Source organism: Cyclobacterium qasimii M12-11B (assembly GCF_000427295.1).
GTDB lineage: Bacteria > Bacteroidota > Bacteroidia > Cytophagales > Cyclobacteriaceae > Cyclobacterium > Cyclobacterium qasimii.
On sequence record NZ_ATNM01000142.1, the window covers coordinates 1 to 57,671 of the forward strand.

The following is a 57,671-nucleotide window of genomic DNA, read 5'->3' on the forward strand; positions in this document are numbered from 1 at the left end:
TATTTTTTCATTTTAGCCCTGAAAGGGGGTAGTAACTTAGCACAGGGTGTCAGCCCTGTGACAATAGGTAAATTTTAAATCCTGAGCCCTGGAAGGGTGGCAATCTCAGTTTTTACTTTGACCTATCCTAGAAAAAAAAACACAAATAAATGTGTAAAATGAAAAGAAAGAGTAAACCTAATTTAGGACGTGACACCGCAAACTGTAATTCAATCGTAAATAATAAATGGAAAAACCTACCCCTTTCCCGGCGGCTGAGCGGAGCCGAAGCCTTAGGGTGACGAATCCGAAACACCTGCCACTTTGGCCCTGTAGTTCATTCGGCTTTAGAATCACATGTCGCTGTTCAACACCTTCAGTGTTGAGTGTAGGCGTGTTTGTCTTTCCCGTGGGTTGTGCCACTCACGGTTATTATTGTTCAGACCCTTCAGGTCTGTTTTTTTAGAATGGCGATCGTTTAATTACTATAACCATTCCAATCGGATCGTCATGAACCCATTCGGTCAAAAAGGTTACAAACCTCCAGGCGGCAGAGCGAAGTTGAAGTAATACGGTGACGTATCCCGAAACGCCTACCCCTTCGGCTCCGCTCAGGGTCCGGTGGGTCTTGTTTGGTCCGTTTGAAGATGAAACGCAGGTGTTGTCTAATAGCGCTTTTAGTATTTATTTGCCCTGAGTAGTTCGCCTAAATTTTAGGGTTTGCTATTTTTTCTTGGTTTCATGAGTCATTCGTAAACCATTAACTCCAAATATTCTTTTGAAAATTCACCTTTTTATTTCGGGAATTGGCAAGGGCTGATTAACTTTGCGCATGGCAGAACAGATTTTAATCCTAGACTTTGGTTCTCAGTACACGCAGCTAATAGCCAGACGTGTTAGGGAACTGGATGTATATTGTGAAATTCACCCCTTCAATAAAATCCCCCCAATCACCCCAGACATAAAAGGAATCATACTTTCGGGCAGTCCTTGCTCTGTTAGAGACAGTGATTCTCCTGATCTGGATTTAGATGCACTTCGCGGTAAATTACCAATTTTAGGCGTATGCTATGGCGCACAGCTTATGGCACAGAAGTACGGAGGAAATGTAACTCCTTCAGAAATCAGGGAATACGGTAGGGCTAAAATTTCCCATTTGGACACCCATTCCAAGCTTTTTAGGGAATTGACCCATGATTCTCAGGTTTGGATGTCTCATGGAGATACCATCAAGGAATTACCTGAAGGGTTTGATGTCATCGCCAGTACGCACTCGGTCAAAATAGCCGCCTATAAAGTACAAGGTGAAGAAACCTATGGTATTCAATTTCATCCTGAAGTAACCCATTCTACAGAGGGTAAGAATCTCTTGAGAAATTTCGTGGTTCAGATTTGTGACTGTGCTCAGGATTGGACTTCAGATGTATTCATAGATGCAACCATCGATTCACTTAAAGAAAGTATAGGCAAAGATCGTGTAGTAATGGGCTTGTCTGGTGGTGTGGATTCATCAGTAGCAGCTACTTTAATACACAGAGCTATTGGCGATCAATTGACTTGTGTCTTTGTGGACAACGGTCTCTTGCGGAAGAACGAGTATGAAGAGGTGCTGGAGTCTTACAAAGGGATGGGACTCAACGTCATTGGTGTTGATTCCAAGCAGAAGTTTTACGATGCCTTGGCAGGAATCTCTGATCCTGAAGGAAAAGAAAAGCCATTGGTAAAACATTTATTGAGGTCTTTGATGAGGAAGCACATAAAATCAAAGATGTCAAATGGCTGGGACAAGGCACCATTTATCCTGATGTGATAGAATCGGTGTCTGTAAACGGGCCATCCGCAACCATAAAATCCCACCACAATGTGGGAGGGCTTCCAGATTTCATGAAACTTAAAGTAGTGGAGCCACTAAATACGCTTTTTAAAGATGGTGTAAGGGAAGTTGGTAAAGCTTTAGGCATCTCAGATGCCATCATTGGCAGACACCCTTTCCCTGGTCCGGGACTTGGGATTAGGATTTTGGGAGATGTTACTCCAGAAAAGGTGCAAACGCTTCAGGAAGTAGATTATATATTCATTCAGGGATTAAAAGATGCAGGCTTATACGATGAAGTTTGGCAGGCGGGTTCCATGTTATTGCCCGTACAGTCTGTAGGGGTAATGGGTGATGAAAGAACTTACGAAAGAGTAGTAGCGCTTAGAGCGGTATCTTCTGTAGATGGAATGACTGCGGATTGGGTTCATTTGCCCTATGATTTTCTAGGAAAGGTATCCAATGACATTATCAATAAAGTGAAAGGTGTCAACCGGGTGGTGTATGATATCAGTTCTAAACCACCGGCAACCATAGAGTGGGAATAAAAAAATAACAGAAAAGCCTGATGTAGCTATCAGGCTTTTTTATGTAAATATGCTTAAGGAAAATTTAATTTCGTAATTTTGGTATGATGACGGTTTTTTGTGAAAAAAGGTACGAAGTTTGAAACTACACCATTAAAGAATTCTTCACCACATGAAAATAATACTATACTTTCTATTTCTTATTGTTCCCTTATCCTCTGTGTTTTCGCAGGAGGGTTTTGATCAATTTGAGCAAGCTAAAAAGCAAATAGAGCAGGGGAATCAAACAGAAGCAATGGAATTGCTTAGACCCTATCTTGACAAAGAGAAATACAGTTCATTGTCTGATTATGCGAGGTTTCATTTTGCCAGAGCAGCTTATGGCAACAGACAATTTGAACTGGCAAAGGAAGCACTCAACGTTCTTTTAGAAACAAGAGGTTTTGATAAAAAAGATGATGTGCGTTATTTACTGGCGCTGTGTCATTTTCAACAGTCTGCCCCAAATGATGGCCTTCGGTTAATTGATGAAATTACTGACGATTCCTTGAAAAAAGAGGGCTATAGGGCAAGTTATGATTTTTTGAAGGTAAGTGCATCAAGTTCTCTGGCTGTTCAATATGGGCTTTTTCCGGATAACGATGGTCTGGCCATGGCGCTAAAGGAAAGATTGGAGACCCAAAGCGCAATGTCCTCAACCGAAAAGCAACTGTATGAGACGATAAAAAGCAGGACCTTTTCAATGGGCGAAGGCGATGGAGATACCGTTTATGAAGTTAAGGACAAGGTTTTGGATATAGCTGTAGTACTGCCTTTCAATTATGAAGGGAGATCCGGTGTGCAGTCACTTACTTCAAATAACTTCGTTTTGCAACTGCACCAAGGAATAATTCTTGCACTGGAACAAGCTAAAGCTAAGGGTTTAAAATTGAATTTTAAGACTTTTGACACAGAGAGAAATGATGCCAAAGTTCGGGGGATTCTTGAAGATCCCTTCTTGCAAAAAGCAGATGTAATTATTGGTCCGCTTTACCCCGAAGAGACAGCACTAGTTGCAAATTTCGCACAACAAAAGCATATTCCTCAGATTAATCCACTGTCAAATATAGATGACAACGTTAAGGAGTATCAATATTCCTACTTGTTCAGACCTTCCATTCAGGCAATAAGCCAAAAAGTAATGGACTATTGTCGCAAGTTTGAAGGAAGAAGAGTAGCATTGGCTTATTCAGGGACAAGCAGAGATGAATTATTGGCAGCTACCTTTGTAGAAATGGCTAGAAATAGCGGGCTTCAAATAGTTAAGAATCAGAAAGTGACTACCAGAGACATGCATGGCTTTTTTGAGAGCCTTGAATTAAGTGGAGGTGGCAGACCGACAGCGGATATTATGGTTATTTTCTCTGATGATCCAAATATTGCTTCACCTACCTTTGGCCTTGTAGAGTCATTAGGAGCAGGCATGCCTGTAGTGGTGATGGAAAGCTGGTTGTATTTCGATTTTGCCAATTACGACATGATGGAGGCTCAGAATTTCCATTTTGTTGGGAATAATACCGTAGACTTTAATAGCGAAGTCCTAGATGAATTCAGAGTTAATTACCTGAACATTTATAAAGCATATCCTTCATCTTTCGCCTACATGGGTTATGAATTGGCAGATTTTGTAACAAAGGTTATCAATGAAGAAAATGGGTTTGACTTTCAAAAAAATCTTGACAGAAGAAGTTTTATCAAAGGGAATTTGACCTTTGGGTATAATTTCTCACGTGTGAAATCTAATAATTACGTTCCAATATTAAGTTTGGAAGAAGGTGTATTGACTATTGAAGAATAATTAAATGACGACAAATAAAAGCAAGCAACTTTTTGAAAAAGCCAAGAAATTTATTCCTGGTGGAGTAAATTCACCTGTTAGGGCATTTAAGGCTGTAGGGGGTGATCCTATCTTTATCGAGAAAGCAGAGGGTGCTTATATCTATGATGTAGATGGGAACCAATACATAGAAGCGATAAACAGTTGGGGGCCAATGTTGCTTGGACATAACCATCCATTGGTGCGTGAAGCGGTAATTAAAGCCATGGAAAATGGCACTTCTTTCGGAGCGCCGACAGGCCTGGAGGTAGAAATTGCGGAATTGATCACAAAAATGGTTCCTTCTGTAGAAAAAGTTAGAATGGTCAACAGTGGTACAGAAGCTACCATGTCGGCAGTTCGGTTAGCCAGAGGATATACAGGAAGAGAAAAGTTTTTAAAATTTGAAGGGAATTACCATGGTCATGGTGATAGTTTTTAATAGCTGCAGGATCAGGTGCCATTACTATGGGAAATCCGAATTCTCCTGGAGTTACCAAAGGAACAGCTAAAGATACTTTACTTGCTCCTTTTAATGATCTTGAGAAAGTCAAAGAAGTGGTGGCCGCAAATAAAGGAGAAATTGCAGCCATTATTCTAGAGCCAGTAGCTGGGAATATGGGATGTGTGCTGCCTGAACCTGGCTTTTTACAGGGGCTGCGAAAAATTTGTGATGAAGAAAGCATCGTATTAATATTTGATGAGGTGATGACTGGCTTCAGGCTTTCTCCTGGAGGAGCACAGCAGCTTATGGATGTCATTCCTGACCTTACCACTATGGGCAAGATTATCGGTGGAGGCATGCCGGTAGGTGCTTATGGAGGTAAGGCTGAAATAATGGATTTTGTTTCCCCATCAGGACCTGTTTACCAAGCGGGAACGCTTTCTGGAAACCCCATTGCCATGGCCGCTGGCCTAACGATGCTAAAATACCTAAATGAAAATCCATCGGTTTACACCCAGTTGAGCAAGACAGGTGATACGCTGGTAAATGGCTTAAAGGAGATCCTCAACCGATTGGGACTTCCTTATACCATAAACAATTTGGGAAGCATGTATACGCTTTTCTTTACCGATCAAAAAGTAAAGAATTTTGCAGATGCCCAAACCTGTGATACAGGTTTATTTGGGAAATACTTTAGGGGAATGTTAGATAAAGGCATTTACCTTGCTCCTTCTCAGTATGAAAGTTTGTTTCTCTCAACAGCCTTGGAGCAAACACATCTTGATCAAATCTTAGATGCGAATGAGCAAACTTTAAAAAGTTTATAGATTAAGTAAAGAAAAAAAAGGGAGCCTTTCGAATATCGAAAGGCTCCCTTTTTTTTGTTAATAGACTGATTGGGTAGCTCCAATAATTTTATTTACGATTCCATTGTCTTTCTCGGTATCCGAACCGGCTTCTCCATTGTTTGAAGCGTAATCCAGAAGATTTTCAAGTTTCGTTACTGCAGAAGGAGATCCTTCCTTCTTGATTTTTTCTATCAAGGCACTGGAAGCATCTTCTTGACCAGTGTTCTTCAAGGCCAGTATTACAAGTGCTTGCTCCTGGCTATTTAAGCTTAAAATGTCTGATTGAGAAATGACAGCTTCCATGTATTTTGAAAATTGCTGTTGATTATTTCTCGCTTTGTTCACCATAGCAGCCAAATAATCTTGAAGAATTTCTCTTGGGCTATAAGGCTTGCCTACACCCAGGTTTTCAGGCCAAATTCTTGATTTTTCAATTTTACTAGTTGCAGCAGTCCATTTTTTATTCTGAATGTCCTTGAGTGCAGCATTTAGGTAGACACTTTCATAAAGTGTCCTTCCCCCTCCGGCGCCTTCATGTGGTAGCACCTCAATTTTATCCAATAGGTTCATGGCCATTTTATAATCACCATTTTTATTGAGTAGTTTGATGAATTCCATTTCTAGGACATAATTCCCAGAAAAAGCTTTTATAGCCTCTCTTGCAATGCTCATGGCCTTTTGATCATCACCAGCTGCAACATGCTGTTGAATGAGCTGAAAATAGGTTCTCCATTCTGTTTTGTCTAATGCTAGCGACTTTTCCAGATCTTCCAGAGGATTTCTACCTTTCTCTGTGTCCAGAAGCATTGCTCTACTTAGGTAAAAAGTGGCCTCATCAGCAGATTGCCCAATTGTTTCTAATAATTGGTAGGCTTCAGCTTCCTGCTGCATGGCCAAAAGGTTGAGGGCAAGATAATAATCGACCTTCCAGGAAGATACTTCTGATTGGGCCCATTTTAGCATCGGAAGGGTTTCTTTTCGGAAAGGCAATACAAAGGCTGTGGAATGATCCATCATTTCTTTCAGTTGTGCATCCTTTTGTGAAGGATCCAGGTAGGCCAGCCATAAATTCACCAAAGCATGGGACGGGCTATTTTCCAAAACCTCAATGGCAGCTTCTTTCTGATTGTATTTTTTATACACAGAAGCTAATTCTATATAGGTTTGATAAGGGAATTCATTGTTTATCATTTCCTTAAATTTAGCCAATGAAGCCGGAGATTTGTCAGTAAGGTACCTTTCAAATCGAATGAAGTGATTGAGTGGATCAATCTCCCAAAGTTTATCCAAGGTAGCATCAGCCAATTCTTTTTCTCCTTTAAGCCTTTGGATTACTGCCAAAGGTTGAAGTGCCATTACATTACTGGTGTTATTGCGAAGTGCTTTTTTTGCAAAATCTTCCCCTTGGCTAAGTTGCCCCTCAGACAGGTATATTTCGGACATGACGGCATAGGCTGAGGATCTGAACTCCATAGATCTGGCAGCCCAACCGAAGGCTTCAAGCGCCTGTGTTGTCTGTCCTTTGGCCAGGTAAATGCTGCCTGCCACGAAATTAGCCTGGTGGTCAAAATAATCGGTTGCCAGCGCTTTATAAATTTGCGCTAAAGCCTCGTCGTATTGCGTAAAACGCAAAAGCAGTTCAGCATAATCTATCCTACCCTTTTGATTTCCCGGGTCATTTTCAAGCAATGTTTCATAACTGGCTTTTGCCTTTTTATATTCTCTACTGTAGTATTGTTGCCTGGCCTCCAAATATAACTTTTGATTCTCCGAAAGTTCTGGCGCATTCACTTTATCAAAAGGGCGGGTAAGTTTCATGTCGTCCGTATCGGACCATTTGTAAAGTTGCTCTCCTTTATAGGAAACCACCATTTCTTTTAAGGGCACTCCCACTTGAAACTCATGTGTGATTACTTCCATTGGATTTGCATGAATGGGCAAGGTTTTAGCAAGTTCCCCATTAACACTTACTTCCAATGCACCGTCCACCTTCTGGAAAGGATTGAAACCCAATTTCACCAGGTTGTTGGTTCGCTCCATGTGGATGACTCCAATTTTGGAAACGTCGCTTATACCACCTATCTGTTTGGCTGGAAACCAATAGTTCGACCATTGATCGATTGTGTAAGGGTCGAAACCTGCCTTTGTGAGTGGAGTATCCACATTTTTGGAGGGAGAAAATTGGTTCAACATCCTTCCAGCCTGGAATTCCATGTATTGGCCATTTTTATCGGTCAATAGATCTTCCCAAATCCCACCGTTTCTAGACAGTGCCCATAACCAAAGTTTTTTACCAGGGCTGTCATCGTAGGTTGAGAAATGTCCAAAGCCTATCTCTTGATCGTGAAAATAGCCGCCAAAGTGATTTAAAAATGAGCCAGCGATATGTTGTGATTTGGCACCTCCAAAATTATTGTTCTTATAATGATTGATTTCAATGCCATCCTGGATTGGCCAGTCTTTTACTTCTCCACTATGTTGCAAGGCAATGTGGCCAGGGTAAAAGAATTCCTGATCGTTGGCAACATGGGCAGCCGCGGTCATCCAGTTGTAGTAGGGCTGTCTTAAAGGTTCAGGATTGTACCAAACGGCCTCTGTTTCAAAGTAAGCTTTGTCTTTTGGTAAGTTGATTTTGACTCTCCATTGTGTTCTTGAAGGAAGATCAATAGTACCCACCACACAGGTAATACTACCGTCTTCATTCTCATAATACATGTAGTCCACTGGGCTGGCTGTAGCAGGAGAGTGGCCAATAATACCAAAGTTAAACTCAATGCCACCGGATGTCCATGGCCCCCTCATGGCAATGTTTCTAAATTTCACCACTTCATTTTCATAAATGAAATCCTCACCAGTTGATTTTTCTATGGCTCCCCAAATCCTTCCACCGATTTCAGGCATTACAGTGACTTTTAGGAATTCATTTTCAAGGGTGATAACATTCCATTCCTTCTTTTCTGGCTTTACACTAAAACCGTCAAAATTAAAATAGGGATAAATGCCCGGCTTGTGAGCAAGTGAAGGAATTGGATTGGGATCTGAGAAAGGATACGTCTGAAAAACGGTTTGCTGTTGGGAAATTTTTGCTTCCTGAGCGTTTCCAATTTTTACTAAGGCCAACATCGAAGCGAGGAGGACTACTATCTTTAATTTCATATTAGGTAGGTCTTTTTTAGAAGATTATCTTGTTTGAATATGCGGATAAGCAATGGTTATTTCAAGTTATTGGGGTGTTGAAATTATCGAAACAATAGGAGTTAGTGTTAAAACCAATTGCTTTTCAATAGTTTATATTTAATTATACGTAGTTCTTTTGCTTATTACTTAGTAAAATTTCTTTAATACAATTTAATAACCAATGCTTTTTTGATAAAGGGTTTCTCCCTCGGTAAAAGGGGAAGTGAAAACCGCTCTAAATAGTTTAACAACAGACCTTAGCTGTTAATTCGTTTTGGGTACAACTTTTAAAGGATGGCTGAAGTTGACACGTTAATTTTAGCCATTTTCTCATTTTTCATTGGGTCTAAAAAGTAAATATTCCACGTTATTCCCAGCGCTAATTAAACCTTTATTGCTACCTTTATTTGAGTTTTTACAATCCTACTACTTTAGGTTTTGTAACGAATATGGCGAAAAAATAATTAATTGAACCAATAGAAAAAGAGCATGAGTGTAAAGATTTACGGCATAAAAAATTGCAATACGATGAAGAAGACCTTTACCTTGTTTGACAGCTTGGGCAAAGATTATGAATTTATCGATTATAAAAAGCAACAACCAGACACGAAACTTTTAGAAAGCTTTATTGAAGCACTTGGCTTAGATACGGTTATTAATCGGAAAGGCACCACTTTCAGGAAGCTGGAGGAAAATACCAAGGCAGACCTGGAAAGTAAAGAAACAGCAATCCCCATCTTACAGGAAAAAAGCAGCATGATAAAACGTCCAATTTTGGTGTTTGATGATGGAAGCATGCAGGCTGGATTGGACGAAGATTTGATTCGTTCCAAAGACTGATAAACCGATTTAGAACAACACGCATTAAATTAATCCCTTCTGAGATTTTGGCGAAGAATTGAGTGGAGTTATCTGTGGGGGGAACAACAAGGGAGAACTGAAAGTCCATTTGTGCCTCATTAACTCCTGAAGCGTGTTTGCCTTGATGATTTATGAGGATAAAAACAATCTTATTTCAGACACTATTCAGTAGGTCGAAATAAGATTGTCTGTTTTTGTCTTAAGAGAACTTCGTTTTGTCAGATTTCTCCATTGGTAAAAAGTCAACGTCCAGGTATCCGCCAGAGGCATTTGGACTGGTTAGAAACTGAGGGATGCCCATTGCCCAGTCAATGGTTTGCCGATGGATATGTCCTGCAAATACACCCAGAAGGTTGCTGGTGTTGAAAACCGCTTTGTGAAATTCCATGGTTGTGCTACTATGACCGTTTTCAGGCCAACGTTCCCTTCGTTCAATTTCAAAATTTCTGTCATTTTGAGCATTGTATTCAGGATGACCACAGCCATAACCCAAAGTTCTTCCTGGTGCATAAAGTGGAATATGCATCATTAAGAGCATGGGTTTCCCTTTTTTGCTTCTGCTTTATAAAACGCGAGTTGCTCAGGAAGTATCTCATAATAACTGTTGTCTATATTGACCACATTAATACCCTTCACATCCACAGCATACATCAGTGGATTTTGGCCCTTGTACAGAGGGAGTAGCCGTTCGTTAATCCAGGTTTCCCTCAATTCGTGCAGGCTTCCTTTCATTCCTTCATAATGCCAATCGTGATTGCCACTTGAATAGAAGTAGGGGATACCCGTTTTTTCCAATTTATCAAAAGCCCATTCTATGGCTGCTTCCGAAGGAAAACTAAATAAATCGCCAGTCAGGGTGATCGCATCTGCTTTTTCCTGCCTGGCAATTTCTAGTGTAGCTTCAAAAGCCTCCTCTGGATGAGTAGGCTCACCACTGAGAAAATGTTTGGTCTCATTGTAAGCTTTAGCCATTCTTCCGCTATACTCCTGGAACTTAACACCCCTTTCATCATCCCGCCATAAATGCGTGTCAGTGACATGCATGATTTTTACTTTTTGGCTTAGATTGGGTACATTATAGGTGATTTTATGCCCATTTACACCTATAATAAAAGGATGTTTTTTGTAGTCTGCTTTTGGTTGTGCAGCCAATAGGCCATCGCTCACACCCAGGGCTAGTCCAGCAGACAATGCTCCGGCATTTTGGAAGAAATGTCGTCTTTTCATAAATAGATTAATTTTTATTCATCCCACATAGGAGCAGTAAGGCCATTTAAGTCCCACACTACTTTACCTGAACGAACGGTCAATTCATTTTCTATTTTGTATTTACCAGTCATTTTACCAATACCGGTTTTTTCGGTAAAGCCGAATTCCCCTTCGAGTACATTGAAAATAGCAATGTCTGCAATAGCCCCTTTACTTAAATGACCTAATTCTGTTCGCTTGATTACTTGAGCTGGTGTCCACGTTGAAGCGGTTACTACCTCTTGTAAGTTCATGCCTATATTAAGGAACTTAGACATTACATTGTTCATGTTTTTCATTCCACTCATGATACTACTCAAGTGACTATCTGTACTGATTGTATTTGGTTTGATACCTTGTTCAATTGAAGGAATTGCATGTTTGAATTGAAAGCTTGAACCACCATGTCCCACATCATAGATAATACCTCTTTCCTGAGCCGCTTTTATAAAGGGACGTAATTCCCCTGATGCATCTACCAAGGCTTCCCTACCTGGGCCACCGCCACCAAAAATGTGCGTGTAGATATCACCAGGCCTAAGTTTTTCCATAAATAAGGTCTCTAAAGGAAGCGGAGGATTGGATCCACCGAAATCTACCATCACTGGGATGTCTGCCATTTCACCAGCTTTTACCAGTCGATCTACAGGCCCCCATTCATGACCTGAAAAATGCGCTACTTTGACGCCTACAATGTACTCAGGAAATTGTTTGGCAATCAATGCAGTCATTTTAGGATCCATGTCATCCATGTTTTGTTCATAAAGAGAACCCTTCATTCCATGACCGACTATATTGAGCATTACCAGAACTCTTGTCCTTACCCTATCGATAACTTGTTCCTTAAACTGGACAAAATTTCTCCATCCTGAACCACCTGTATCTACGACAGTAGTAACTCCAAAAGGTAAGGTGTAGCCGTCAGGATGAATGGCACTGTAACCACTACTGTATTGCCCTTTTGGGTCAAGACCATAGAAATTATGCGTATGAATATCTACCAGGCCAGGGCTTACATATAATCCTGTGACATCTATTACTTCTGCGGCCAGATCTGCTGCAATTGTTTTTTGAACAAGTGCTATTTTATCGCCTATTATGGCAATATCCATAGGCTCATCAATATTGTTTTTAGCATCCATTAAATGGCCACCTTTGATCAAAAGATCATATTGTTGAGCGATACCTTGAATGGAGCCTATCCCAAGTAATGCGAATGTGAAGGCTAATTTAAGCCAATTGAAGGCGATTTTTTTAATGCTGTTCATGCGGTTAGTGTTGTTTTTTAATTTCTTGGGATAATTTAGCGCATAAGCTTCGTAGTAGCAAGCGAATTTTGCTAATCGGCTTTTTGGGAAGATTAAAAAAAAAACGGAGGATATTAGTCCTCCGTTTTTTTAAAAGTTTTTTAATTTTATACAGCTTCTAGAATAATTTGATGAATGTCTTCATCCAATATTTCCTTTTTCATATCAGCATGTTTTAGGAAAACATTATAGACTTTGTCTAACTCCACTTTAGAAAGGGAGTGACCTACCTTGTGCGCCCGATAGGCTAGTGCTGCTCTTCCTGATCTTGCCGTAAGTACGATCATGGATTCATCCACTCCTACTTCTAGTGGATCAATGATCTCATACGTTTCTCTATTCTTAATAACGCCATCTTGGTGGATGCCAGAAGAATGGGCAAAAGCATTGGAACCAACGATGGCTTTATTTGGCTGGACCATCATTCCCATTCTATCCGCTACAAGACGACTAATTGGATTAAGTAATCGGGAGTTAATATTATTGGTGACGTTAAGCCTTGGGTGCTGCTTCATTATCATGGTGACCTCTTCCAAAGAAGTGTTTCCGGCTCTTTCACCTATTCCATTGATCGTGCACTCAATTTGACGGGCACCATTCATTATAGCGGCTATAGAGTTGGCTGTGGCAAGTCCAAGGTCATTGTGGCAATGAGCGGAAATGATTACATTCTCAATTCCCCTTACATTGTCGGCCAGGTATTTTATTTTGGCGCCATATTCATCTGGTAAACAATAACCCGTGGTGTCAGGGATGTTTAGAACAGTGGCTCCAGCCTTGATAACTGCTTCACAAACCCTTGCTAGGTATTCATTGTCTGTTCTTCCAGCATCTTCAGCATAAAACTCTACATCCTCCACAAAACTTTTTGCATGTGCAACGGCTCCAGAAGCCCATTCAAGAATGTTGTCTCTGTTGCTATTGAACTTATGTTTGATATGATAATCAGATGTACCAATACCAGTATGTATTCTTGGGCGCCGTGCAAATCTAAGCGCTTCGGCAGCCACTTCTATGTCTTTTTTTACGCCTCTGGATAGCCCGCAAATAATAGGCTCTGTGATATTTTTTGATATTTCAATCACAGAATTAAAATCTCCGGGACTTGAAATAGGAAAACCTGCTTCGATCACATCTACACCTAAAGCCTCTAGTTGTTGTGCTATTTCTATTTTTTGAGGGGTGTTTAATTTACATCCGGGCACTTGTTCCCCATCTCGTAGGGTGGTGTCAAAGATCAATACGTGATTCTTATCCATAATTTTAATATTTTAATAAAATCTAAATTAGAACCTTCCAATTAGCCAATAAATTCGATTAACTTTATATGTCCGACACCTAACGGTTGTTTAAATGGTGTAATTAATTGTAAATGAGATATTTAATAGTGATTATATTATGATACCCAATAGTAAAAAAGATTTTTTGTTTGACCTGATAAATAGCTTGTCACCTTCTGAAAAAAGAAATTTCAAATTGTTTGCCAAGCGTCTCGCCGCAAATGAAGGGGCTAAATTTCTTTTGCTTTTTGATGCTTTAGATAAGATGAGTGCTTACAATGAGCAGCAATTGCTGGAAAAAGCACCCGTTACTAAAAAGCAATTGTCAAACATGAAAGCGCATTTGTACAAGCAGGTTTTAACTTCTCTTCGGCTATTGTATGCCGATAGGAATATAGAGTTGCAGCTAAATGAGCAAATAGACTTTGGGAGAATTCTGTTCAATAAGGGTTTGTACATGCAAAGCCTGAAAACACTGGACAAAGCCAAACAGGTAGCAAGTTTGTACAGTCTCGATACGATTATGCTCAGAGTTGTGGAGATGGAAAAAGTTATCGAGTCACAACACATTACCCGAAGCATTAAAAACAGGGCAGATATTCTCAGTGAGGAATCTTCAGTCTTGTCAAAAAGGGTGGACTTAAAGAATCGGTTTTCAAGCCTTTCATTGCAATTGTACGGTATCTATTTAAAGACGGGTTATATCAAGGATAGAGAGGGAAGGGAAATGCTGGAGAATTTTTACAAGCAGAACATGCCTGTATATGATTTTATGACACTTGGGTTTTATGAGAAAATGTACCTGTTTCAAGCCCAGGTTTGGTATTTCCATATTATACAAGATTTTCCGGTATGCTATAGAGCAGCCCAGCACTGGGTAGATTTATTTCATGCTGAGCCCCAGATGATAAAGGTCGCTACGGGAAGTTACCTAAAGGCTTATCATTATTTGTTGGATACCCTATTCTATTTGGGGTATTATGAGCGTTTTGCCATGGTATTGAAGGAGTTCAAGGTAAGTGTACAGCAAAAAGACTTTGTTTTGGATGGGAACAGTAGGATTCTTTCCTTTCTCTACCTCTACTCCAACATGATTAATTTTTATTTTCTTAAAGGGGACTTTACTAAAGGGGTTAAAGAAATCGTGCCTGATTTATTAAGGGATATAGCGCCGCTCAAACGGAAACTTGATGTGCATCACCTTATGGTTTTGCATTATAAGATAGCCTGCCTTTATTTTGGAAGCGGGGACAATGAAAGAGCAATAGTATACCTGGACCAGGTGATCCAGAATAGCCAGATTGGTCTACGGGAAGATTTGCAATGTTTTGCCCATATCCTAAAATTAATTGCGAGCTATGAGGCTGGGATTGATGAGAAATTGGATGGGCAGATCAGAAATGTCTACCGTTTTTTAATTAAGATGGATGATTTACACCAAGTACAAAAAGAGATGATGCGCTTTGTTCGAAATTTAAGTCGGATTTATGACCATGAACTTAAAGGGGCGTTCATAGAGCTAAGAGAAAAGTTGCTTGTCTACGAAAACCATCCCTTTGAAAAAAGGGCTTTTTTATATTTAGATATTATTTCCTGGCTAGAGAGTAAAATAGAAAACAGACTTGTACAGGAAATAATCCGACAAAAATTTTCAGAGAAAATTAAGCGGGAAAAGTACAGAATATCTAACAATAGCTTATGAAAAAGCTGCCTGGTCTTTAGCAGATCAGGCAGCTCTACAGGAATATTTAGGAAATTAGGCTAAAACCTTTTTTTCCATGATTACCTGACCTTTGTAATACAATTTGTCCTCAAGCCAGAAAGCTCTGTGAGGTAAATGAAACTCTCCAGTGGTAGGACATTGAGCCAAACCAGGTGCGTTTAATTTATAATGTGTTCTTCTTTTATCTCTTCTGGTTTTGGAAATTTTCCTTTTAGGATGCGCCATATCTATGTAATTTTTAGATTATTCGTTATTTTTTAAATTCTTTAAAGCTTTCCAAAACGGATTTTGGTCGTCTTTCATTTGTTCTTCTGTTAAGTCACTTTCTCTTGCTTCATACACAATCCAACCCTCGTCCTCATCATCTTCGTCCTCTTCTGTCAGGTGATCAGGATGAATTTTTTTTGCAGGGATTCCGAGCAAAATAAATTCATAGATCAATTGCATCACATTGATGCTTTGTGTGTCTTGGGTTATGAAAAAAGATCTCGTCATCTATTTCCGCCTCTTCCTGTCCATACTTGTACAGGATCTTATGAGAAAGGTCAGTAGGTTGATCAAAATCCTCAAGACTTCTGTCGCAAGTAAGATTTACCTTCCCCTTCAAATTAAAATTAGCTTCAATTAAGTTAATTCTTTTATCAAGTTCTAGCTCTACCTTAATGTCTACGTCATTTACGATATCACCACTGTTTTCAAAATGTTCAAGAAACTCGGAGTCAATTTCAAAAGTGAAATTGTGCTTCCCTTCTTTCAGTGGGATAATGTCAATATCGAATTTCCTTATGAATTTCATTTTCTGAATTAAGACCGCAAATTTAGATAAATATTTCTGATTAATAAAATCTACCCTTCAATAATTTCATTAAGTAGCCATTAAGTTTTCTTTTCGTTTAATCATATCATGCGCAAGAAAAATCGCAGATCGCATAGAACCGGGGTTTGCGTCGTTTTTTCCAGCAATATTGTAGGCTGTCCCATGATCAGGACTTGTTCTTATTATTGGTAGCCCGGCAGTGAAATTCACTCCTGATTCGAAACATAAGGCCTTAAAAGGAATTAGTCCTTGGTCATGGTACATGGCCAAAACACCATCAAACCTTTTCTGATGCATCATTCCAAAGAAACCATCCGATGGATAAGGACCAAAAACCAAGGCGCCTTCTTCTTTAAAACTTTTCACAACAGGTTGTATGATTTCCAGCTCTTCATTTCCCAATAGTCCATCTTCTCCGGCATGTGGGTTAAGACCCAATACCGCAATCTTAGGTTTTGAAATCCCAAAATCATTCTTGAGTGAACGGATCATTATTTTTAATTTGGCCCTGATGCTTGCTTCGGTAACCCCAGCAGCAATGTCCTTAAGAGGAATATGTCCAGTAACCAATCCTACGCGCATGTCCTCTGATACCATGAACATCATGCTTTCGGTGGTGTCAAATGCATTGGTCAAGTACTCAGTATGCCCTACAAATGGCGTTTCAGTACTGTTGATATTGTTTTTGTTTAGAGGAGCAGTTACTAATGCGTCCAATTGGCCGCTTTTTAAGTCCACTATGGCTTGATCTATGGCTGCGAGGGCCATACTGCCAGCGTCTCGGGTTTCAACGCCTGGCATCACCTCAGGTGATTCCTGTACGACATTGATCACGTTGATCTTTCTATGATGAACCTCTTCAATACTTTTGATCTGAATAAAATTAAATTCATTCATGTCTAATGCTTTCCTGTAAAAGGTAAGCGCCTTGCCATGGCCATAGATGACAGGGGTAATCATTTTTTGAAGCCTGTTGTCCAGCAAAGCCTTCATTGTAACCTCTGCACCAATACCGTTGATATCACCTATGCTAATTCCGATTACGGGTTTATTCTTTTTTATGCTCATGGACTTTTATCTTTGGCTAATAAATGACAAAATTATAAAATAATTTAATCCTTATTCTAATTTAATGGGTTTTACCAGTTTGGATCCAGTGTCAATTTTAAAGTTAGCTGGTGGTCTTTTATAGATTACCCCTTGTTTTTTTATGTCAGGATGGGCATTGATATGTCATGCCTTTTCTGACATAAAAAATAAATTAATAGGAGACTTCAACTCTGAAGCGATTGTTGACTGCTTTTAACTGATCAAAAGCTGCTTTAGACAATTTGATCAATAGTTTATTGTTGTCACCTGTTTCAGGCAATACGCCAACAACACGAGCGAAAACAGTCACGTCATTTTCTTCATTTCTGACCCTCATGATCGTTCCTACTGGAGCATTTCTATGCAAAACCAGGAATTTTTTGTGGTTTCCTGTCCCTTCGATCACTTCCGCCTGACCACTCTCGTTTACATTTTTGAAAGCAGTGGATGTGCTGATGTTGTTTGTTGGTGTGGTTGATGCGCTTTCAGAGTTGGTCTGTTCAGGTGTGGATGTACTGTTTCCTGGTAACTGAGTTACGGGGATATTCGCATTGGTCTCCCTGCTAACTTTCAAGGTTTGTCCAACGGACAGGTTGTTAGAAGAAAGTCCATTCCACTTGATGATATCGCCAACATTGGCTTCATATTTTCTTGCTATGGCAAACAAAGTTTCACCCTGTACCACTTGATGAGATATCCAGTTGCCTGTAGTAGAAACTGTAGGAGAGGCTACTACTGTCGGGCTTGTGACCACAGGTACACTCTCTTTTACTATTTTTTCCTTGGGTTGTTTTTTAGGCGTATTTATTTTTGTGTGGTAACGGCTACTTTTTGATCTGCTACAGCGACTGTTTCTTCCACTTTTTTGCAACAACAGGTTTTACTGGTTCCTTAACACCTTCTATTATAAGGGCTTGTCCTACGCTTAGGTCGGTTCCTTTTAGTGCATTGGCTTCCATTAGTTTGTCCATGCTGATATTATAGGATTTGGCAATGGAAAAGAGTGTCTCCCCAGGAGTAACATGGTGAACTTGTGCACCTTCCGGGATCATCTTTGGCTCTATATAGGGAACCCTTATGCGTTGGCCTATTTTTAGACCATCTTTTAAAGAGTCATTGTTTTGGACAAGTTCATTTACAGGAGTGTTGTACCTTCTTGAAATCCCAAACAAAGTTTCTTGTGGATCTACCTGGTGAATAATGTAGGATTTACCTCCAATTTTCTCTATCCCCACAGAATCTGATCCCACAAGTAATGCTCCTTTAGATGGGACAGCAAAGCCAATTATCCCTATAATCAATATCCAGCACTTCATTTTACTAACGGTTTTTAACAATAAATTTCTAATAATCATGCAAATTTGATATTTATTTTATCAATTGCAACTCCATTTTACACCAATAGGGGGGATGATCATTTTTATTGGTATATTCAATCATAAATATTAAACAGGTATTTAAAATGAAATTCTCGTTTGGTTTAACGCTCTATATATTATTGTATTTAATAGGGGCTCCAATTGCGCAAGCACAATCTGAAGCATCTGAAGACTCTCTTCAAACAGTTTATGTGTTTGAAATGAAGGATGATATAGATCCTAGAATGAATAGGAAAGTAAGAATGGCTATGGACGATGCCGTGGAGAAAAAAGCGGCATTAATTATCGTTCACATGGATACTTATGGAGGGGCAGTAAACGATGCTGATGATATTCGAACGCTCTTTTTGGAATCTGAAATTCCCATCGTTTCTTTTATAGATAAGGATGCTGCATCCGCAGGTGCTTTGATCTCTATTGCATGTGATAGTATTTATATGGCAAAGGGTGGGAGCATAGGAGCAGCCACCGTGGTGATGGGAGGGTCAGGTGAAGCTGCGCCTGACAAATACCAATCTTATATGCGCTCCATGATGAGGAGCACTGCAGAGGCAAGGGGAAGAGATCCTAAAATTGCGGAAGCCATGGTAGATGAAAACATTGAAGTGGAAGGTGTGTCTAAAGAAGGTGAAGTCATTACCTTTTCAGTTTCAGAAGCTTTAGAAAATGGCTTTTGTGAGGCTGAAGTCTCTTCCATTGAGCAAATTGTAGAACGGTTTGGGTTTGATAACTATGAAATTTACAATTATTCCCCCTCCGCTACCGAAGACATTATCTCTTTGTTTCTTAATCCGGCGGTAAGTGGCTTTTTAATTTTAATCATATTTGCTGGAATTTATTTTGAAATTCAAACACCCGGTATAGGTTTTCCGCTTGCTGCAAGTGCAATAGCCATAATACTTTATTTTATACCTTATTACCTGACAGGACTTGCCAGTAATTGGGAGTTGGTGGTCTTTATAGTTGGGATAGTGTTATTGGCTTTGGAGATATTTGTGGTGCCAGGATTTGGCGTGTTTGGAATCCTGGGGATTATCTGTATCCTTTCCGGATTAACGATGGGGATGCTGCCAAATGAGCAGTTTGATTTCACTTTCGTAAGTTCTGGAAAACTTTTTGCTGCTTTACTAACGGTAATTTTAGCGGCTACAATTGCCACTGTTTTGATTTTTACCCTTACACCAAAAATCAATCAATGGGAAAGCTTTAGTAGAATCTCATTAGCAGATACCCAGCAGAAATCTGATGGCTATACATCTACTTCCTATTCTCAGGATTTACTTGGGAAAGTTGGCGTTTCTCATACCCGTTTGATGCCAAGTGGAAAAGTGATCATTGATGATGAGATGTATGATGCCTACTCCAGAGGTGAATTCATTGACAGGGGAGAGAAAATAAAGGTCATAAGTACTGAGGGTACCTCATTGAGAATAAAAAAAATAGAGGCCTAGCCTTATTTTTACTTAGAAAGGAAAAACCTGCATCTTCAGGGATGCGTTTTGATTTCACTTAATTCGAGAGTCAAAAGCAACTTTTACAGATTGGTTTTCATTTTAAGGGTTTAATAGTTCTATGCTTTCCTGTAATATTGGTTTCAATATTATACCTAACCTAGGGGGTACAGGGAGAAAATAAAAACTAAATTGAATTTGGTCAAAACTGCTATTTGTACTGCCCTCCAAGAATGTTTAAGATTAAGTGTGGACTATTAAATTGGCTTTGGATAAACAAATTCCAAGAATTCCTGTCACTTTATCTTACAATCCCTTAATTTTGTCAGAGAATGGGGCGTTTTTGTTGCGCTACAAGCCAATAAAAGTAATCCTACATGCGCCGATTCTCGTAGAAGGATGTAGGCCTAAAGTACTAAAATAGATTAAGTGCCAATGTTTCAGTGTTATACAAGGGCAACTTGACAAAGACAATAATTCATTAGTGAATAAAAAAGACATTTCATGAAACTAGATATCAATTCCCTTAAAAAAATTGCTCACCTGGCCAGGCTTGAGTTTGACGAAAACGGCGCGAAAAAAATGACGGCTGATATGACTCAAATCTTGGACTGGGTAGAAAAACTAAATGAGGTGGATACCAGCAATGTGGAGCCCTTGATTACCATGTCTTCTGAAGAAAACATCATGAGACAAGACGAAGTTGGGGCGCATCTAGATCACGAAAAAGGCTTGAAGAATGCTCCTCAAAGAGATTCTGATTATTTCCGCGTTCCAAAAGTTATGGAGTAATGCGCTGGTCAATTTGGCAGCGCTCATTTTTTTTTATCTTTCTGGTTGTACTTATTTGTTCCGGGGCTGGACTGCTTTGGATAGTCATATCGGGGAGTTCTTTTCAGTCGATTGAACTTTTAACCCTCTCTGAAGGGGTGAATGTTCCATTGGGTAAATTCTTGTCGGCCTCTGGGTTTCTTGATTTGGAAGTGCAAAATTTCCTTCTCTTTGATCAATTCCTTGCTGTGCCACCAATCACTTATCCGGCCCTAACCCAAGTGATGGGGATTAGTGTATGGGCACTTTTGTTATTTTTTATTGTATTAATAACATTGCTGAAACGACAGGCTTTTTTGATTGGAGCAGGCTTGTTGATACTGTTGTTAAGCATTAGTGGGGTGAATAGCTTGAATATTGGTGGAGTAGGTACCAATTATGCCATGGCCATTTGTTTGCTTTTTCTTTTGGCTCCTGCAGCTATTGTTCGCCTCTTCTTTAATTACCTGTCATTAAGATTCAGGATGACTTTGATTATAGGAATGGGTATTCTGGGCTTAGCCGTATTGATTTACTTTGCTCAAGCACCTTCTCCAACTTATTTGTTTTCTGAAAATATATTTTTGATGGCCCTGGTTATGGCCAGCGGTTTTATCCTTTATACGGGGCACGCTTTCGTTTCAGGTACTTATTTGGTTTTGTCCAAGCTGAACCGGGATATTGGCATCAAAATCGGCTGGCACTTTGCCATTATTTCAACTTTGTTTTTGGGATTGATGGCCTTGGTTTTTCTGGAAGCTACCGGTGATTGGATCATGTGGCCATTGCCACCTTTCCAGATTTTACTCGTTTTGATTGGTGTAATTGGCTTTTTGGATATACACTTTAAAATAAAATATTATCACCAGACTTTTAGCGAAGCCTGGATAGGTAAAGCCTTTTATTTAGGTGGCTTTGCTATCAGTTTACTGGTTCTTTTTAAAGCTGAACTATCTGGTAATACGCCCATGGTGGATTTTTTGCACCATGTGTTTGCTTATAGCCAGTTGGGATTTGGTCTGCTGTTTGCACTGTACATCTGGGTAAATTTCTCGGCCATCATAAATAGTGGAAATGCCATTGAAAAGATAATGTACAATCCTCCCTTTTTCCCTTATTTCCACATGAGGCTAGGAGGGACTATTGCCGTGTTGATTCTTATGGTTTATGCGCAAGGGATAATAGCTATACAGTTCAGTACCTCGTCTACACAACTGTCGGCGGATTATTATTATACAACCAAAAGGCCTGTAGAGGCATCCGTTCTTTACGAAAATGCTTTCGATAGGTACCGGGCAAATGACAAAGCACTTTACGCAGTGAGCAATATCTACCTGGAGCAGAATCAACCCACTTTGGCCCTGAAAACATTGGAGCGAAGTTTTGAACAAAACCCACAGGTAACTGATATTTTGCTATTGAGTTGGTTGTTAGAAAAGTGGTCCAGGTCCAATGAATCAGTTTTTTACCTGGAAGAAGGGTTGAAATATTATCCTGAGAATCCCTACTTAGCCAATAACCTGGCCCTGATCTACCATAGAATGAATCTTCCGAAAGAGGCCTTAACTACGTTGGATAAAATGGATGGGTTTAAGGAGGTGAGAATTCTTAATGCCACAGGAGTAATGATCGCCCATGAGGTGCCTTTGAAGGATGAAAATAACCTGGCACAAGGGCTGAAGAATAAAATCAATCTTTTGGCAGCGGATAATAAGGGGTTAGCTACCACGCATTTCGATATTGATCCAAATAGTGAGGATCTTGAAAATGATGTGATAGGAAGATCATTGATAAGAAATTACCTAACGAATAGTCGTGAAGGCACTTCTGGATTTGACTTTGGAGCTCAAATCGATTCAATGTTAATGAATGAAGATCTCCCACTTTCTATAGAACAAAATTTAAAAGAATCTGGCCTGATTTTTAAATATAAAACAGGAGACATTAAGCTATTACTAGAACACTTAAACGGAATGGCTTTTAGGTTTAGTCAGGATGCAGGTTTTTACCATGCTTTTGCTGGTTGGGTGCTTTCTGAACAGGGAGATTTTGAAAAAGCAGCGATTGAATGGAAGCAGGCAAGCTTTAAGGACTATTCTATGTTTACTCCATCTCATTTACCGTATTTGTATTTCGGGAAAATGGAAGAGGAAGCAGTATTTATTTCTGGGACCCAAAAAGTGAATTTTCCAGATTGGATGAAATTTGATAGTTCAGGGGAGTTATTGTCCAATGATACTGTACAGCTCTATAAAACCTTGGCGACTTTGCCTGGCATGCTTGGGAAAGAACTACTCCCTTCCTTGGATTCCCTAGAAAACAATGTAAATAAAGGCATTCTTGCCAAAGAAATTTTACAGAAAAAATCACATTGGCTAAGTGAAGAGGAGATTAAAAGCATGCTTATGCTGGTTGAAAATTACGAAAAAGCCACTGGACAGAATTTTTATTTGGAAAATTTTCTCCAAGCTGTGAAATTGGGAAGTGATGAAGCTACTGAAAAGAATGAAGGAGAAGGCCTTAACCCTTACTTAACTCCTTTGGTTTTGGCAAAGGTTAATCAATTGAAGGATGATGAGAAGCGGTACGAAATGCTACAAGGAGCCTGTCAATTTAATAAGGATCCAATATTGTGGGTAACGTTAGTGAGATATTGTCGTATAATTGGATTAGATCAATATGCAAGTGCTAATCTAAGGCTTATGGGTGAATGGATTAGTCAAGATGACTTGACTGAATTACAGCTGAAATTCCTATAAACCCTTTGGTATAATTTAACAAGCTGAATTCCTGTTTTTGAGCAATATACCCTATCTTCACATTTTAAATCCCAATCTATGCCAGAAATAATCAGAACCAAGGAAATACGTAAAGTTTACAGAATGGGGACTGAGGAAGTGCAAGCACTGAAATCGGTTAGCATTAAGGTGGATAGAGGTGAGTATGTGGCTTTTATGGGGCCTTCTGGGTCAGGGAAGTCAACTTTGATGAATATTATCGGCTGTCTGGATACTCCAAGTGCCGGGCAATACATCTTGAATAGTAAGGATGTAAGTGACATGACTGAAGATGAGTTGGCAGAAATAAGAAACAAGGAGATCGGTTTTGTTTTCCAAACTTTCAACTTACTCCCTCGTGCTACTTGTTTAGAAAATGTGGCATTGCCATTGATCTACGCAGGATATAACAAGGCAGATAGGGAGGAAAAGGCTTTTCTTGCGATAAAAAGTGTTGGCTTGGATGATCGTATTCATCACAAACCCAATGAATTGTCTGGTGGACAAAGGCAAAGGGTAGCCATAGCCCGTGCTTTGGTAAATGATCCCAGTATCATTTTGGCGGATGAGCCTACGGGAAATTTGGATAGTAAAACTTCCTATGAAATAATGGACCTTTTTCATGTATTGCATCAAAAAGGGAATACCATCATTATGGTTACCCATGAGGATGACATTGCCCATTATGCGCATCGGGTGATTCGGCTTAGGGATGGACTTGTAGAGTCTGATGAAAGAAATCCGAATCCTACCGTAGTGGATAGAGCAACTGTGTGAACCAAATTAGATTAAATGAAAATTTATACCAAAACGGGAGATAAAGGCAATACATCTCTTTTTGGAGGGACAAGAGTTAAAAAATCGCATTTAAGGATTGATGCCTATGGCACCATCGATGAATTGAATGCAAATATTGGATTATTGAGAGATCAGGTTTCTAGCAAAACCATTTCAGAGATACTTTATAAAGTTCAGGATAGACTTTTTGTTATTGGTGCTATTTTGGCCTGTGATCCTGAAAAGAAGGCGGTAAAGCTTCCTGATATAAAAGGGGAGGATGTTTTTTTTCTAGAATCGAAGATTGATGAAATGGAAGGAAACCTTTCTGCCTTAAAAAATTTTATTATCCCTGGGGGACATCCAGTGGTTTCTTCGGCACACATTGCGCGTACAGTATGTAGAAGGGCCGAAAGATCAATGGTTTTGTTATCAGATAGTTCTCCGGTGGATGAAATATTGTTGGAATATATTAATCGGCTTTCAGATTTTCTGTTCGTTTTAGGAAGACAATTGGCAAAGGAATTAAATGTAAATGAAATCACCTGGCATCCAGGTGAGTAAGTAGATATGGATAAGACATTAAATATAACTGTAACTAAGGCTTCAACATCAAAACTGGCAACTACTAATTTCGATGAACTTGCTTTTGGACAGACTATTAGTGACCACATGTTTGTGGCAGATTACATAGATGGAGAATGGCAAAACCCGATGGTAGTGCCCTATGCACCGCTTCAGCTTAACCCTGCGAATGCAACCTTGCATTATGGGCAATCGGTTTTTGAAGGATTGAAAGCCTATAGGAATGAAGATGGCGAGATTTTGGTTTTCAGAGGTGATGCAAATCAGCAAAGACTTAATGAATCTGCTAAAAGAATGTGTATTCCCGAAGTTCCAAAGGAATTTTTCATGGAGGGAATGCGAGAATTGTTAAAGGTAGATCGAGAATGGGTCCCCGAGCAGGCAGGATGCTCTCTCTATCTAAGACCATTTGTGTTTGCAGCGGATGATTACCTAGGGATTAGACCTTCAAAAAAATACAAGTTTATGATTTTGGCTTCTCCAGTAGGGAAGTATTACGCTAAACCTGTAGCGGTAAAAGTGGAGACCAGGTTTGCAAGAGCTATAGAAGGAGGTACTGGTGCTGCCAAAGCTGCTGGGAATTATGCTGGCTCGCTCTATCCTGCACTTAAAGCTCAAAAAGACGGTTACGATCAATTGTTGTGGACGGACGGTAAGTCTCATCAGTATATCGAAGAGAGTGGTACCATGAACGTGATGTTCGTTATAGATGGAGTTTTGATAACGGCGCCTACTACCACAGGAACTATCCTCAAAGGAATAACCAGAGACAGTATTCTGACCCTGGCCAAAGAGATGGGAATGCCTGTAGAAGAACGGTTTTTAACGGTAATAGAACTCGAAGAAGCACTTAATTCCGGGAAATTGGAAGAAGCTTTCGGTACTGGTACTGCAGCTACTGTAGCCTTTATCAGGTTGATAAATATACATGGCAAGGACTATGATTTACCAGATGTTTCACCCAATGCGTTTTCTGTCCAGATTTTGGAAGCCCTGGACAATATCAAATATGGAAAAGTTCCAGACAAATACAACTGGATAATGAAGTATTAAGAAATTTCAACCTTTAATCGGTTTTTGATTTTCAATTAGCTTATGCGCGTACTTACCAGGGTTTTTGTCCTAATTGGGTTGTTTTGTCTGGTTCAGGGTAATTTATACGCCCAGAATTATTTGGCCCTGCAAAAAGGCGCCAATCAAAAATCACGCATCACCTATGAAGTGGGGGATGCTTTTATCTATTTGCAAGAAGGCAATGATTACTACATTCAGGACGTAATTGTTGAAATTGAAAAAGATTACATCGCATTGAAGGAAAATGTCCTGAGCTTGAAGCAAATCCAGGCCATAGACATTAGATATAAAGATGAGAGAAATCAAACCTTAAATAATTTAACGCTGCTTCCTATTGCAGGGGGTACTTTATTGCTGCTTGCAGGCGGAATAAATAGCCTGGCTGAGGATGGGGCTATCCATTACAGTACTGGTGTTTGGGTAACTTCCGCAGCATTGATAGGCGCCGGGATTTTAATTAAATCCTTAAGGTACAAGAAATTCAAAGTAGGAGGGAAGAGAAAACTAATGGTAATCACTGATGTGAAGTTAGAGTAAAGAAAAGGGTAATGGTGTGTTTTTGCTTTTAAAGATAACCCGCTCACGGTATTGAATAGTTGCTTAAACATTGACTCCCAGGAGACTTGTTTAGGTTTTTTTGCCCTAAGAAAGTCTATTAATTTTACAATTTGTTCGTTAGAAAAAGTTTGTGAAGTTGGTCCCCTATTCAATTTGCTGATTCTCTAAGGATTGTACCTTCTACATTTATTACTATAGCATAATCCACGTTTAAATTGGTTATTGAGTAGTAATTAAGCAAATTTGCATTTTAAATAAATAAATTAAACATTATGACATCAGATCAATTGAAAGATTTGAAGGCCCGAGTAACGGCCTTGAGGAGGTATCTTTGACTACGATCGTAAGAAATCAGAAATAGAAGAGTTTGAAGCCATTTCAGCACAGCCAGGTTTCTGGAATGATACTGAAGAGGCGGAAAAAATGATGAAGCAAATTCAATCCCGTAAGGCTTGGACTTCACAATATGAAACCATCGATACAGGTATTCAGGATTTGGAAGTGCTGATGGAGTTTTACAATGCTGGAGAAGTTTCGGCTGAAGAATTGGATGTTGAATTTGACAAGTACCTTAAGCTCGTAGAGGACTTGGAATTGAAAAAGATGCTAAGTGGTGAAGAGGATCAACTCAGCGCCATGTTGGAGATCAATCCAGGTGCCGGAGGTACTGAAAGCAATGACTGGGCCTCAATACTTCTTCGTATGTATATCATGTGGGGAGAGAAAAATGGCTATAAAGTTAGAGAGGTAGATCTTCAAGAAGGTGAAGTTGCAGGAATTAAGTCTGCTACTTTAGAGTTTGAAGGACCACTTGCTTACGGGTTTTTGAAATCTGAAAGTGGGGTTCATCGATTGGTAAGAATTTCCCCCTTTGATAGTGGGGGTAGACGCCATACTTCTTTTGCCTCTGTTTATACTTATCCTGTAGTAGATGATACCATTAATATTGATATAAGCCCTGCGGATATAGAATTGCATACCTCACGTTCTGGCGGAGCAGGTGGGCAAAATGTAAACAAGGTAGAAACCAAAGTTCAACTAACGCACAAACCTACCGGTATCGTAGTGGTATGCCAAATAGAGCGTTCACAATTAGCGAATAGAGAAAAGGCAATGCAAATGTTGAAATCTCGGTTGTATCAACTGGAGATGGAGAAAAGGAATGCCGAAAGAGCCAAGGTGGAATCTGGTAAAATGAGGATAGATTTTGGTTCACAAATCAGAAACTATGTGCTGCATCCCTATAAACTAGTGAAAGATGCTCGAACAGCTCATGAAACTTCAGATGTTCAGGCGGTGCTGGATGGCGGACTAAATGAATTTATTAAGTCCTACCTTTTGGCCCAAAGCGAAGAGGAAGTAAAAGATAAAGATTAAATAAAAGGCCTGAATTTTCAGGCCTTTTTTAATTCAATACGATTTCATCTACCATCAGGTAAGCTTTTTTTCCTGATGAACTGTGCCAGGAAGGGAGTTTCTCTAGCGGTTTTGCAATTATTTTGAGGTATTGTACTCCTTTTTCAGCATAGGGTATTTGGACCTGACGCAGGAAAGAATCATCCTCTTTTTGAAGTGCCTTTGGACGGAAGGACTTTGAAAGTTTCCAGTCCTGGCCGGTGTTAGGCCTTGTCCAGATCTCTACCTCTTGAGGAGGGAAAAACCTTGACCCTAAATTCTGCCAAAGTGAGATGGCCATGGAGGAAATATCTGTGGGCGCTTCAAATTCCATCTCTATTTCAAGTGGGTTATTCAGAAACCCTAGCCAATTAAGGTTCCATACATCGGGAATGGCTTTCTTTTTATCAAAGAGGCTTTTTTCACCATCTCCCTTATACCTGTCCTCTGGAAGGAATATCATTTCATAAGAAGAAGGGCTGATGGTAGCGCTGATAAATTCAGCTTCTGATACACTGCTGCCTATCCAGCCTTCCGCAAATGCCCTGGCTTTGATAGTTACATTCTCTTTTATTTGCAGAGGCTTTTCATAAAGCTTGAAATTACTACTGTCGGGCTCTGTCCCATCCAAGGTGTAGTAGATGCTCGTTGTACCAATTGGATGGGTGAGTTTAACTTCAAGCTTGTCTTTGAAAAACGCCTTGTCAAAACGAATTACTGGTGGGTTTAACATCAGTAAGGTTGACTTTTCCTCCGTTCCTATTTCAATGGTAGTTTGAGGCAAGGCAGTCATTATTTTTTCCAATGATTCTTTAGAGAGACCCGTATTCCAAAGAAAGAGCTTTTTAACATTCTTAAGTTTAGATAAGGGTTCTACCGCCTCATCTGTTAAATTGCTACCAGAGAGTGAAAGTAAAGAAAGATTCTCTAAACCAACTAAAGCCTGTAAGCCTTGTCCTTTGATATCAGTAAAATTCAAATAAAGTTTTTCAAGGTTAGGGAATGAACTGAGTGAAGCCAAATCTTCATCCTTAACAGGCATGTTGTTTAAATTAATTGAAACCGTCTGCACGTTGACTTCGGAAAGCTCAGCCAGGGAGGCAGGATCAAAATTCGCACGACCAAAATAACTGACAGATAGGGCTGGGGATTCGATTCCCAGAGGTTGTATTTTTCTGTAGAAATTATTGAGGCCTTCTAATTTTTCATTAGAAACAGCATCAAATTCATAGACTTTTGGAGCAGCTGCAAATTTCTCAACAGCCAATTTGTAAATGCTACTAGTATCAGAAAGCGCTAAAACCTTTTTATCAGTGATGGCTCCTGAGCTAATCCAAGCGTCTAAAATTGATATTTCCTCTTCGGTAAGCTGTGGTTTGCCTTCTGGAGGCATATGGTCTTCATTGTCTTCAGGAAGATTTATCCTATGGGACATCAGGCTATTTTCCAGATCAAAAGGCTCAACGGCCGGTCCTGATTCCCCACCTTTCAATAAGTTTTCAGGGGTGTCCATTCTCAGTTCTCCTTTTTGTTTGGAGGCTTTATGACAACTGAGGCATTTGTTTTCGATAATGGGATAGATCAGGTGTGGGAAAACTTCTGCTTCTTCCAAACTTACGACCACCACATCTTTGTTTTCTATAGGAGCAGTTATGAAATTTTCACCATGGGTAATGGAGGCACCCAAATGACCTGATAAGATGACAATCAATGCCAGGAATGAGGCAGCTATTTTGATCACCAGGTGTTTTTGACTGTCGATGAAATAGTACAATAAAGAGGATCCCCAGAAGACGCCCAAACCTGTCCACTTGTGCCAGAAAAGCGCTTCTTTCACATATCCAGTCTCATGAGACAGCAAGAGCCCTGCGATGACTGTGAAACCCGCCGTAAGCGCTCCTATAAGTAAGAGGTCTGTGCCATAAGTGTGGCTGTCTTCTTTTTTCTTTAGTAATTCCGGAATAGCTACCAATGATATAGCAAAAAGGATGATTACTATAGGGAAGTGAAGCAATAAAGGGTGCAGCCTGCCGAATACATGGAGCCAGTCAGGGATTAATACTTGGCTTTCTGCCAGCACTAAGAACAATACGAAGACATTCACTGTAAAAAGCACCTGGCCCAGTATGGCCTTCAATTTGGATGTTAACATAAAAGGGGAAATCGATTTTTTACCAAGGGTTTAAATTGTTAGGCCAGGATGCCATTGACTAAATTTCCGGCAACATCTGTAAGCCTGTATCTTCTTCCCTGATGTCTATAGGTGAGTTTTTCATGCTCTACTCCCAGGAGATGTAGCATGGTTGCGTGAAAATCATGTACATGTACCGGGTCTTTGATGATGTTATAGCCAAGTTCATCGGTTTCTCCATAAGTGATTCCAGGTTTTACGCCTCCGCCAGCCATCCACATGGAAAAAGCCCTGGGGTGATGGTCTCTTCCGTAGTTGTCCGCAGAAAACCTTCCTTGGCAATAATTGGTCCTTCCGAACTCTCCACCCCAAATGACTAGGGTTTCATCCAATAAGCCCCTTTGTTTTAAATCGGTGATCAAAGCAGAAGAAGCCTGGTCTGTGTCTTTGGCCTGCATGGCCATTTCATTTGGTAGGTTCCCATGCTGGTCCCATCCCTGGTGATATAGCTGTATGAATCTGACGCCATTTTCAGAGAGTTTTCTTGCCAGTAGGCAGTTCGCTGCATAGGTGCCGGAAACAAGGCATTCAGGTCCGTATAGCTTGACGATGCTGTCTGGTTCTTTGCTTACATCTGTCACTTCAGGAACCGCCGTCTGCATCCTGTAAGCCATTTCATATTGTTGGATCTTGGCATTAATTTCAGGGTCACCAAATGATTTGTAGTTGATTTGGTTAAGTGCTGCAATTTTATCCAGCATCCTTCGCCTGTCCATTTTGTTCATGCCTTCAGGATCATTGAGATAAAGCACAGGATCATCACCGCTGGAAAATTGTACGCCCTGATGTACTGATTCCAGGAATCCATTGGTCCAAAGCTTGGAGTAAACTCCCTGCCCATTTCCTTTTCCTCTTGACAAAAGCACACAGTAGCTCGGTAAATTATTGTTTTCACTTCCAAGACCATAACTTAGCCATGCCCCCATACTTGGTCGGTTTCCTACTTGGGCTCCTGTTTGAAAGAAAGTAAGCGCAGGGTCATGATTAATGGCCTCCGTGTGCATAGACTTTACGATACAAATATCATCTACAATTTTAGCGGTGTGAGGAAAAAGATCACTCACCCAAGCCCCTGATTTTCCATATTGATTGAATCCATAAGCTGAGCCAACCAAAGGGAAAGAGGATTGTCCTGCAGTCATACCGGTTAGCCGCTGCCCTTGCCGAATCGAATCTGGAAGTTCTTCCCCAATTCTTTTGTTAAGCATTGGTTTGTAATCGAAAGATTCCAATTGGCTTGGAGCTCCGTTTTGAAACATGTAAATAACCCTTTTCGCCTTAGGTGCAAAATGAGGTACGGCTGCCATTAATTTGTCCGTGTCTAACTGGGCATTTCCAGTTAAGAGGTCCGGGATTAAAAGAGAGCCAAGGGCAACACTACCTAGCCCAAGACTTAATTTGGATAGAAACTTCCTCCTGTTTTCATTTAATCCATTTTCTACAATTTCTTTTTCCATATCAAGTTTTGGTAATCGCTTCTTCTACATTATAAATGGCCACCACTACTTGCATAAGGGCAGCTGTTTCGGGTGTGTCACTAAATTGATCCAAGGGGAACTCTCCCGCTTTCACCGTTTCTAAAACGGTTTCAGGCTTTTGTTTGAATCTCTTTAATTCTTCCTGATGGTATTCAATTAAGAGGGCCATTTCCTCCTCTTTAGGCGCACGGCATAAAATCCTGAAAAAGGCTTCTTTAATCGCGGCTTCATTTTCTTTCCCTTCCTTTATCAAATTATTGGCCAAAACACGTGATGCTTCAAGTACCAATGGATCATTTAGCATTGCCAATGCTTGCAGCGGGGTGTTGGTTCTGTTTCGGGTTACTTCGCACACATCTCTATTGCTACCGTCAAATATTATAGGCTTGGGAGGTGGCGAAGTTAGTTTGATAAAGGTATACAGCCCTCTTCGGTAAAGATCGGCCCCTTCATCCTGTCGGTATTCTGCCAGTTCTCCTCTGCCAGAGGTGGCAGCTTCCCATAAGCCCTCGGGTTGATAAGGTTTTACGCTAGGCCCTCCAATTTCTTTAGACATTAAGCCACTGCTAGCGATAATCATGTCACGAATGTTTTCAGCATTTAACCTTATTCTTGGGTAGCTGGCCAGGTAAAAATTATCTGGATCCATCTCAACTTTCTTTTTGTCTACTGTTGCCGATTGCTGGTAGGTGGCTGAACTCACAATTTTTTAATTAAATTCTTTACGTCCCAACCACTTTCACGGAAATCTACAGCAAGCCAATCTAGCAATTCTGGATGAGAAGGTAATTTACCCTGCATGCCAAAATCTCCTGCTGACCGTACAATTCCTGCACCGAAAAAATTCCTGCCACATAAGGTTGACAAATACCCTGGCTGTCAATGGATTTTCGTCTGAAAAAGTCCACTCGGCCAAGCCTAGTCGGTTTTTGGCGTATTTGTTCTCGTCAAATTTAAGAATAGCTTCTGGGGTGGAGGGGAAGACTTCAGTAGTTGGTTGATCGTAAATCCCCCTGTCCAGTACAAATGTCTGCCTTAAAGTGTCCTTATAATCATCCATAACGGAGACCATAATTTTGCTGCTGTCTTGATGATTGACAAAGTCCAGGATGCCATTCAGGTCTTCTTTTTCTACCCACATGATGGGATGCTTCGCCGGTTTGGAAACACTTACATCTCCTTCATAACCCTGTTCCGGCGTGTTATTGAAAAAAGCATACATTTGAAAATAATTGGCCTGAGAAATTGGGTCGAATTTATGATCATGGCACTGAGCACATTCAACGGTCATGCCTATTATCGCCTTGCTGAAGGTGTTGGTCTTGTCCAAAATGTATTCAACCCTGTATTCTTCAGGTATTACGCCCCCTTCTTCAGTGTATTTGTGATTCCTATTGAAGGCAGTTGCCAGTATTTGCTCTTTATTCGGATTGGGTAGCAAATCACCTGCTATTTGCCAGGTGATGAACGTGTCGTAGGGAAGGTTTTTGTTAAAAGCATGAATAACCCAATCCCTGTAGGGCCATTGGGTTCTGATATTGTCATCCTGATAGCCATAGGAGTCTGAATAACGTGCAATATCCATCCACAATACAGCCATTCGCTCACCGAAGGAAGGGCTGTCTAGTAATTCATCTATGATCTTTTCAGTTGCATCCTCTGTATTGTCAGCTTCATAAGACTTTGCTACTTCTAGTGTTGGGAGTAGGCCTGTGATGTCCAAACTCAGCCTCTTGAGAAGCAGCATTTTGTCTGCCGATTCATTGGGTTTAAGGCCTAAATGATCAAGCTTTGCCAGGATGAAATGGTCAATTTCATTATTGGGCCACTCAGCATTTGAAGTTTTTAGGCAGACTAGTTTTAGATGGAGTTACAAATGCCCAATGGGGCTGGTATTTAGCTCCTTGTTTGATCCATTTTTTGATGGTTTCAATTTCACTGCCGCTGAGTTTAAGATTTGATTCAGGTGGTGGCATCAGTTCTGCCGCATCTGTTGCTTCTATCCTGAGGACAACCTCTGATTTCCCAGGTTTTCCAGGCACTATTGCGTGTGCTTCAGGATTCTCTTTTAGTGCTGCATAGGCACTTTCTTCCGTGTCTAGCCTTAAACCTGACTCTCTTTTGTTTTCATCTGGCCCATGGCAGGCAAAACAATTGTCTGATAAAATAGGTCGGATATGAAAATTGTAACTGATTTGATTGCCTGATGTCAAAACATCCGCTTCTGATTCTTTTTCTGAACAAGAAGTGAAAATTACAATTGGTATTAGTAGTATTTGGGTTAGGTGCTTAAGCATATATATTTATTGCCTTGCTTAAATTGTTAATAATGAACAATTTCCTAATTTAAAGCTGAATATACAAGCAATATTTAATATTGTGCACCAAGGATTAATTCGGTGATTTCTATTACTAAATAGGTAATAGACCATTTTTTAAGGGATGGTATCGCTTCAAAATCAATCAATCGTTACTGTCTATGAACTCGCTGTATTTTAGTTTTCAAGAAGTTTAATTTCTCAGCAATTGCATCTTTTCCTATTAAGATGCATGGGAAGTTGGTCTCACTAGACCTGTAGCAAAATGGGATGACTGCTCTAAAAAGGACAATTGAATAGCATTTTCTTAAAATTAGGAAGTGGAGCAATAAAAAAGGAGAAGCATTACGCTTCTCCTTTTCAAGTGATTTATATGATTTAGATATTTTAAATCAATTAGGATTTTTTAATCTTAGAGAAATCAAAATCTTCCAAAAATTTAGTAGTGAAATTTCCTGCGATAAATTCAGGATCTTCCAATAAAGCCAAATGGAATGGAATGGTAGTTTTGATGCCATCAATTACAAACTCTTCCAATGCACGTTTCATTCTTACAATGACTTCCTGCCTGGATTGAGCACTTACTATAAGTTTGGCGATCATGGAATCGTAGTTTGGAGGGATGACGTATCCAGCATATACATGGCTGTCAATCCGTACTCCCTTGCCACCTGGTAGATGAAGGTTTACAATTTTCCCAGGGCTTGGCCTGAACCCATTTGCAGGATCCTCAGCATTGATTCGACACTCCATGGCGAATAATTTAGGGAAATAATTTTTTCCGCTAATTTTCTCTCCTGCAGCTACTTTTATTTGTTCCTTAATTAGATCAAAATCAGTTACCTCTTCAGTTATTGGATGTTCTACCTGTATTCTGGTATTCATTTCCATAAAGTAGAAGTCCCTGTTTTTATCCACTAAAAACTCTATGGTTCCAGCACCTTCATAAGCGATGGCTTCAGCACCTTTGATTGCTGCTGTCCCCATTTTTTCTCTCAATTCATCTGTGATAAACGGAGAAGGTGTTTCTTCCACTAATTTTTGGTGGCGTCTTTGAATGGAGCAATCTCTTTCTGATAAATGACATGCCCTACCTGAAGAGTCTCCAATGATCTGAATTTCGATATGTCTTGGTTCTTCTACAAATTTCTCAAGATACAATCCGTCATTGCCGAATGCAGCTGCAGATTCTTGCCTTGCATCATCCCAAGCTTTTTTGAATCCAGAGGGATCCTTTACTATTCGCATACCTCTACCACCCCCGCCGGCTGTTGCCTTAAGGATAACTGGGTAGCCGATTTTTTCCGCTAAAGGAAGTCCTTGCTCTATTGATTCTAATAAACCTACAGAACCAGGGATAGTTGGTACTCCAGCTGCAGCCATTGTGGCTTTTGCGGTTGCTTTATCCCCCATCTGATTGATCATGTCAGGGCTGGCTCCAATAAATTTTATATTGTATTCTTCACAAATTCGTGAAAATTCAGCGTTCTCAGATAGAAAACCATAGCCAGGATGAATGGCGTCCGCATTTGTTATTTCTGCAGCAGCTATTATTCTGGGGATATTTAAATAGGAGTCTTTGCTGGCTGGTGCACCTATACAAACTGCTTCATCTGCAAAGCGTACATGTAGGCTATCTTTATCGGCAGTAGAATAGACGGCGACAGTCTTTACCCCCATTTCCTTACAGGTTCGTATGATCCTTAAGGCTATTTCCCCTCTATTTGCTATTAATATTTTATTAAACACTATATAAAGTCGATTTGGTTAGAAAACAATCAATTCTGAGGTTCAACCAAAAACAGCGGTTGGTCATATTCGACAGGGGATGCATCATCCACCAAAATCTTCACGATTTTACCTGAAACTTCTGATTCAACCTCGTTGAATAGTTTCATTGCTTCAATGATACAAACAGGTTGTCCTTTTTGAATGGTGTCTCCCACGTTTACAAAGAATTCAGCATCAGGATTAGGAGACCTGTAAAAGGTGCCTATCATAGGAGACTTTACTTCTAGGTAATTTGTCGCTGGTGCAGCAGCCGTTTCGACTGGGGCAGGAGCAGGGGCTGCCTGAGCGAATTGAGGAATAAGGTTTTCTGAGTGTTTCACTACAGGAGTGTCCGAATTCTTTTTGATGGAAAGCTTGAATTCGTCTGTCTCAATTTTGACCTCTGCTAGTCCGGAATTGGAAATAAAGTCAATTAACTCTTGTATCTCTTTTGCTTTCATAAATCTATTTCTTTGAGAGTAAGCCCAATTTTTGGCCACCCTGTTTCAAATATACTTGATTATTAACTTAAGTAAAACTATGTAAATTAATGAATAATTTTAACGTTAAGTGTATTATTTCACTCTTTCTGAGTAGGAACCATCACGTGTGTCTACCTTGATCATTATGTCTTGGTCTACAAATAAAGGTACCATCACTATCGCGCCAGTTTCAAGTGTGGCAGGCTTAAGTGTATTAGTGGCTGTATCACCTTTGATGCCAGGTTCAGTATAGGTCACCATTAATTCTACAAATGCTGGAAGTTCCACACCCAGAGGAGTCTCTGTCTCATCATGGATGAGGATGTCTACTAATTGTCCTTCCTTCAATAGTCCTGGTCTTTCAATCAGTTTTTCCTCAATTGGAATTTGTTCGAAAGTCTCCGTGTCCATGAAGTGATAGCCCATATCATCACTGTAAATGTACTGATGGGGTCTTTTTTCTACACGGGCGGTTGTTACTTTCTCGCCAGAATTGAAAGTTTTATCAAGGACTTTTCCATTGGTAAGACTTTTTAGCTTTGTCCTAACGAATGCTGGGCCTTTTCCAGGTTTCACATGTTGGAAATCAACTATTGTCATAATGTCATGATTAAACACCAGACAAAGGCCATTTTTAAAATCAGCAGTACTTGCCATATTTGCTTAGTTTTTGATTAAACGCTTTTAGGGTCATATCCCCACTTTAAATATACTGCTCCCCAGGTAAATCCACCACCAAAAGCAGCTAAAATAAGATTATCTCCTTTTTTTAATTTGGATTCATAATCCCATAAGCACAATGGAAGCGTCCCAGCGGTAGTATTGCCATATTTTTCAATATTTAGCATGACCTTTTCAGGACCAACGCCCATTCTTTTTGCGGTAGCATCAATTATTCTCTTGTTTGCTTGATGTGGTACCAACCAAGCGATATCATCAGGAGTCAAATTGTTTTCTTCATGATCTGAGCGCTTACGTCTGCCATGTTGGTCACCGCAAATTTAAACACAGTAGAGCCCTCTTGGAAAACATAATGTTCCCTGGCAGTAACTGAATCAATTGTTGCTGGCTTTTTGCTTCCACCTGCTTCAATACGTAGGTAATTGGCTCCTGATCCGTCAGTATGAAGCATAGAGTCCATAATTCCAAGATCCTCCTCCGTAGCCTCTAACAATACAGCACCACCCCCATCACCGAAAATGATGCATGTGGACCTGTCCTGATAGTTGACAATTGAAGACATTTTATCCGCGCCTATGATGATCACCTTTTTATGTGCACCAGTTTCGATAAACTTACTTCCTATCGTTAAGGCATACAAAAATCCAGAACAAGCGGCAGAAATATCAAAGCTGTAACTGTTTTTGGCACCTACATTGTCTGCGATGATGTTGGCTGTAGCAGGGAATAACATATCTGGAGTTACTGTAGCACAGATTATCAAATCGATGTCTTCCGGATTGGTATTGGTTTTTTCCAATAATCCTTTTACTGCTGCTGTACCGATGACTGAAGTACCTTGGTTCTCACCCTTTAAAATTCTTCTTTCCTTGATACCTGTACGACTGGTGATCCACTCGTCATTGGTATCTACCATGGTTTCCAGTTCTTTGTTGTCAAGTACATACTCGGGTACCCAGCCATGCACTCCTGTAATAACAGCTCTTTTTTTCATCTGATTGGTTCTAGTCTCACATTGGAAACGGGTTGTCCTGTCTTTCGTGCGATTTTTTATTGAAAGTAATTTAGGGCAAATCCCATGTTAATTTATACTGTTTTTGTTAGAAGATGTGTACAGTATTAAAATTTCGAATCCCAAAATTATTTAAAATGTGCTTGTCCACCAAAGAAATCATGGATATGTGAAAAATAAATCACAATGAGAATCAATATTTTAACGGATTTAACCTGGATGTTGGTATAGCATGAAAAAATTCATAAATTATAAATCAGTGCAATACTTCCAGATTATATAATGAAACTACGTGTAAACAATAAAGAATATTCGGTAGAAGTGGCCAATAACCCAAGTCTGCTAGAAGTCCTAAGAGATAAATTGGACCTGACAGGGACCAAATATGGCTGTGGCGAAGGGGCTTGCGGTGCATGCAAAGTTTTAGTGAATGGTATACCTACCCCCTCATGTATTACGCCGGTTACATCAGTTTCTGGTAAAAAGGTCATTACCATAGAGGGTTTGGCCGAGAATGGTGAACTTCATCCTGTACAAAAGGTTTTTCTGGAAGAGGATGTTTTTCAATGTAGCTATTGCGCTCCCGGCATGGTCATAACAGCGGCTGCATTGCTGAAAAAACAACCAGACGCGAGCACTCAGGATTTAATAGATGGGTTAAATGGAAATATCTGTCGCTGCTGTACTTACCCGGCTATAATCAATGCACTCAAAAAGATAATTCAAAAAGAGGGGGAACAATGAAATTAAAGGCAAACAAAAAGCAATCCCCAATAAAGAACAAAGCTGTAAAGGCGATTGGTAACATCTCCAGAAGAAGTTTCTTTAAATATATGGGAACAGGGGTAGCGACCTATATTGCTTGGTCAGATGTTTTTGTCGCTTCAGCCATTCAAGCCAATGACAAGCATTCAACATTCCCTGACCAGGAGCTCATTTCATCTTGGATTCATATTTCTCCCACTGGTGACATTACGGTTTTTACAGGTAAGGTAGAAATTGGCCAAAATATAAGGACTTCTCTCAGTCAGGTTGTCGCGGAGGAACTTTTCGTAGCTCCTGAAGCGATAAATATGATAATGGGCGATACCGCACTGACACCATATGATCGCGGAACCTACGGAAGCCTTACTACACTTCAGATTTCTCCCATACTAAGGATGGCTGCTGCAAATCTCAGAGAAATATTGGTGGAAGAAGCGCAAAAGACCTGGGGAATTAAGTCTTCCAGTTTAACCTTAAGCGATGGGATGGTCATTGATCCCTCGTCAAATAAGAGGTTGGCTTATGGTGACCTGGTGAAGGACAAGCAACTTTTGAGAAAAGTCAATAAAAATGTAAAGACCATCGCTCCCGAAGAGTGGAAGGTTGCAGGCCACTCAATTCCTAAGATTAACGGTAGAGACTTTATTACGGGAAATCACCGGTATGTTTCCGATATGGTTTTGCCGGGTATGGTTTTCGGAAAGGTGTTACGGCCACCTGCTTACGGGGCGAAATTACTATTTGCGGATACCAGTGAAGCAGAAAAAATCCCAGGTGTAAATGTGGTTAAGGAAGGGGACTTTATTGGTGTTACAGCAGCGGATACCTTAACGGCTGCCATTGCTCTGGCCTCTATTGAGAGTTCCTGGGACCGTAGTCCTCCTGTGCAAAGATCAGAACTCTTTGAACATCTAGTGAATACTGCTGCAGAGAAGAAGGTAGTGAGCAAGGGGCTTGTTGATGCCTATGATCAGGGGGATGTAAAACTGGATAAAAGTTTTGAGGTAGATTATATCGCCCATGTGCCTTTAGAGACCAGAGCAGGCTTAGCGTCTTGGGAAAATGGATACCTGGAAGTTTGGGCGGGAACGCAACGACCATTTGGCTTACATGAAGATTTACAGAAAACCTTTGATTTGCCTGTGGATAGCATTCGGGTTTACGTACCTGATACGGGTTCAGGTTATGGAGGGAAACAAACGAGTGAGGTAGGGGTGGAGGCTGCCAGGTTGGCCAAACATGTTGGGAAGCCAGTGAAAGTATGCTGGACCAGAGAGGAGGAGTTTAAGTGGGCTTACTTCAGACCTGCAGGAGTAATTCAGGTGCGGGCCTCTTTAAGCGATGGGGAAATTTCTTCATGGGAGTTTCATAATTTTAATTCGGGTTCAGCAGGTATCGATTTCCCCTATAAAGGAGGAAAAAAACATCTTGAATTTCACCGCTCTTCTTCTCCTCTAAGACAAGGCTCCTACAGGGCTTTGTCTTCCACTGCGAATGTTTTTGCCATGGAGTCCATTGTGAATGACCTGGCCATTAGTTTAGGTGAAGATCCTTTACGATTTAGATTAAGGAATTTGGAAAACTCCAGGTTAAAAGCTGTAGTTAAGGCCGCCGCTCAAGCCTTTGGTTGGGAAAGACAGAAGAGCAAAGACAATATTGGGTATGGTATGGCCTGCGGAACCGTTAAGGGTGGTTATGTTGCTACCTTTGTTGAGGTCGAAGTAGAAAAGAACTCCAGGAAATTAATTGTTCGAGAGGTGGTGACGGCATTTGAATGTGGTGTGATCATAAATCCCAGACACTTGGAAAGCCAGGTAATAGGCTGTGTCCTTCAAGGCTTAGGAGGTGCTCTTTTTGAGGCAGTTGATTTTAAAGACGGAAACCTCACCAATGCCAGCCTCGCATCTTACCGTGTCCCCAGGTTTAAAGATGTTCCTAAGATGAAAGTTATCCTGTTGAATAGAGCCGATTTGCCATCCTCAGGAGCCGGAGAAGCCCCTATTGTTTGTATAGCCCCCGCTTTACGGAATGCTATTCATGATGCTTCAGGGATTAAGCTCTACAAGTTACCGATGTTGCCATCAGGCATTGTGCCTGACAATGCCTGATGGAGATTTACAACATTTATGTTACAGTATGTATTGGGAAAGATCCCTGTTTTTAACCAAAGAATTTAGCCTTTCATTGACCAATTCTTTTGTTATCATAATCTTGCTGTTTGGACCGATACTGTCAGGGACATCAAACAAATAGTCGTTTAATAAATGACTCATAACAGTATGAAGTCTTCTTGCCCCAATATTTTCAACTTCTTCATTGATGCTAAAGGCTATAGAAGCAATCTCCTGAATGGCGTCATCAGTGTATTCCAGGTAGACCTCTTCCGACTCAAACAAAGCTTGATATTGCTTTGTTAGTGCATTTTTCGGGTCTTTCAAGATTTTATAAAAGTCTTCCTGAGTAAGGCTAGTCAACTCTACTCTAATAGGGAATCTTCCTTGTAATTCAGGAATTAGATCAGATGGTTTGCTTACGTGGAAAGCACCTGCTGCGATAAACAATACATGGTCTGTATGTACCAAACCGTATTTGGTATTGACAGCACTTCCTTCTACTATTGGTAATAAATCCCGCTGAACACCTTCTCTACTTACATCTGGCCCACCGGATTTACCTGAGCTTGAGGCTATTTTATCAATTTCATCGATAAATATTATACCGTTGTTTTCTGTAAGATGTATCGCCTGTTCCTTTACTTCATCAAAGTCAATCAGCTTCGCAGCCTCTTCTTCCATTAAGATTTTTCTGGCTTCGGATATGGTGACTTTTCTTTTTTAGTACGCTTGGGCATCATATTGCTGAGCATGTCCTGAATGCCTGCCATACTGGCTTCATCCATCATGCCATTGCCCACCATGCCAATACCCGCAGGAGAAGATTGTTTCACATTGATTTCAATCTTCCTTTCTTCGAGTTCTCCATTTTTCAACTTCTCCTTGAACCTTTCCCTCGTCTTTTCATTGAGTTCTTGTTCACTGGCATTGTCAGGGTTGAAATTCTCTTTTTGATTTGATGTACTGAAACCTGTCCCTCTTACAGGGGGAATCAATATATCCAGGAGCATGTCCTCTACGATTATTGCCGCTTTTTCCTTTACTTCTTCGTTCTTAGATTCCTTTACCAGGGTGACAGCGTGTTCTACCAAATCCCTGACCATAGACTCTACATCTCTCCCCACATAGCCCACTTCTGTAAATTTGGAAGCTTCCACTTTCGTAAATGGCGCATTGGCAATTTTAGCAAGTCTTCGGGCAATCTCCGTTTTACCGACTCCAGTAGAGCCAATCATAAGGATGTTGTTCGGTACAATGTCCTTTTGGAGATCAGATTTCACCATTAGCCGGCGAATCCGATTTCTTAAAGCAATGGCGACATTCCTTTTGGCCTCCGTCTGGCCAATGATATATTTATCCAGTTCAGCAACAATTTGCCTTGGTGTTAAATCCTTCATTTTTTCAATTCTTTACTATGCTTCAGATTTCTTTTCCCCTTCATCGAAGGTAAACTTCACAGGATTAGAAACTTTTTCGTCAAGAAGAGCTAACGCTAAAACTTCATTTACCTGATCGACAAAATGAAACTGTACCCCTTTAAGGTAAGAATCATCGATTTCTTCAATGTCTCTTTGATTTCTTTTACAAAGAATGATGTCTTCAATTCCAGCTCTTTTAGCAGCTAGAATCTTTTCTTTAATACCACCTACTGGCATCACCTTACCTCTTAAGGTGATTTCTCCCGTCATAGCCAACTTGGTTTTGACCTTTCTTTGAGTATAAATAGAGGCTATGGCAGTTAGCATGGTAATCCCTGCTGATGGACCATCTTTCGGTACTGCACCTGCAGGTACATGTATGTGCAGGTCATATTGATCGAATACACGATAATCTATGTCCAGCATGTCTGCATGGGATTTCAAGTAGGATATGGCGGTCATGGCTGATTCCTTCATGACATCACCCAACTGACCTGAAAGCGTCAGTTTACCTTTACCTCTACTAATGCTCGCTTCAATAAAAAGAATTTCTCCTCCCACTGAAGTCCAGGCCAATCCTGTAACCACTCCTGGAATGGAGTTGTCCTGGTAAATCTCCTTGTCAAATATTTCTCCACCAAGAATTTTCCTTACGGAGGCAGTGGTTATCTTTTTCTGGTAAGTTTCCTCCATCGCTATAGATTTAGCGATGTTTCTAATTACTTTCCCGATTTGTCTTTCCAAACTTCTAACGCCAGACTCTCTAGTGTAATCTTCTATGATTTTAACTAAGGAATCATTGGAAAAAGAGATGTCTTTAGATTTAAGCCCATGTTCCCTCCTTTGTTTGGGAACCAAATGTTTTTTGGCAATCTCTACCTTTTCTTCCATTGTGTAGCCAGTAACCTCAATGATCTCCATCCTGTCTCTAAGGGCAGGTTGTAGGTTTTCTAGTGTGTTGGCAGTGGCAATAAAGAGCACTTTCGATAAATCGTAGTCTACTTCAACGTAATTGTCTACAAATGCACTGTTTTGTTCAGGATCCAAAACCTCCAAAAATGCGGAAGATGGATCTCCTCTGAAGTCTGTGCTTATTTTATCTATTTCATCCAAAACGAAAACAGGATTTGATGATTTACCCTTTTTCATGTTTTGAATAATTTTGCCAGGCATGGCTCCTATATAGGTTTTTCTATGCCCTCTTATTTCTGATTCGTCATGAAGACCACCTAAGGACATTCGTACGTATTTTCTCCCTAAGGCTTTGGCAATGGACTTCCCTAGAGATGTTTTACCAACTCCTGGAGGGCCATATAGGCATAAAATAGGGCCTTTAAGGTCTTGCTTTAATTTTAGCACTGCGAGGTATTCAATAATTCTGTCCTTCACCTTGTCTAGTCCAGAGTGATCTCTGTCCAGAATTTTCTTTGCTCTGTTAAGGTCAAAATTATCGGTAGTAAAATCATTCCATGGAAGATCTACCAATACTTCAGCGTAATTAATGGCAATGGGATATTCTGCAGTAGCAGGATTCATCCTCATGATTTTATCCAGTTCCTTATTGAACTGGGTGGCAACATCTTTCGGCCACTTTTTCTTTTTCCTCTAAGCCTTAATTCTTCAACTTCCTTGTCTGGGCCCTCATCACCTAATTCTGTTTGAAGGACTTTCATCTGCTGTCTTAAAAAATAATCCCGCTGCTGCTGATCTATGTCAGTATGCACCTTTTTTTGGATTTCATTTTTGAGTTCGAGCATCTGAATGTCTTTCATCATAAACTCAAGCAATAAGGTGGCTCTGTCTATGCCATCATTAATTTCCAGTAGTTTTTGTTTGGAATCTACCGGTGCATTGATGTTTGATGAAAGAAAATGTGTGAGAAAGGAAGTGCTGTCAATATTGTCAAGCGCTACCTGGGCTTCTCTTGGTATTTCTGGATTTAACTGCAGAATTTTAAATGCCGATTCCTTGAGAGATTGCTCTAAGGCCTCTATTTTTTTGTCATTCTTAGGGAAGGTTTCATCCAAATAAGAGACACTCGCCTGGAAATATGGATCCTCTGTTAATTCTTCCTCGATTTTAAAGCGTTTTTTGCCTTGGATAATGATAGTTGTATTGCCGTCTGGCAGAACAATCATTTTCACAATTTTAGCAAGTGTACCAACATGATAAATATCATCCCAGGAGGGATCTTCAATGTTTGGATTTCTTTGGGCACAGACTCCGATAAGTTTATCCCCTTTCTGGGCTTTTTTTATAAGCTTTATAGATCGCTGTCTACCCACAGTTATCGGAATAACTACACCAGGAAACAGTACAGTGTTTCTAACTGAGAGTATGGGTATTTCTTTTGCGTAGTTTTCTTCTTTTATGCTAGTTTCATCTTCGTCATCAGTAATTAACTGAATAAGATCTCCTTCTCCTGAAAAATCTCCTAACATAAGTGAATGGTATAATTGATTGTCGTTATTGTTCATACAGACATTATGACAGATGTTGTGTCATGTTATTTTATGGAAATAAGAAAAACCCCTATTAAACAGGCTGTTAAACAAGCATAGTCCAAGGCCTATGCCAATTTATTTCCTTTTACAAATTGGCAGGCAATAAAAATTAGGGGTAAATTTAAAATGGGGATATAATATTCCCCATTTTAAAGAAATTCACTTATTAGCTACCTGTGAAAAGCTTAAGAATATCATTCCCTATAGCGAAAACCATGATGGCTAATAAAAGGACCATGCCGATTTTTTGTGCATTTTCAAGGAATCTATCAGAGGGGCTTCTACCGGATACCATTTCATACAGTAGAAACATTACATGACCACCATCTAAAGCAGGAATTGGAAGCAAGTTCATAAAGGCCAGTATCATGGAAATTAAGCCTGTGATGGACCAGAATTTTGTCCAGTCCCAAGTAGAACCATAAATTTTAGCCATCCCTATTGGTCCACTGACATTTTTTGTAGAGACTTCGCCAGTAAACATTTTGCCCATGGCTCTGGCGTTGATAATGACCACACTAAATGCTCTTTCTGTCCCAATTGGGATAGATTGTGCAAATGAATATTTTTTGCTTACTGGTTCAAGTAAGTTGTTTGCAGCAATTCCAATGGTCCCATCTTCCATTACATCTAAATTCGTAATGACCTCCTGTTGGTCTCTCAGCAAAGTTAATTCTACTGACTCACCTTTGTGCTCCCCGAGCGCTGCTTGTAGTTCGTTGAAATAGTTAATAGGCTGCTCATTAATGGCAGTTATTTTGTCTCCTTTTTGAATTCCTGCTTTAATAGCTGTTCCTTCCGGGTTTAATTCCAGGATGGTAAAAGGAAAACGAATACTAATGAAGTTTGACATGCTTTCCTCATTAGAGAAGGAATTTATAAAACCTCGGGGGATATCAATTTTCATTTGTTCTCCATCCCTTTCAATCGTATAATAGCCATCAGAGCTAAGTAAGGCATTTCCGCCACTCAGGTCGTTCAATGACTCGTAAGGAATGCCATTGATGTCCAGTATTTTATCTCCGTCTTCAAAGCCTATTTGTTGACCGATATCGTAAGCTACGATACCATTTTCAATCACCTGGTCTCTAGAGAAATAGGTTTCGCCTTTACTGTATACCAGAAAAACAAAAATGATAATTCCAGTTACAACATTTACAATAACACCACCCAGCATTACTATCAACCGCTGCCATGCCGGCTTGGAACGAAACTCCCAAGGTTGGGGCTCTGCAGACATTTGTTCGGCATCGAGTGATTCGTCTACCATTCCGGAAATTTTGACGAATCCTCCCAATGGAATTGCGCCTATAGAATACTCAGTTTCTTTCCATTGAAAACCGATTATTTTTGGAGGGAATCCTATGGAGAATTTTTCAACTCTCATTCCAAACATTTTTGCTGCTAGAAGGTGCCCCAATTCGTGTAGGCCGACTAAAATCGACAAGCCGAGTAGCAATTGCGCTACCATTATTAATGTATCCATTCTTTATTTTCTGCTAATTAATTCTTCTGAAATTATTCTCGTTTCTCTGTCGGTCGCAATTAAGTCGTCCAAACTAGGTTTTTTAATAAAACTGATTTTATCCATGCTCTGTTCAATAAGATCTGACATTTCAAGGAATTTGATTTTGTCTTGCAAAAATGCTGCCACCGCAATTTCGTTGGCAGCGTTTAAAGAACAAGCAGCATTTCCACCTTTTTCTAAGGCGATAAAAGCCAAGTCAAGGTTTTTAAATGTTTCCCTATCAGGCTTCTCAAATTGAAGGCTAGGATAATCCATGAAATCAAACCTTTGAAAATTAGATTTGATTCTGTCAGGGTAAGATAAGGCAAATTGAATAGGAATACGCATATCTGGTAGTCCAAGTTGTGCTTTTATTGACCCGTCCTCAAATTGAACCAAGGAATGAACGATAGATTGTGGGTGAACGACTACGTCAATCTGATTTGCTTCTAATCCAAAAAGCCACTTTGCCTCTATTACTTCCAGTCCTTTGTTCATCAAAGAAGCTGAATCTATTGTGATTTTGGCTCCCATATCCCAATTGGGGTGCTTGAGTGCTTGCTCCTTGGTGACGTTTTTCAAGAAATCACGGTCCTTTCCCCTAAAAGGTCCACCTGAGGCAGTAAGTATGATCTTTTCGATAGGGTTATGAAATTCTCCAATCAAACATTGAAAGATAGCAGAATGTTCCGAATCTACAGGGTAGATGTTTACCGCTTTTTCTTTGGCTAGCTTGGTGATAAGGTCTCCCGCAACCACTAAGGTTTCTTTATTGGCCAAGGCAATGGGTTTGCCTGCTTCTATCGCTTTGATGGTAGGTATCAATCCTGCATAGCCTACCAAAGCTGTCAGCACAATGTCAATGGTTTCCATTTCTACTACCGATGCTATGGCTTTTTCGCCAGCATAAACTTTAATAGGATGGTTACCCAGTGCTTCTTTTACTTCTTGATAATGACTTTCGTTGCCAATAACTACAACATTTGGTTGAAAAGCAATCGCTTGCTTAATTAGGAGGTCTTTGTTATTATGAGCAGTAAGTACTTCTACTTGAAATTTATCAGAATGTTGCTGAATTACATCTAAAGCTTGGGTACCTATACTGCCTGTTGAGCCTAAGATGGCCACACGTTTATTTGTAGACATGGAAATTTTTTACTTTCAAAAAAGCACAGTGCTGAACATGGCACTTTACGTTATCTTCTATTGACAAATTTACAAGGTAAAACCAGTATTCCCGTTTTTTTTACGCTTTTTAAAGAAGATGTTTTTTTTGTGCCATTTGGCGAAAGAATATGCTGTGGTTTTTTTAGGGTAAAATGTTTAAAAAATGTTAAATTAATTGACTGGAAAATGCGAAAAGTCGTATTTGATATTGAACTCAATATTTTAAGTTATGTTAAAAAATGTTCTATTAGTTTTAGTAGCGTTTATTGGTGGATTAATAGGTGCCTGGGTGTTTCAGGAATTTTTAAGTGATGAGTTATCAGTTCAGAAAACTGATAATTATTCTTTGATTCAAGATCTCCCTACTTCGCAGCTTACTAATTTGACGCATTCAAATGGGGCTTCGGAATCACAAATTAATCCTGTGCCTGATTCATTTGTGGATGCTTCAGAAAACAGTACCAGTTCGGTCGTGTTTATTAAAAACTTCTCAGGTACAGATTCCCGAAGGTACAGTGTCTTTGACTACTTTTTCGGTCAGGGAATCGGGCAACAAACCGTTAGTACTGGGTCGGGGGTGATTTTTTCAGCCGATGGCTATATTATTACCAATAACCATGTCATAGATAAAGCCGAAACCATAGAAGTGATCCATAAAAAGAGAACCTATAAAGCGAGTTTAATTGGCTCTGATGCCAATACAGATATCGCCGTGCTGAAAATTGAAGCGGAAAACTTAAAAGCCATTGAAATAGGTAGCAGTCGTTCTTTGAAGATAGGAGAGTGGGTTTTGGCAGTTGGAAACCCCTTTAACCTCACTTCCACGGTGACAGCAGGGATAGTTTCTGCCAAAGAGAGACAGATCAATATTATGGGTGGAGAATTTCCACTGGAATCTTTCATTCAAACTGATGCGCCTATAAATCCTGGGAATTCGGGAGGTGCTTTGGTAAATACAAAAGGGGAACTGGTTGGGATCAATACTGCAATTTTAAGTAGAACAGGGTCCTACACGGGGTATGGTTTTGCCGTTCCTGTGGACATCGCTACAAAAATCGCCAATGACCTCATCCGGTTTGGCGAAGTTCAAAAAGCAATACCGGGAGTTGAGGTAAGTGTCATCACTCCGGAGCGGGCAGAAGAAATGGAAATTGAAACTTTAGATGGTGTCATCGTTTCTCATATTATCAGAAATGGTGCCGCAGAGAAATCAGGAATCAAAGTGAATGATGTTATTGTTCAGGTTGATGGGAATGCAATATCAGGTAAAGGGAGCTTTGAAGAAGCATTGTCCTATTATTACCCTGGAGATAAGATTAGTATTGGCTATCTAAGAGGAGGGAAAAAGAGCAGTGTTGAGCTTACACTCCAAAACCTGCTTGGAGGAACCGGTGTGATCAAAAGGTCTTTTTATTCCTCCCCACTATTAGGAGCTAAACTAGAAACCATTAATGCAATAGAAATGGATCGTTTTGGTATCCCTTATGGAATAAAACTAAGCTCAATGACCAGAGGATATCTAAGAGATTTAGGATTTGGAGAAGGTTTTATCCTTACCAGTCTAAATGACGAACCTGCAAAAGACCCCGAAGTGGTCGGTAAGTTTTTAGAAGACTTTAGTGGTCAATTGAGAGTGGAAGGACTTACGCCAGGAGGACGCTCCTTTGCGCAATCTTATTCAGTCAGGTAGTCAAAAAAGGCAGTAATTGATTGTTACCGGACTTGAGGTCTAAGTAACTCAAATCCTTATCGGGAAAATATTTAAAACCCGATAAGGATTTTTTATGTTTTCTCTGTTGGTTTAAATGGCTTGGCATAAGGCAACCTGTCCAGTTTATTTACAGAATGGTAGCTGTCTATTCCTGATACGGTGATCGTTCCCAGTTGGTCGAGGTCGATGAAACCATCTTCTTCTACGGCCTGTGGCTTTACCCACACTTCTTCAATGCTTGCGATAATTAAAACCGTCTCATTGACAGCCAATGTGATTTTGTCTTTCAGAAGGCAAGCGATTTTTAACGGGCTTTCTTTTACAAAAGGGGCTTTGAAATTATTTAGGTACTCTTCCTCAAGTCCTGTCGCTTCAAACTCTGATTTATCCCATCGGGCGCTACAAAGGTGCGCTTCTTTATAGAAGGATTCCGAGACTTGATTTAAAGTGAAATGGCCATTTTGAAGAATGTTTTCCAAAGTGTGTCGTTCAACTGAATGAGGGCGGAATAAAATACCAACAGTGGGAGGATTGGCACCAACATGAAAAACCTGACTAAATGGCGCCAGGTTGGTTTCTGCACTTTCTTCGTTAATACTTCCTATTAGGTTTAAGCTTTTATACCCACTTAAGCTATTTACGAAATTTCGGTTATAGGATTTGCCTGCTGCTAGCAGGGCTTCTTTGGTGAAATGTTTCATCAATTTTGGATTGCCTCTTCTAAAGTGTCACAATATTTCATGTCCAGGTCATTGATTATATTTCCCGGATGGTCCTCAAGGATTTGTTTTTTTGCGATCATGACCATCTTTACAAACCAGGCTTCATCGGGCAATATTTTTCTATGGGTTTTGATTCCATAATGGTAAACCTCTTTTTTCCAGTCCAGAAAATACCACTCCATACTTGGCTGATGAAAAGCCCTCAAAGCCCTTTTGTCGAAAATAAATTTATGATAAGTACCTTCTTTTATGATTGAAGTAATTTGATGAAAGATTGCTTTAAAATCGGCTATGGGTACATAGTCGACCAATAGTTTACAAATGATTATTCCCTCAGATTTATTCGTCAAAACTTGGGCGTACTTTTCTTCAAAAGAAACTTCGAAATTTTGCAGTGCAGATTTATTCAAGGTGTCGGTCATAATTGGTTAATTTCTTGCCTGTTACCTATTTTTACGGTTAAAATGAGTAATAGATTCAATGAAAAGAGCTTTTGCTTTCGTTTTTCTTGCTTTCAACTTCCTTTTTGAAATTCCCTAAATCATCTTCCAGCTTCATGGCATAGTTGATAGTGGTTTTCATTAGCTCCTGTTGTGCTGAAATTTGTTCTTTTAATCGTGAAAGCTCTCGATTTATATCAGCTAAATTTTCTTCATACTCTTGTCTTAATTGCTCTTTTTCAAGTTTCGCCTTTTTTAATTCCGCTTTAAAAATTAAATATGATTCCGGTGGAGTCCTCATTTCTCTGCTGTTTTGGTGCTAGGAACGATCCCTTTGCGATCTTCACTTTTATTAATCCACTAGTAGGAGTGACCTAAATAATTATTTAATAACTGACATACCACCATCTACCTTTAATACCTGACCGGTAATCCAGGAGGATTTATCTGACAATAAAAATGCAGTTGAGGAGGCAATGTCTTCAACTGTTCCAAACCTTCCTAGTGGGTGTCTTTTCGAAGCAGCAGCCTTCTTGTCATCGGTCGAGAGTAAAGCATTTGCTAAGGGGGTGTCTGTAAGGGATGGGGCGATAGCGTTTACTCGGATTCCAGAGACTGCCCATTCAGCAGCCAGAGATCTCGTAAGTCCTTCTATGGCTCCCTTTGCTCCAGCTACCGAGCTGTGAAAACCCAAGCCTGTCTGAACGGCCACGGTACTATAAAGTACTACAGAGGCAGATTGGGCCTTTTTTAACGAATTTTCCAAAATTTGAAGTACTTTAATTGCCCCCAAATAATTAATTTCTAAATCCTGCCTAAATTCTGAAATTTTAAGTCTTTTGAAAGGTTTGAGGTTGATGGTCCCAGGGCAGTATACCAAGCCGTGTACAACTTCCGGTAAATTTGGTATTTCTTCAAAATCATCTAAGATGTCTAATTGATTGGCACCTGTTTTAGACCTTGAATAAGAATAAATTTTGGCCCCTTCACTGGAAAGTGTTTCTGCCACTTTTTTGCCTATACCGCTGTTTCCTCCTATAATTACTATGTTCTTTCCCTTCATTGATCCATTCTTTATTTATCTATTAGAATGAATTAATGAACAAATTGTTTAATAAATTTTACTGAAAAGTCGGATATCCTCTGAAAAAATAAAAAGTGAATAAAAAAAGCTGCCATCATTTAAGGGTGGCAGCTTTGCTAATGAAGCTTGTTGAATGCTATAGCGGTAACTTAGGGCCTATTACCTGGCCATGGAAATGTATTTCAGGAATTCATTTCTTTTTTGTGGATCATTTTCAAATTGTCCACTATAAAATGAGGTGACAGTGCTACTGGTTGTGTCTCTTACTCCTCTGCTTGATACGCACATATGGTCCGCATCTAAAATTATTGCAACATCGTCTGTTCCCAATGCCATTTTTAGTTCATTGCCTATTTGGACCGTAAGCCTTTCCTGAACTTGAGGTCTTTTGGCGAAGTACTGTACAATCCGATTGATTTTAGATAATCCGATTACATTGCCCTTGGAAATATAAGCGACATGTGCTTTTCCATAAATGGGTACAAAATGATGTTCGCAATGGGAGAAAAAAGTAATGTCTTTCTCTACCAACATTTCATTGTACCGGTATTTGTTTTGAAATAATTTTACCTCAGGCTTATTTTTTGGGTCTAACCCCGAAAAAACTTCTTTTATGAACATTTTTGCTACTCTCTTGGGCGTTCCTTTGAGACTGTCATCGGTAAGGTCCAACCCAAGTATATTCATGATTCCTTTAAAATGTTTTTCAATCAATTCCATTTTTAGGTCATCGTCCATTTCAAAAGCATCTTCCCTCAATGGTGTTTCATGGGAGGAAGAAATATGTTCGTCGCCTAAGTCGTCAATGGTTTGATTGAGATCAATCCCCGCTGAATTCAACAAAGTTTCTTTCTGTTTCATATAATCGAATTGTTAAGTCGTATTTTAATTCAATTTCTTCTCTCAAAATATTCCAAATAACCACAGCAATGTTTTCTGCAGTTGGATTAAGGTTTTTGAATTCATCGACATCTAAATTTAAGTTTTTGTGATCAAATTTACTTGTTATGTGTTCCTTTATTACATCCTTCAGTTTCTTCATGTCATAGACATAGCCAGTGTCAGGGTCTATAGGACCAGACAATTTTACGACCAAATCATAATTGTGACCATGATAGCTGGGATTGTTGCACTTTCCGAAAACGGCTTTGTTTTTTTCCTCCGACCACTTTGGGTTGTGAAGCCTATGGGCCGCATTAAAATGTTCTTTTCGGTAGATGGCTATTTTCATAAATTGTCTAACAGACTATCTGTGTTTTTGTTTTTTTGATAGTATTAAATCACCAAAGGATAAAAATCGCAAAGCAGCTTTTTTGTTAAAGGACTTATAACTCGCTTTAATCGCTTTTTTTTATACCAACCGTGAGAACAAATAATTAGGGGGTATCGGTTCAAAATTAATTAAATAATGGTTAATGTTGGTTTATTGGTTAAATTTAACTCGGTGAAAAAGGTGATAAAAGTGGGCTGTTTTAAGTATTAATCAGCATAATTTGAGGCTTCGTTTTTCACTGGGTCAGGTATGGCTAATTACTCTGATTATTTTAAAATTGCGGGATAAAGGCCGATAATTTTTTTTGAGGGAAGCAAAATATTTCCCCTTAAAAACTGTTGTAATTTAGGAGTAGTTTTGGCTTAGCCTTTGACTGTCTGGGTTTTCAAGTGGAGGAGAATTCCATGGGATTTGGAATCTTTGAATATATAGTGCTGTTATACTTAATGAAATGGGAGGATTGGTTCTAAAGCGAATATTTCAGATGTTAATTCAACCTCTCAGAGACGGATTTCAATTTTACAGCTCTGCTTTATTGTTTAAAACTTCTTTTCAACTAAATATTTTATGATTAAAATTCTCGCCTTTACACTTCTGATTATTTGTCCGGTTTTTTCCTTTGAAAATACGCAATTACCTGAGCTTGTTAAAAAAGTTGAGCCTAATTCAAGCTCAGATAAGGTAGCCGCTTCAGTTGCCACTATTTGGGAGCGTATTCGATCGGATCAAAATTCGTTGAAGAAAGAAGTGTTGGTGATGGCATATGAAGGTTATCAGAAAATGGTGAATGATGGCTTACTTGAAGAAGGTAAACCTTTGACAATTATTGATTTTGACCTGCCATCCTCTGAGGAAAGGCTTTGGATAATAGACATCCAAAACCAAGAGCTGGAATATGTTTCATTAGTGGCTCATGGGAGAAACTCCGGTGGGCTTCACGCCGAAAAATTCTCAAATGTTCCGGAGAGTTATATGAGTAGTCTTGGTTTTTACCTTACTGCTGAAACATACATAGGAAAGCATGGGAAATCTTTAAGGTTGGATGGAATGGAAGAAGGGATTAATGATAATGCTCGGTTAAGGGCAATCGTAATGCACGCTGCTGAATATGCTGAGGGTTCATTTGTTAAGCTTCATGGCAGGTTGGGTAGAAGCTTGGGCTGTCCAGCATTACCAGACGATAATTTTAAAGAAATAATTGATTTAATAAAGAATAAAAGCTGTTTATTTATTCACGCCAGTGAAAATACCTATAGGACTCAATCCGCTTATATTGGGCGTTTTACAGCAGGGTAATTCCCACTACCTCTCAGTTTTAAAAATAATCCTTCAAAGGCTTTTGTAATAAATCGAAAAGCTCATCATCTCTTGAATAAATATCCTTTCTAACCTGGTCAGTGTTTTTGCTATCTGTCCAAAAAGTAAGGTAGAGAATGATGACAGGAATTTTTCTAGTAAGCGTAACAGATTTTTCTTTATTCGCTTCCATTGCTTTTTTTATCAGCTCGTCTGTCCACAAAGGTTGGTCGGCAAGTAATAACTTGGCCAACTCAAATGGCTGTTGGATACGAATACATCCCGAACTCAAAGCCCTTTCTTCTTTGGAAAAAAGCGTTCTTGCAGGGGTGTCGTGAATGTATACATTGTGCTTGTTCGGAAACATAAATTTCACCTTCCCAAGAGAATTATGTGCTCCTGGGTCTTCCCTTATCATATATTTGAAGTTTTTGCTGGTTACAGTATTCCAGTTGATTTCAGAGGGATTGATTTCCTTTCCTGAATAATCGAGAATCCGCATGTTCTTAGACGCCAGATAATTTTGATTTTTCTTGATTGATGGAAGGACATCATTCTTTAATATGGTAGGAGGCACTGTCCATGTAGGGCTAAACACCAAATAAGACATTGCAGCATTGAAAACAGGCGTTTTTCTATACGATTTACCTACAATGGCATTGGTGTGCAATAAGGTGTCTGTCTTACTGATAAAATCCATGGCATAATTGGCAATATTTACAAGTATCATTTCCTGGACAGTAGTGTCAGGAAGCCACCTTAAGCGTTCCATATTCACGCCGATCTGTTTGATGACCTCTAGAGGACTCTTGTTCAAAGCATCAATAGTGGCCTTTCCCAAAACACCATCAGCCTTTAAGCCGTTTCTTTCCTGAAAAACCTTAACACCATTCAATAAAAGAGAATCGTATACTTCCACATTTTCGGATTGAATAGGGGAAGCTTTTAAATCTCCCCAGAACAATAACCTTTCCCTGATAATTTTCACCTCGGGGCTTGCCTGCGCAAGCTCGATTGGTTCCTTTATCGTTATGGTTTTCCAGTTTTTAGCGCTTTGGTTCTTTTGAAGTCCTATGTACTTGATCATGGACTGTCTCATCCGGGTGTAAATGGCGAACTTCGGTTGAAGGCTGAATAACTGTGTCCTGACATTGCCTTGGGAAACTGCTAAGTGAAGTTTTTCTACAACCTTTTGCTCGTTGCCTTTTTGCATGATTTCCCAGGATCCATTGATATGCTCCGGGTGAACTTTCCCCCCGTAAATGTGACTGGCATAAACGATGAATGCATCGCTAAGCAAGAAATCAACCTTGGCCAATTCATGTGCCGTTAACGGAGTCCCTGAGAAATATTTTTCAAAATAAGGATTGATGGCAACAAGGTGGTAGTCTTCCGGAATTAAGCCCTCGAATGCTGCATTTTGTATAAGCAATCGCAATTCCAGTGCGTTGCATGTGAATGTTTGGTTTTCAGACCACCCAGGTTCAAATGCCCTGTCGGAATAAAAGACAGGTAATTCTGTGCTTGAATATAAGGGGCTTTCGTTGAAGAGGATATTCAAATAAGTGCTATCCCCTTCCAGTATCGTTCTGATTTCGTTTGTTACCAATTGGTTTTGTGAAAAGACCTCGATCCTTAAAAAAAACCATTTGGGTTACCAGTAGTAAATAGAAACAATACTTTGCTTTTTTCATGACAGCGAATAATTTTTAAATTGATTTCCTAGCATCCAGGCACTTTTAAGCATGGCTAGAAAATCATCCATGTCTTCAAGAGGGATCATATTAGGTCCATCACTTAATGCTACAGATGGATTTGGGTGGGTTTCGATAAAAAACCATCGATTCCAGCTGCTCCAGCTGCTCTTGCCAGGTAGGGCGCCATTTGGCGTTGACCTCCACTTGTTCCTTTATTTGCACCCGGCTGTTGTACACTATGGGTGACATCGAATATTACAGGAGCGAACTGCCGCATGATTGGTAAGGCGCGCATGTCTACCACAAGATTATGGTAACCGAGAGAAAAACCTCTTTCAGTAAGCGCCACATTGTTATTGCCAGTAGACCGAACCTTGTCCACCGCATATTGCATGTCTTCGGGTGCCATAAACTGACCTCTTTTATTTTGATAGCTTTACCGGTTTTTCCTGCGGCTATCAAAAGGTCTGTTTGCCGACAAAGAAAAGCTGGGATCTGCAAAACGTCGACTACATCAGCCACAGCCTCTACTTGATAGCTTTCATGTACATCTGTCACCAAAGGTACATTAAGCGTATTGCCTACCGTTTGAAGTACTTGTAAAGATTTTTCATGTCCAATACCCCTATAAGAATCAGAGGAGGTTCGGTTTGCCTTGTCGAAAGAAGCCTTAAAGACGTATCCAAAACCGTGTTTTGCGGCAAGATCTTTAACAGTACTGCCTATTTCGAGGCAAATGTCCAGGCTTTCTACTGCACAAGGACCTGAAAATAAAATAGGTTGGCTTCCACCCAATATCAGGTTTTTTCCTATGGTCATTGTATGCTGACTTCTTTCCATTTTTGACTTCAATAATTTATATATTAGGTAAGGTTTTTAGCAGGCATTGAAGGTAGATTTCCACCAGCAAAGAGGATTAAGTCAGCTAATTCTCTAAAAGCTCCCTGCCCTCCCTTTTTTAGGGTGACATAATCTACTTTTTCTTTGACATAGTGTATTGCATCTGCAGGAGCTGCTGAAAAACCAACATTTAATAACAGTTCCAGATCGATTATATCATCTCCAATATAAGCAACTTGATTCGGATTTAATTCCATTTCCTCCATAACAGCTGATAAAGTTGGCCACTTTTCCCGAATGCCATGCAGATGGAAATCTACTCCCATTTGTTCGCATCGGATTTTGGATACAGATACATTTCTTCCAGTGATTATACCAGTTTTTATACCGTTATCACGAAGGTAAGGGATGATTTGCCCATCCTTTACCTGAAACCTTTTGTACTCCATACCATTGTCGTCCAAAATGATTCCTCCATCTGTTAGTACGCCATCGAGATCAGTTACCAGAAGTTTTATTTCTCTGGCCTTATTAAGTACTTCTTCAAAGTTAGTATTGAAGTAATCCATCATCGCTTGTTTTTCCATTGGATGGAATACAAGTCCAACCTCCGTTGTTCAAGATTTCTTACACTGCCTGTTTTACGTAACTTGGTCAATAACCCCAGATCTACATCTGCCACAATAGTGGTCTCTGTGTTTAGGGACGCTTCGCCTATAATTGCGTCGTGTGGAAAAGAAAAGTCAGAAGGAGAGTAGATCGCTGCCTGAGAATGTTGGATGTCCATGTTTTCAACACGAGGTAAGTTGCCAACAGAACCGGTGATGGCGACATAACATTCATTCTCAATGGCTCTGGCTTTAGCACAGGTGCTTACTCTCAGGTAAGCATTCTTAGTGTCTGTCCAAAATGGTACAAAAAGGATATCCATTTCCTTCTCTGCCAATATGCGGCCCAATTCAGGGAATTCCACATCATAGCAGATAAGGATACCTATCTTTCCAGCATCTGTGTCAAATACTTTTATTTGATTCCCTCCTTGAAGGCCCCAGTAAGACTGCTCATCAGGAGTGATGTGAAGTTTGTATTGTTTGTCCATAGTGCCGTCTCTTCTGCATAGATAACTTACATTACGGAGTTTTTTGCCATCATATTCAGGCATACTTCCAGCGATAATGTTGACATTATATGACAATGCCAAGTCCCGCATACGGTTTACAATTTCTTCTGTGTAATCGGCGAGGTTTCTAATTGCTTCAGAAGCATCCATTTTGTTAAAACCTGCTAATAATGGTGCATTAAAAAATTCAGGGAACAAACAGAAGTCAGACTGGTAATCAGAAACAGTATCTACAAAAAACTCTACCTGTTGCATCAAATCGTCCACATCAGTGAATCGCCTCATCTTCCATTGAACGAGCCCTAA

The 57,671-nt window shown here is 39.9% G+C and carries 42 protein-coding genes and 7 pseudogenes (1 of these 49 running past the window's edge); 17 read left to right on the top strand and 32 right to left on the bottom strand.

The window, feature by feature from the left end:
- Positions 1-811 precede the first annotated feature (811 nt).
- The 3 genes and pseudogenes from guaA (at position 812) to hemL (ending at position 5,446) form a co-directional block, all read left to right on the top strand.
- Positions 812-2,340, top strand: a pseudogene (gene guaA / locus ADICYQ_RS18010) (glutamine-hydrolyzing GMP synthase).
- A 151-nt stretch (positions 2,341-2,491) separates the two neighbouring features.
- A complete protein-coding gene (locus tag ADICYQ_RS18015; RefSeq protein WP_040417015.1) occupies positions 2,492-4,156 on the top strand; it encodes an ABC transporter substrate-binding protein in 1,665 nt (554 codons plus the stop codon).
- 4 nt (positions 4,157-4,160) lie between these two features.
- Positions 4,161-5,446 (top strand): annotated as a pseudogene (hemL, locus tag ADICYQ_RS18020) (glutamate-1-semialdehyde 2,1-aminomutase).
- Positions 5,447-5,503: 57 nt separating this feature from the next.
- Here hemL and ADICYQ_RS18025 read toward each other — a convergent pair.
- The gene (locus ADICYQ_RS18025) at positions 5,504-8,623 is read right to left on the bottom strand and encodes a DUF5107 domain-containing protein (RefSeq protein WP_040417016.1); all 3,120 of its coding nucleotides are present in this window, start codon (positions 8,621-8,623) and stop codon (positions 5,504-5,506) included.
- A gap of 510 nt (positions 8,624-9,133) precedes the next feature.
- Here ADICYQ_RS18025 and ADICYQ_RS18030 point away from each other — a divergent pair.
- Positions 9,134-9,484: a Spx/MgsR family RNA polymerase-binding regulatory protein gene (locus ADICYQ_RS18030; protein WP_040417017.1), complete on the top strand. Its 351-nt coding sequence runs from the start codon at positions 9,134-9,136 to the stop codon at positions 9,482-9,484.
- Positions 9,485-9,704: 220 nt separating this feature from the next.
- On the opposite strand, the gene ADICYQ_RS27205 is transcribed toward ADICYQ_RS18030, so the two are convergent.
- The 4 genes from ADICYQ_RS27205 to ADICYQ_RS18050 form a co-directional block, all read right to left on the bottom strand.
- Positions 9,705-10,034, bottom strand: coding sequence for a hypothetical protein (locus ADICYQ_RS27205; RefSeq protein WP_020891736.1), 330 nt, complete (start codon positions 10,032-10,034; stop codon positions 9,705-9,707).
- Entirely contained in the window at positions 10,034-10,732 is a 699-nt protein-coding gene (locus ADICYQ_RS18040) for a metallophosphoesterase family protein (RefSeq protein ID WP_020891737.1), read from the bottom strand. Before ADICYQ_RS18040 ends, ADICYQ_RS27205 begins: the two co-directional genes overlap by 1 nt.
- Before the next feature lie 14 nt (positions 10,733-10,746).
- Entirely contained in the window at positions 10,747-12,021 is a 1,275-nt protein-coding gene (locus ADICYQ_RS18045; protein WP_020891738.1) for an amidohydrolase/deacetylase family metallohydrolase, read from the bottom strand.
- Positions 12,022-12,167: 146 nt separating this feature from the next.
- A complete protein-coding gene (locus ADICYQ_RS18050) occupies positions 12,168-13,319 on the bottom strand; it encodes a 2-isopropylmalate synthase (protein ID WP_020891739.1) in 1,152 nt (383 codons plus the stop codon).
- Between the two features lie 139 nt (positions 13,320-13,458).
- Between ADICYQ_RS18050 and ADICYQ_RS18055 the strand changes: the two genes are divergently transcribed.
- Positions 13,459-15,042, top strand: coding sequence for a hypothetical protein (locus tag ADICYQ_RS18055; RefSeq protein ID WP_020891740.1), 1,584 nt, complete (start codon positions 13,459-13,461; stop codon positions 15,040-15,042).
- A gap of 54 nt (positions 15,043-15,096) precedes the next feature.
- Here the strand turns inward: ADICYQ_RS18055 and rpmF are convergent, their stop codons facing one another.
- The 6 genes from rpmF to ADICYQ_RS27215 form a co-directional block, all read right to left on the bottom strand.
- Positions 15,097-15,288, bottom strand: coding sequence for a 50S ribosomal protein L32 (gene rpmF, locus ADICYQ_RS18060; RefSeq protein WP_020891741.1), 192 nt, complete (start codon positions 15,286-15,288; stop codon positions 15,097-15,099).
- An 18-nt stretch (positions 15,289-15,306) separates the two neighbouring features.
- A complete protein-coding gene (locus ADICYQ_RS29845) occupies positions 15,307-15,510 on the bottom strand; it encodes a DUF177 domain-containing protein (RefSeq protein ID WP_020891742.1) in 204 nt (67 codons plus the stop codon).
- Positions 15,494-15,859 carry a YceD family protein gene (locus tag ADICYQ_RS18065; protein WP_020891743.1) on the bottom strand — a complete coding sequence of 122 codons (366 nt, stop codon included), beginning with the start codon at positions 15,857-15,859 and terminating at the stop codon, positions 15,494-15,496. Before ADICYQ_RS18065 ends, ADICYQ_RS29845 begins: the two co-directional genes overlap by 17 nt.
- Before the next feature lie 69 nt (positions 15,860-15,928).
- Entirely contained in the window at positions 15,929-16,948 is a 1,020-nt protein-coding gene (gene pdxA, locus ADICYQ_RS18070; protein WP_020891744.1) for a 4-hydroxythreonine-4-phosphate dehydrogenase PdxA, read from the bottom strand.
- Between the two features lie 193 nt (positions 16,949-17,141).
- A complete protein-coding gene (locus ADICYQ_RS27210; RefSeq protein WP_235114794.1) occupies positions 17,142-17,843 on the bottom strand; it encodes a DPBB and LysM peptidoglycan-binding domain-containing protein in 702 nt (233 codons plus the stop codon).
- Positions 17,809-18,285 (bottom strand): LysM peptidoglycan-binding domain-containing protein, encoded by a 477-nt coding sequence (locus ADICYQ_RS27215; RefSeq protein WP_161625617.1) that lies wholly within the window; start codon positions 18,283-18,285, stop codon positions 17,809-17,811. The genes ADICYQ_RS27210 and ADICYQ_RS27215 overlap by 35 nt, the downstream gene beginning before the upstream one ends.
- Before the next feature lie 146 nt (positions 18,286-18,431).
- On the opposite strand from ADICYQ_RS27215, the gene ADICYQ_RS18085 reads away from it, so the two are divergent.
- From ADICYQ_RS18085 to prfB, 8 genes are all read left to right on the top strand, one after another.
- On the top strand, positions 18,432-19,799 hold the full coding sequence (locus tag ADICYQ_RS18085) for an NfeD family protein (protein WP_040417023.1): 1,368 nt from the start codon (positions 18,432-18,434) through the stop codon (positions 19,797-19,799).
- Between the two features lie 504 nt (positions 19,800-20,303).
- Positions 20,304-20,591, top strand: coding sequence for an Asp-tRNA(Asn)/Glu-tRNA(Gln) amidotransferase subunit GatC (gene gatC / locus ADICYQ_RS18090; protein WP_020891749.1), 288 nt, complete (start codon positions 20,304-20,306; stop codon positions 20,589-20,591).
- Complete coding sequence (locus ADICYQ_RS18095; RefSeq protein ID WP_040417025.1) at positions 20,591-23,368, top strand: tetratricopeptide repeat protein; 2,778 nt, start codon at positions 20,591-20,593, stop codon at positions 23,366-23,368. Before gatC ends, ADICYQ_RS18095 begins: the two co-directional genes overlap by 1 nt.
- A 78-nt stretch (positions 23,369-23,446) precedes the next feature.
- A complete protein-coding gene (locus ADICYQ_RS18100) occupies positions 23,447-24,163 on the top strand; it encodes an ABC transporter ATP-binding protein (protein WP_020891751.1) in 717 nt (238 codons plus the stop codon).
- Between the two features lie 15 nt (positions 24,164-24,178).
- Positions 24,179-24,727: a cob(I)yrinic acid a,c-diamide adenosyltransferase gene (locus ADICYQ_RS18105; protein ID WP_020891752.1), complete on the top strand. Its 549-nt coding sequence runs from the start codon at positions 24,179-24,181 to the stop codon at positions 24,725-24,727.
- A gap of 6 nt (positions 24,728-24,733) precedes the next feature.
- Positions 24,734-25,801, top strand: a complete 1,068-nt coding sequence (locus tag ADICYQ_RS18110) for a branched-chain amino acid aminotransferase (RefSeq protein WP_040417027.1) — start codon at positions 24,734-24,736, stop codon at positions 25,799-25,801.
- 42 nt (positions 25,802-25,843) lie between these two features.
- Entirely contained in the window at positions 25,844-26,359 is a 516-nt protein-coding gene (locus ADICYQ_RS18115; protein WP_020891754.1) for a hypothetical protein, read from the top strand.
- A gap of 293 nt (positions 26,360-26,652) precedes the next feature.
- Positions 26,653-27,757 (top strand): peptide chain release factor 2 gene (gene prfB, locus ADICYQ_RS18120; protein WP_146948397.1). Its coding sequence is split into 2 segments (ribosomal slippage): positions 26,653-26,712 and positions 26,714-27,757, totalling 1,104 coding nucleotides; the frame shifts between segments, so codons are not numbered across the junction.
- Positions 27,758-27,785: 28 nt separating this feature from the next.
- Here the strand turns inward: prfB and ADICYQ_RS18125 are convergent.
- The 7 genes and pseudogenes from ADICYQ_RS18125 to ADICYQ_RS18155 all read right to left on the bottom strand — a co-directional run bounded on the left by ADICYQ_RS18125 (position 27,786) and on the right by ADICYQ_RS18155 (position 37,689).
- On the bottom strand, positions 27,786-29,927 hold the full coding sequence (locus tag ADICYQ_RS18125; protein ID WP_020891756.1) for a c-type cytochrome domain-containing protein: 2,142 nt from the start codon (positions 29,925-29,927) through the stop codon (positions 27,786-27,788).
- Positions 29,928-29,965: 38 nt separating this feature from the next.
- Positions 29,966-31,423, bottom strand: a complete 1,458-nt coding sequence (locus ADICYQ_RS18130) for a DUF1501 domain-containing protein (RefSeq protein WP_020891757.1) — start codon at positions 31,421-31,423, stop codon at positions 29,966-29,968.
- A 1-nt stretch (position 31,424) separates the two neighbouring features.
- Positions 31,425-33,741: pseudogene (locus ADICYQ_RS18135) on the bottom strand (PSD1 and planctomycete cytochrome C domain-containing protein).
- A 417-nt stretch (positions 33,742-34,158) separates the two neighbouring features.
- Positions 34,159-35,511: an acetyl-CoA carboxylase biotin carboxylase subunit gene (gene accC / locus ADICYQ_RS18140; RefSeq protein ID WP_020891761.1), complete on the bottom strand. Its 1,353-nt coding sequence runs from the start codon at positions 35,509-35,511 to the stop codon at positions 34,159-34,161.
- A gap of 29 nt (positions 35,512-35,540) precedes the next feature.
- A complete protein-coding gene (gene accB, locus ADICYQ_RS18145; RefSeq protein WP_040417049.1) occupies positions 35,541-35,993 on the bottom strand; it encodes an acetyl-CoA carboxylase biotin carboxyl carrier protein in 453 nt (150 codons plus the stop codon).
- 114 nt (positions 35,994-36,107) lie between these two features.
- Positions 36,108-36,671, bottom strand: a complete 564-nt coding sequence (efp, locus tag ADICYQ_RS18150) for an elongation factor P (RefSeq protein WP_020891763.1) — start codon at positions 36,669-36,671, stop codon at positions 36,108-36,110.
- A 17-nt stretch (positions 36,672-36,688) separates the two neighbouring features.
- Positions 36,689-37,689: pseudogene (locus tag ADICYQ_RS18155) on the bottom strand (beta-ketoacyl-ACP synthase III).
- A gap of 300 nt (positions 37,690-37,989) precedes the next feature.
- On the opposite strand from ADICYQ_RS18155, the gene ADICYQ_RS18160 reads away from it, so the two are divergent.
- Positions 37,990-38,451: a (2Fe-2S)-binding protein gene (locus ADICYQ_RS18160; protein ID WP_020891766.1), complete on the top strand. Its 462-nt coding sequence runs from the start codon at positions 37,990-37,992 to the stop codon at positions 38,449-38,451.
- On the top strand, positions 38,448-40,580 hold the full coding sequence (locus ADICYQ_RS18165; protein ID WP_020891767.1) for a xanthine dehydrogenase family protein molybdopterin-binding subunit: 2,133 nt from the start codon (positions 38,448-38,450) through the stop codon (positions 40,578-40,580). Before ADICYQ_RS18160 ends, ADICYQ_RS18165 begins: the two co-directional genes overlap by 4 nt.
- A 21-nt stretch (positions 40,581-40,601) precedes the next feature.
- Here the strand turns inward: ADICYQ_RS18165 and hslU are convergent.
- The 4 genes and pseudogenes from hslU to ADICYQ_RS18185 form a co-directional block, all read right to left on the bottom strand.
- Positions 40,602-41,983 (bottom strand): annotated as a pseudogene (gene hslU / locus ADICYQ_RS18170) (ATP-dependent protease ATPase subunit HslU).
- Positions 41,984-41,998: 15 nt separating this feature from the next.
- Positions 41,999-44,481, bottom strand: a pseudogene (lon, locus tag ADICYQ_RS18175) (endopeptidase La).
- Positions 44,482-44,674: 193 nt separating this feature from the next.
- A complete protein-coding gene (gene rseP, locus ADICYQ_RS18180) occupies positions 44,675-45,994 on the bottom strand; it encodes an RIP metalloprotease RseP (protein ID WP_020891772.1) in 1,320 nt (439 codons plus the stop codon).
- A 3-nt stretch (positions 45,995-45,997) separates the two neighbouring features.
- On the bottom strand, positions 45,998-47,161 hold the full coding sequence (locus ADICYQ_RS18185) for a 1-deoxy-D-xylulose-5-phosphate reductoisomerase (protein ID WP_020891773.1): 1,164 nt from the start codon (positions 47,159-47,161) through the stop codon (positions 45,998-46,000).
- Between the two features lie 250 nt (positions 47,162-47,411).
- On the opposite strand from ADICYQ_RS18185, the gene ADICYQ_RS18190 reads away from it, so the two are divergent.
- A complete protein-coding gene (locus ADICYQ_RS18190) occupies positions 47,412-48,872 on the top strand; it encodes a S1C family serine protease (RefSeq protein ID WP_020891774.1) in 1,461 nt (486 codons plus the stop codon).
- 92 nt (positions 48,873-48,964) lie between these two features.
- Here the strand turns inward: ADICYQ_RS18190 and ADICYQ_RS18195 are convergent, their stop codons facing one another.
- The 6 genes from ADICYQ_RS18195 to ADICYQ_RS18220 form a co-directional block, all read right to left on the bottom strand.
- Complete coding sequence (locus tag ADICYQ_RS18195) at positions 48,965-49,594, bottom strand: flavin reductase family protein (protein ID WP_020891775.1); 630 nt, start codon at positions 49,592-49,594, stop codon at positions 48,965-48,967.
- Complete coding sequence (locus ADICYQ_RS18200; protein ID WP_020891776.1) at positions 49,594-50,037, bottom strand: hypothetical protein; 444 nt, start codon at positions 50,035-50,037, stop codon at positions 49,594-49,596. Before ADICYQ_RS18200 ends, ADICYQ_RS18195 begins: the two co-directional genes overlap by 1 nt.
- Before the next feature lie 55 nt (positions 50,038-50,092).
- The gene (locus tag ADICYQ_RS18205; RefSeq protein ID WP_020891777.1) at positions 50,093-50,356 is read right to left on the bottom strand and encodes a hypothetical protein; all 264 of its coding nucleotides are present in this window, start codon (positions 50,354-50,356) and stop codon (positions 50,093-50,095) included.
- 81 nt (positions 50,357-50,437) lie between these two features.
- Positions 50,438-51,118, bottom strand: a complete 681-nt coding sequence (locus ADICYQ_RS18210; RefSeq protein WP_020891778.1) for an SDR family NAD(P)-dependent oxidoreductase — start codon at positions 51,116-51,118, stop codon at positions 50,438-50,440.
- A gap of 180 nt (positions 51,119-51,298) precedes the next feature.
- Positions 51,299-52,000, bottom strand: a complete 702-nt coding sequence (gene folE, locus ADICYQ_RS18215; protein WP_020891779.1) for a GTP cyclohydrolase I FolE — start codon at positions 51,998-52,000, stop codon at positions 51,299-51,301.
- On the bottom strand, positions 51,960-52,370 hold the full coding sequence (locus ADICYQ_RS18220; protein ID WP_020891780.1) for a 6-pyruvoyl trahydropterin synthase family protein: 411 nt from the start codon (positions 52,368-52,370) through the stop codon (positions 51,960-51,962). Before ADICYQ_RS18220 ends, folE begins: the two co-directional genes overlap by 41 nt.
- Positions 52,371-52,979: 609 nt before the next feature.
- Here ADICYQ_RS18220 and ADICYQ_RS18225 point away from each other — a divergent pair.
- Positions 52,980-53,708, top strand: a complete 729-nt coding sequence (locus ADICYQ_RS18225) for a murein L,D-transpeptidase catalytic domain family protein (protein ID WP_020891781.1) — start codon at positions 52,980-52,982, stop codon at positions 53,706-53,708.
- A 19-nt stretch (positions 53,709-53,727) separates the two neighbouring features.
- On the opposite strand, the gene ADICYQ_RS18230 is transcribed toward ADICYQ_RS18225, so the two are convergent.
- The 4 genes and pseudogenes from ADICYQ_RS18230 to ADICYQ_RS18245 all read right to left on the bottom strand — a co-directional run.
- A complete protein-coding gene (locus tag ADICYQ_RS18230; RefSeq protein ID WP_020891782.1) occupies positions 53,728-55,317 on the bottom strand; it encodes a L,D-transpeptidase family protein in 1,590 nt (529 codons plus the stop codon).
- A gap of 81 nt (positions 55,318-55,398) precedes the next feature.
- Positions 55,399-56,245, bottom strand: a pseudogene (gene kdsA / locus ADICYQ_RS18235) (3-deoxy-8-phosphooctulonate synthase).
- Between the two features lie 23 nt (positions 56,246-56,268).
- Positions 56,269-56,832, bottom strand: coding sequence for a KdsC family phosphatase (locus tag ADICYQ_RS18240; protein ID WP_020891785.1), 564 nt, complete (start codon positions 56,830-56,832; stop codon positions 56,269-56,271).
- A protein-coding gene (locus ADICYQ_RS18245; protein ID WP_020891786.1) for a GNAT family N-acetyltransferase crosses the window boundary here: on the bottom strand, positions 56,814-57,671 show its 3' portion. 684 nt of this gene lie beyond the right edge of the window; only the last 858 of its 1,542 coding nucleotides appear in the window; its start codon lies off the right edge, out of view; its stop codon occupies positions 56,814-56,816. The genes ADICYQ_RS18240 and ADICYQ_RS18245 overlap by 19 nt, the downstream gene beginning before the upstream one ends.

Bases quoted from the DNA above. Each gene is read 5' to 3' on its own strand.
- ADICYQ_RS18130 (WP_020891757.1), bottom strand. From the start codon at position 31,423: ATGGAAAAAGAAATTGTAGAAAATGGATTAAATGAAAACAGGAGGAAG.
- ADICYQ_RS29845 (WP_020891742.1), bottom strand. From the start codon at position 15,510: ATGCAATTGATCTATGAATTTATTTTGCTCGGAATCCCTGCAAAAAAA.
- ADICYQ_RS18050 (WP_020891739.1), bottom strand. From the start codon at position 13,319: ATGGATAAGAATCACGTATTGATCTTTGACACCACCCTACGAGATGGG.
- ADICYQ_RS18025 (WP_040417016.1), bottom strand. From the start codon at position 8,623: ATGAAATTAAAGATAGTAGTCCTCCTCGCTTCGATGTTGGCCTTAGTA.
- ADICYQ_RS18065 (WP_020891743.1), bottom strand. From the start codon at position 15,859: ATGAAATTCATAAGGAAATTCGATATTGACATTATCCCACTGAAAGAA.
- ADICYQ_RS18015 (WP_040417015.1), top strand. From the start codon at position 2,492: ATGAAAATAATACTATACTTTCTATTTCTTATTGTTCCCTTATCCTCT.
- ADICYQ_RS27205 (WP_020891736.1), bottom strand. From the start codon at position 10,034: ATGATGCATATTCCACTTTATGCACCAGGAAGAACTTTGGGTTATGGC.
- efp (WP_020891763.1), bottom strand. From the start codon at position 36,671: ATGGCAAGTACTGCTGATTTTAAAAATGGCCTTTGTCTGGTGTTTAAT.
- ADICYQ_RS18045 (WP_020891738.1), bottom strand. From the start codon at position 12,021: ATGAACAGCATTAAAAAAATCGCCTTCAATTGGCTTAAATTAGCCTTC.
- ADICYQ_RS18205 (WP_020891777.1), bottom strand. From the start codon at position 50,356: ATGAGGACTCCACCGGAATCATATTTAATTTTTAAAGCGGAATTAAAA.
- ADICYQ_RS18030 (WP_040417017.1), top strand. From the start codon at position 9,134: ATGAGTGTAAAGATTTACGGCATAAAAAATTGCAATACGATGAAGAAG.
- ADICYQ_RS18165 (WP_020891767.1), top strand. From the start codon at position 38,448: ATGAAATTAAAGGCAAACAAAAAGCAATCCCCAATAAAGAACAAAGCT.
- ADICYQ_RS18105 (WP_020891752.1), top strand. From the start codon at position 24,179: ATGAAAATTTATACCAAAACGGGAGATAAAGGCAATACATCTCTTTTT.
- folE (WP_020891779.1), bottom strand. From the start codon at position 52,000: ATGAAACAGAAAGAAACTTTGTTGAATTCAGCGGGGATTGATCTCAAT.
- ADICYQ_RS18225 (WP_020891781.1), top strand. From the start codon at position 52,980: ATGATTAAAATTCTCGCCTTTACACTTCTGATTATTTGTCCGGTTTTT.
- accB (WP_040417049.1), bottom strand. From the start codon at position 35,993: ATGAAAGCAAAAGAGATACAAGAGTTAATTGACTTTATTTCCAATTCC.
- ADICYQ_RS18085 (WP_040417023.1), top strand. From the start codon at position 18,432: ATGAAATTCTCGTTTGGTTTAACGCTCTATATATTATTGTATTTAATA.
- ADICYQ_RS18115 (WP_020891754.1), top strand. From the start codon at position 25,844: ATGCGCGTACTTACCAGGGTTTTTGTCCTAATTGGGTTGTTTTGTCTG.
- ADICYQ_RS18220 (WP_020891780.1), bottom strand. From the start codon at position 52,370: ATGAAAATAGCCATCTACCGAAAAGAACATTTTAATGCGGCCCATAGG.
- ADICYQ_RS18210 (WP_020891778.1), bottom strand. From the start codon at position 51,118: ATGAAGGGAAAGAACATAGTAATTATAGGAGGAAACAGCGGTATAGGC.
- ADICYQ_RS18055 (WP_020891740.1), top strand. From the start codon at position 13,459: ATGATACCCAATAGTAAAAAAGATTTTTTGTTTGACCTGATAAATAGC.
- ADICYQ_RS18190 (WP_020891774.1), top strand. From the start codon at position 47,412: ATGTTAAAAAATGTTCTATTAGTTTTAGTAGCGTTTATTGGTGGATTA.
- ADICYQ_RS18160 (WP_020891766.1), top strand. From the start codon at position 37,990: ATGAAACTACGTGTAAACAATAAAGAATATTCGGTAGAAGTGGCCAAT.
- pdxA (WP_020891744.1), bottom strand. From the start codon at position 16,948: ATGAGCATAAAAAAGAATAAACCCGTAATCGGAATTAGCATAGGTGAT.
- ADICYQ_RS18185 (WP_020891773.1), bottom strand. From the start codon at position 47,161: ATGTCTACAAATAAACGTGTGGCCATCTTAGGCTCAACAGGCAGTATA.
- ADICYQ_RS18195 (WP_020891775.1), bottom strand. From the start codon at position 49,594: ATGAAACATTTCACCAAAGAAGCCCTGCTAGCAGCAGGCAAATCCTAT.
- ADICYQ_RS18240 (WP_020891785.1), bottom strand. From the start codon at position 56,832: ATGGAAAAACAAGCGATGATGGATTACTTCAATACTAACTTTGAAGAA.
- ADICYQ_RS18100 (WP_020891751.1), top strand. From the start codon at position 23,447: ATGCCAGAAATAATCAGAACCAAGGAAATACGTAAAGTTTACAGAATG.
- ADICYQ_RS18040 (WP_020891737.1), bottom strand. From the start codon at position 10,732: ATGAAAAGACGACATTTCTTCCAAAATGCCGGAGCATTGTCTGCTGGA.
- ADICYQ_RS18110 (WP_040417027.1), top strand. From the start codon at position 24,734: ATGGATAAGACATTAAATATAACTGTAACTAAGGCTTCAACATCAAAA.
- ADICYQ_RS18125 (WP_020891756.1), bottom strand. From the start codon at position 29,927: ATGTTAACATCCAAATTGAAGGCCATACTGGGCCAGGTGCTTTTTACA.
- rseP (WP_020891772.1), bottom strand. From the start codon at position 45,994: ATGGATACATTAATAATGGTAGCGCAATTGCTACTCGGCTTGTCGATT.
- rpmF (WP_020891741.1), bottom strand. From the start codon at position 15,288: ATGGCGCATCCTAAAAGGAAAATTTCCAAAACCAGAAGAGATAAAAGA.
- ADICYQ_RS18200 (WP_020891776.1), bottom strand. From the start codon at position 50,037: ATGACCGACACCTTGAATAAATCTGCACTGCAAAATTTCGAAGTTTCT.
- gatC (WP_020891749.1), top strand. From the start codon at position 20,304: ATGAAACTAGATATCAATTCCCTTAAAAAAATTGCTCACCTGGCCAGG.
- ADICYQ_RS18095 (WP_040417025.1), top strand. From the start codon at position 20,591: ATGCGCTGGTCAATTTGGCAGCGCTCATTTTTTTTTATCTTTCTGGTT.
- ADICYQ_RS27215 (WP_161625617.1), bottom strand. From the start codon at position 18,285: ATGAAGTGCTGGATATTGATTATAGGGATAATTGGCTTTGCTGTCCCA.